The sequence below is a fragment of the Streptomyces sp. WM6386 genome (genome assembly GCF_000972385.1).
Lineage (GTDB): Bacteria > Actinomycetota > Actinomycetes > Streptomycetales > Streptomycetaceae > Streptomyces.
On record NZ_JXTE01000013.1, the window covers coordinates 1 to 56,938 of the forward strand.

The window sequence follows — 56,938 nt, forward strand, 5'->3', positions numbered from 1 at the left end:
GGGGCGGGCCAGCTCGGCGCGCATGAACAGCGCCAGCAGACCACCGATGCAGAAGAACGCGAACGACGTGACCAGATACAGCGTTCCGATCGTCTTGTGATCCGTGGTCGTCAGCCACTTCAGGTGCCTCATGCCCCGCCTGTGTCCGCGCCCGGCCCGGACGTCACACTTCAGGGACGCGACGAGAATCACGGAAAAGGCTGTGACGATCCCGAGGGTGCCGGACACGAACGGAACATGAGCGACGACGACGACTTCGCCGCTGCCTATCGCGAGCACTACTGGGCGGTCAGCCGCTATGTCGCGCGGCGACTGGACGGGCGTACGAGCGACGTGGAGGAAGTGGTGGCGGAGGTCTTCACCGTCGCCTGGCGCCGCCGGACCGACCTCCCGGACGCCCCCCTGCCCTGGCTGTACGGGGTGGCACGGAACTGCCTGGCCAACGCGGTGCGCGGACAGGGGCGCCGGCGGCGACTGGTGGACCGGCTGGGCAACGACGACACGGCACACGGGCGGCACATCGAGGCCGGCCCCGACGTGGAGAGCCCCGGCGCCTGGGTGCACGACGCGCTGGCCCGGCTCTCCCCGGCCGACCAGGAGGTGCTGCGGCTCACGGCCTGGGAGGAACTGGACACCGATGAGGTGGCGGTCGCCCTCGGCTGGGGCCGGCGGGCCGCGTCGATGCGGCTGCACCGCGCCCGGCGCCGGCTGAGAGCCGAGATCGACCGCATGGGCCCCACGACCGCCGCCGCCCTGAAGGAGAACGGCCATGGCTGACGAACTCGAACTCCTGCGCCGCGCCAACCCGGTGCCGACCGACGGCCCCCACTTCGGCGAGGGCCCTCTCGACCACCACGCCGAGCGGCGGCTGAACCGGCTCATGCAGCAACGGACCTCCCGCCGCCCCCGGCTGCTGTGGGGTCTGGCGGCCACGGCCGTCGTCGGCGCGCTGGTCGCGGCCCTGCTGTTCACCGACCAGACCACCGCGCCGGCGGTCGCCGCGCCCCGCCCGCTCGTCGTGCGGGCCGACTCCACCCCCGTATCCCTGGAAACCCTGGCAGCGCGGGCACGGGCGGCCGACGGCTCGGCCGAGCTCCGCAAGGGCACCCATGTGAAGTCCTGGAGCCTGGGGATGAGTGAGGACAAGCCTCCGATCACCTACCCGGAGGAGCGCATCGTGCGGTGGAACGCCGACGACAGCCACACGGTGATCATCGACGACGGCCACGACCGCACCACGCAGACCTATCCGCCCAGTTGGAGCGACGCCCCGCCGCAGTCGAAGCCCCCGCACGACGTCACCCGTCTGCGCGCCTACCTCCAGGAAGCCACGTACACCGACACCGCACTGGACACCGGGCAGCTCCTCGACGGCGTCCGGGTGCTCCTCGACACCTGGCACCTCGGTGCCCGTGAGTCCGCGACGGTGGCCGAGATGCTGGCGGACGCCGAGGGGCTCAAGCCCGTCGGACAGGTCACCGACCGGCTCGGGCGGCGCGGACAGGCGTACGTGTACCAGCAGTCGGCCACCCGCCGGATGTTGATCATGGACCCGGCCACCGGCGCCGTACTCGGCCTGGAGACCACCTTCACCGAGGCGGATCCCGAGTACGGCGTCAAAGCCGGTGACGTCATGGACTACAGCGCCTGGATGCGCTGAGTCAGACCCCGAGCTGCCGGGCGGCCGCGTCGACCGTCTGCTCCAGCAGCGTGGCGATCGTCATCGGACCGACGCCGCCCGGCACCGGGGTGATCAGCGAGGCCCGCTCCGCGGCGGAGTCGAAGTCGACGTCACCGACGTTGCCCTCGTTGTAGCCGGCGTCGAGCACGACGGCGCCGGGTTTGATGTCCTGGCCCTTGATGAGCCGCGCCCGGCCCACGGCGGCGACGACGATGTCCGCCTCGCGGACGGCCGCGGACAGGTCCGCCGTGCGCGAGTGGCAGTACGTGACCGTCGCGTCGCGCGCGAGCAGCAGCATCCCGGCCGGCTTGCCGAGGATCGCGCTGCGGCCGACGACCACGGCCCGCTTGCCGGACGGGTCGACGCCGTACTCGTCGAGCAGCCGCATGATCCCGCCGGGCGTGCACGACACGAAGCCCGGCAGACCGAAGCTCATCGTCGCGAACGAGGCGAAGGTGACGCCGTCGACGTCCTTCTCGGGCGCGATCGCCTCGAACGCGGCCCGCTCGTCGATGTGGTCGCCCATCGGATGCTGGAGCAGGATGCCGTGCACGGCGGGATCCGCGGAGAGCGCCTTGAGCGTGCCCACCAGTTCCTCGGTCGTGGTCGCCGCGGGCAGCTCCACGTGCCGGGAGGCGATACCGGCCTTGCGGCAGCGGTTCTGCTTCATCCGGACGTACGTCACGGAGGCGGGGTCCTCGCCGACCAGTACGGTCGCGAGACACGGTGTGCTGCCGGTGCGTTCGGTGAGGGCGGCGGCGCGCTTGCCGGTCTCCTCCACGATCCGCCGGGCGAGCGCCGTGCCGTCCATGAGCCGGGCCTGAGACATGATCCACTCCTGGGCTGGTAGTCGGTTCGCCCAGGCGCACGGCAGCAGGTTCTGCGGACCGCTCCCCGGTGGTGCTCCACCTCAGCGCCAGTCACGGCCCGCCATCACCCTAACCGAGCCCGCCCCTCGGCCGGGACCCCCTACGCCCTACGACGCTCAGGACCCGCTCTCCTGCGGCGGCGCCGTCGGATCGACTCCGGCCAGGAACCCGGTCGCCTGGGCGTGGAGGTGGCCGGCGCCGATCGCCTCGGCCCAGCGGGCGATCTCCGTCGCCAGCGCGGTCGCGCCACCCTCGTCACCCGTGTCCCGGGCCAGCACCGCCAGCAGCATCTGCTGGGTGAGCACACCGGGGACCATGCCCGCGCGTGCGCCCAGCGCGGTGGCCCGCTCCCAGCGCTCCAGGGCCCGCTCGTGTTCGCCGGCGTCGTGGTCGTGGTCACCGAGGTGCCGCAGCGCCTCGCGGACCAGCAGGTCGTCGCCCGATCCGCCGGCACGCAGGGCTGCCTCGTAGTGGGCGGGCGCCGCGGTGCGCTCGCCGAAGAGGTTGTCGGCGATCAGCCCCAGGTACATCGAGGCCCAGCCCCGCCGCACCTCGTCGGGGGCGGCCTCGCGCAGGTCGTGTCCGCGGCGCCGGATCGCCACGAGTGCCTCCGGGTCCTTGCCCTCGGCGCCGTGCCGGGACGCGCCGTCGGGGCGGAACAGCCGCAGGTAGTCGTGGCGCAGCCGTACGAAGTCCAGGTCCCAGTCGTCGCCCGGTGATTCCTTCTCCGCCTGCTCGACGCGGGCGGCGGTGAGCCGCGTACCGCCGAACCAGTCGCTCTCCAGGGCGACTTCGGCCGCCGCCAGGGCGAGGCGCGCGCGGTCCTCGGGAGTGTCGCACGTCGTCGCGTCCAGCAGGCGCAGCGCCCGGTCCCACCGTCCCGCCAGCGACAAGTCCCTTGCGGAGGCGAGGAGTTCGTCGAGTTCGACGAAGGTGCTCGTGGTGTTCGTCATGACAGGGGAAGGTAGTGAGATGGAAAACCATCCACAAGAAAATCACTGCGCGGAGCGGATGACGCAGGACTCGGTCGACCGGCACGTCGCGCAGTGGTCGAAGGAACTCGCCTGGATGGACCCGGTCAAGGAGGCGATCTACGTGCGACTGGCGAAACTCGCCCGGCACATGTCCCAGGCGCGTCGCGACGTCCTCGACTCCGACGGGCTGCGGCACTGGCAGTACAAGGTGCTGCTGACGCTGCGCCGGCATGGTCCGCCCTACACCGCGAGCCCCTCGGAGCTCGCCGACCGGCTGGGGCTGACGCGGGGTGCCCTGTCGGCACGGCTGGCGCCGCTGGAGGAGGCCGGGTGGATCGGCCGCACGCACGAGAGCGCCGACCGGCGAAGGGTGCTGGTCCGGCTCACCGACGCCGGATACGCCGCCTTCGAACAGCATGCGGCGGCGGAGGAAGCGGACGAGGTCGCGCTGCTCGCAGTACTGACCGCAGAAGAGCAACGGACACTGGCAGACCTGTTGCGGAAGCTGGTCGTGGCCGCGGAGAGCGGACCGGACGGGCCCGCACCGCGAAGGTCCAGCTCAGCCGAGTCGTGATCTGGACCTTCGGCAGTCGCCTCCCTACTCGTCCCATGCCTGGATCATGATCTGTTCGGCGATCTTGCCGTCGCGCAGCGTGATCATCGACTCGGCGAGGACGCGCACCCCGTCCGCGTACCGGCAGCTCTCGCTGAACGCGACGGTGTCGCCGTCCACGACGCAGCGCTCCAGCTTGTGCGTCATCTCGCGGCTGTAGACGTCCTCGAGGAGTTCGCCGATCTCCTCGCGACCGTGCAGGACCCGTGGACTGCTGGGCTGGGTGTTGCGGTCCACGACGCGCAGTTCCGCGTCGTCCGCGTAGAGCGACAGCAGATTCGTCGCCGTGTTTCCCTCGATGCTCTGGCGCAGTGTCTCGGTGTTGAACGCGGTGCCCATGGTTGACCTCCGGTGAAGGCCCGCGGTCGAAGGGGAGGGGGCCGCGAGGGCCTCTTCTTCGAGACTCCTCCGCCCCGCCGGGCTCGGCAAGCGCAACGGCGACACTCCGCCTGACGGGTGAGCGACGCCCGGTGCCCGTGTCCGGCGCGGGCCCGTCGGCGTTGCTGAAAACATGATCTCCACTCGACGTATCGCCGCCGTCGTCGGTCTCGCCGTCGGCGTCACCGGTCTCGCCGCCCCGCTGGCGAGCGCGGCTCCCGAGGACAAGGGCGCCGCCCCCCTGAGCCCGATGGCCATGCTGGACTCGCTCACCGTGAGCGACCTGCCCGCGGAGTACAAGGACGCGCTTCCGCGGCCCACCGCGCAGCTGGCGCAGCTGAACAAGCTGAACGACCTCCAGCAGCTGACCCAGGTGACCGACCTGGCCGCCCCCGTCACCCAGCTGCTGCCAGGTATCCAGTACTGATCGACACGCGTACGTCCACACCGAGGGCCGCCCGGCCACCAGAAATCAAGCACGGCCGGGCGGCCCTTGACATTGTTGCCGGTTGAACAGAGCATGCGCTTAGAAATGAATCTTGGTTCACGTGGCGAACAAAGAGGTCCGCATCATGCCCATCACGCGCGAACTGTTCATCGGCGGTAAGGACGAGCCCGCCGCCTCCGGCCGTAGGGCGCAGGACGTCAACCCCTACACGGGCGAGGTGTATGCGACCGTCGCGGCCGCGGGCACCGAGGACGTACGGCGGGCCGTGGACGCGGCCGACGCGGCGTTCCCCGAGTGGGCCGAGCTGGCCCCGTTCGCCCGGCGCGCGATTCTGCTGAAGGCCGCCGACCTCCTCGACGGCAAGGGCGACCAGGTCGCCGAACTGATGGCCCACGAGGCAGGCGGAACCAGGCCGTGGGCGCACTTCAACGTCTACCTCGCCGCGAACATGCTGCGCGAGGCCGCCGCCGCCGTGACGGCCCCGCGCGGCGAGGTCCTCACCGCCCAGGAGCAGGGCGCGCTGGGCCTCGCGGTCCGTGAACCCGTGGGTGTCGTCGCGGCGTTCGCGCCGTGGAACGCGCCCGTCATCCTCGGAGTACGGGCGGTCGCGGCGCCGCTGGCCGCCGGCAACACCGTCGTCGTCAAGGCGAGCGAGGACGCGCCGATCGCGTGCGGCCTGTTCGTGGCCGACGTGCTGCGCGAGGCCGGGCTGCCGGACGGGGTGCTCAACGTCGTCACCAACGCCCGTGAGGACGCGGCCGAGATCGCCGAGGCGCTGATCGCCGACCCGCGCGTCCGCGCGGTGAACTTCACCGGCTCCACCAATGTGGGCCGGATCATCGGCGAGCACGCGGCCCGTCATCTCAAGCCCGCCGTACTGGAGTTGGGCGGCAAGAACTCCGTCATCGTGCTCGACGACGCGGACGTGGACTACGCCGTGGACGCCGTCACCTTCAGCGTGTTCATGAACGCCGGACAGATCTGCATGTCCGGCGACCGGATCCTCGTCCACGAGTCGCTGGCCGAGGAGTTCACCCGGAAGTTCACCGCCAAGACGGCCTCGCTGCAGGCCGGTGACCCGAACCACCCGCACACCGTGGTCGGGCCGCTCGTCGCCGCCTCCGCCGCGCAGCGCGTGGCCGCTCTGGTCGAGGACGCCGTCGCCAAGGGCGCGAAGGTCCTCACCGGCGGTGGGAAGCCCGACGGAGCGGTGCACCCGGCGACCGTGCTCACCGATGTGCCGAAGGACGCCGAGATCTACCACGCCGAGGCGTTCGGGCCGGTCTGCGTGGTCGAGACGTTCTCCGACGACGACGCCGCCGTGGCCGTCGCCAACGACACGGAGAACGGTCTGACCTGCGGCATCATCACCGAGAACGCCACCCACGGACTGGCCGTCGCCCGCGGTGTCCGTACCGGCATCGTGCACATCAACGACCAGTCGGTGGCCGACGAGCCGCAGGCGCCCTTCGGTGGCTTCAAGGCCTCCGGATACGGCCGCTTCGGCGGGCGCTGGGGCCTCGAGGCCTTCTCCAACACCCGCTGGGTGACCATCGCCACCCAGCAGGCGCACTTCCCGTTCTAGGGCCGCGTGGTGACCTCCGGCCCGGCGTCCAGGAAGTGGAAGCCGGGCCGGGGGTGCATCAGGAAGTCGTGGTGGGAGATGTTCCACGCGTAGGCACCCGCCAGCGCGAACACCACCCGGTCAGCGGCCCGCAGCCCCGATGCGGGGACCCGGCGGGCGAGGACGTCCTTCGGTGTGCACAACTGCCCGGCCGGCGTGACGTGTTCGCCCTCGGCCGCCGGTCGCGGCCACGGGTGCGGCCAGCCGTCCACCTTCAGGACCGAGCAGGGCTGGTCGTGGCCCTTCGTCGCCGGGGTCCGCAGATGGTGGGTGGCACCCCGGACCACACCGAACTCCTCGCCGTGGCTGCGCTTCACGTCCAGCACCTCCGTGGCGTACCAGCCGCAGTACGCCGTCATCGCCCGCCCCGGCTCGATGCGCAGCGTCAACTCCGGGTGCTCCGCGGTGAGTCGGGCGAGCCCCTCGCCGTACGCCGCCCAGTCGAAGCGCCGGTCCGGGTCCGCGTAGTCGACGTCCATATACCGCCGCCGACATTGACCTCCGCGACCGGGACCCCGAGTCCGGTGGCCCAGGCCACGATCGCCTCGGCCACCGCGAGCTGTTCCGGCGTTTCGAGACCGCTGGCCAAGTGGGCGTGTACGCCCCGCAGTTCGAGGTGCGGGCAGGTACCGTCCGTGAGCGCGCGGACCACCTCCAGAGCCTGGGACGGGTCCATGCCGAACGGTGTCGGACGCCCGCCCATCGCCAGCGAACTGCCCGCCAGCGAACCGTCGGACGGGGCGAGGTTGACCCGCGCCAGCACCGCGACACGCCGCCCCGCCCGCCGCGCCAGCTCGCCCAGCATCCGCAGCTCGTGCACGCTCTCGACGTGGAAGCGCTCGACCCTCTGCTCCAGAGCGGCCGTCACCTCGGCCGGCGTCTTGCCGGGGCCGCCGAAGGCCAGCGGACGCCCCGGCACCGCCTTGGCCACATGGGCGAGTTCACCGCCCGAGGAGACCTCGTAGCCGTCCACGTACGGACCGAGCGAGGCGAGGATCTCCGGCTCGGGGTTGGCCTTGGCGGCGTAGTACAGCTCGACCCGCTCGGGAAGAGCGGACCGTACGGCGGCGGCGTGTGTCCGCAGCGCCGCCAAGTCGTAGAGGTATGCGGGCAGTCCGGCCGACGTGAGGGCGAGGGCGCGGTCGTGGACGGCAGGGGTCATCGGGTGCTCCCGGTCAGGATGTCCTCGGCGAGCGGGGACGGCAGACGGACGTAACCGGCCTCGCGGTCGGCCTTGCGCTCCCAGCGGGTCAGCAGGTTCGCCTTCGCGGGCAGCGGTACGCCGGCGAGCAGGGCGGAGAGGCGGGGCGGGCAGCCGAGCCGGTCGGCGTACGAGCGGAGCGTCGAGCGGACGCGGCCCCACAGCTCGGCCTCCGCCTCCGGGTGCAGATCGGCCAGGGCGGCGAGCAGCTCCGCGATGTGGTTGACCAGAAGGCAGTAGACGACCCGGTCCCAGCCGCGTTGCGTGTTCGTCCAGTCGGCTCCTCGTCGGAGAGGCCGGACAGGATGATGTCCCGCGCTCGCGGCGGGAGTGTCGAGAAACCGGCTGATCGTCAGGAGAGTCAAGAGCCGGCCGCAGAGTGAGGCCTCTTCCCGATGGCGTGCCGCAGACAGCCTGCCCGGGACGGGCAGGAGTCGTGCCGGCGCCGGCCGGAGCCACCCGGTGAATGATCAACCGGTCACGCGGTCGAGGCGGTCCGGCAGGTCGAAGACCGTGTCCAGCCGATGATGCGGCGGGACGGACGCCGTGTCCTGCGGATCGATCAGGAGCGCCTCCATGCCCATGCGGCGCGGACCGACGTAGTCGGCCTCGTAGGAGTCACCGATGAACCACACGTCGTGGGCGGGGACCCCCAGTTGACGCATCGCCGCCTGACAGATGTCCGCGTGGGGTTTGCGCCTGCCCACGTCCACGGAGAGCACGACGGCGTCCATGGCGTCGAGCACCCCCATCGCGGAGAGATGGGTGGGACGGAGCCTGATCATGCGGGGATCCTGCCGGACCGCGCGCCGGCGCTACGCGCTCACTGCGCCGTCGCCAGGAACTGCGTGGCCGCCAGCTCCGCGTACAGCGGGTCCGCGGCCACCAGTTCCCGATGTGTCCCCACCGCCCGCACCCGGCCCGCGTCCATGACCACGATCCGGTCGGCCATCGTCACCGTGGACAAACGGTGGGCGACGACCAGCACGGTCGTCGTACGGGCGACATCGGCGACCGTGTCGCGCAGCGCGGCCTCGTTCACCGCGTCGAGCTGCGAGGTGGCCTCGTCGAGGAGGAGCAGGCGGGGGCGGCGCAGCAGGGCGCGGGCGATGGCGACGCGTTGGCGTTCGCCGCCCGAAAGCCGGGTGCCGCGGTGACCGACGAGGGTGTCGACTCCGCCGGGCAGACGGGCCACCAGGCCGTCCAGACGGGTTGTCTTCAGGACCCGGGCCAAGGCCGCGTCGTCCGCGTCCGGGTTGCCCAGCAGCAGGTTGTCCCGCAGCGAGCCCGACAGCACCGGGGCGTCCTGCTCGACATAGCCGATCGCCGAACGCAGCTGCGGCAACTCCCAGTCGGCGAGGTCGCGGCCGTCCAGCGTGATCGTCCCGGACTCCGGGTCGTAGAAGCGCTCGATGAGGGAGAAGACCGTCGTCTTCCCGGCACCGGAGGGGCCGACGAACGCCGTCATGCCCTGGGCGGGCACCGAGAAGGTCACACCGTGGTGGACGTAGGGGAGGTCGTCGGCGTAGCGGAACCGTACATCGGTGAAGCCGAGGGCGGCGGGCTCCGCGCCGGCGGCGGGCAACGGGGCGGGCTCACCGGCGGGTTCGGCGGGCAGCCGCAGGGCTTCCTGGATACGGGCGAGGGCCGCGGCGCCCGTCTGGTACTGGGTGATCGCGCCGACGACCTGCTGGATCGGCGACATCAGGTAGAAGACGTACAGCAGGAACGCGACCAGCGTGCCGACGTCGATCGACCCGGTCGCCACCCGCGCCCCGCCCACCGCGAGCACCGTGATGAAGGCGATCTGCATCGCAAGGCCCGCCGTGTTGCCCGCGGCCGCCGACCACTTGGCGGCCCGCACGCTCTGCCGCCACGACTCCTCCGCGGCCGCGTGCAGCGTACGTTCCTCCCGGTGCTCGGCGCCGGACGCCTTCACCGTGCGCAGCGCGCCGAGGATCCGCTCCAGCGAGGCCCCCATCACGCCGACCGCGTCCTGAGCCTGCCTGCTGGCCTTGTTGATGCGCGGGACGATCACACCGAGGATCGTGCCCGCGCCCGCGATGACGGCCAGGGTGACGGCCAGCAGCACCGGATCGACCAGCCCCATCATGACCACCGTCGCCACCAGCGTGAGCCCGCCGGTGCCGAGGCCGACGAGGGAGTCGGTGGTGACCTCGCGCAGCAGCGTGGTGTCCGAGGTGATGCGGGCCATCAGGTCGCCCGGTTCGCTGCGGTCCACAGCCGTGATGCGCAGCCGCAGCAGGTACGACGACAGCGAGCGCCGTGCGCCGAGTACGACCGACTCGGCGGTGCGCCGCAGCACGTACGAACCCAGCGCGCCCACCGCCGCGTTGGTCACCACCAGGCCGGACATGATGAGCAACGCGCCCGTGATGGTGCGGTCGTGGGAGAGGTCGTCGATCAACTCCCGAGCCACGAGCGGCAGCAGCAGCCCGGTGGCGCCCGTGACCAGCGAGAGCAGGGCGCCCGTCAGCAGGGCCCAGCGGTGGGGTCGGACATATCCGAGGAGCAGCCGCCAGGTGGGCGGGGCCTGCTCGGTCGCGGCGATGCTCACGGCGCTCCTTGCGGGTCGGGCGGAGCCTTCAGGCTACGTCCGCCTCCTTGCGCAGGGCTCGCCAGTTCCGTGTCACGGACAGGAGCAGGGGACGGTCGGCCCCGCGGGGCAGACAGGCGTCGAGCATGCCGGTCAGGACCTCGCCCGGTCCCAGCTCGATGTAGGTGGTCGTGCCCTCGGCGTGCAGCCGGTCGACCGCGTCCGCGAAGCGGACGGGCCGACGCAGGGCGCGTACCCAGTAGCCGGGTTCGGTGGCCGCCCTGGTGACCGGTGCGGCCGTGGTGTCGGACAGGAGTGGGAGACGGGGGACGTGGAGTTCCATGGTGAGCAGGGTGCGGTGGTAGTCGGCGAGGAGGGGCTCGAAGAGCGGGGAGTGGGGAGCCGCGTCCACCCGCAGCACATGGGTGCGGCGGCCGCGGGCCGACCACTGCGCGCACACCGCCGTCACCGCCTCGCGGTCCCCGGCCACGACGACGGACCGGGGCCCGTTGACCGCCGCGACCACCGCACCCGGCGCCAGGCGCAGCTCCTGCGGCCCCGCCTCCACCGCGGCCATGCATCCGCCCTCGGGCAGGGTCCGCATCAGCCGCGACAGCGTGCCGACCGCACGACAGGCGTCCGCCAGCGAGAACACCCCTGCCGCGTGGGCCGCCGCCATGTGCCCGGCCGAGTACCCGAACAGCACGTCGGGGCGCAGGCCCTGGCTCTCCAGCAGCCGGTACTGGGCGACCTGGAGCGCGAAGATCGCCGGAAAGCCGTACGCCACCCGGTCGAGCAGCGCCGCGGTGCGCGTCCCGGGCCGGGCGAACATCACGTCCCGCAGCGGCAGGTCCAGGTAGGGGCCGAGCAGACCGCACACCTCGTCGAGGGTCTCGGCGAACACCGGTGACGTGGCATGGAGTTCGCGCCCCATCTGCGGCTGCTGCGAGCCGGCCGCCGAGAACAGGAACGCGGTCCGGCCCCGCGGCACCCGCACCGGAGCGTCGGCCACCGGCGGGCTCGCCAGCCGCGCGAGCACCTCCTCGGCCGACCGGCACACCACGATCCGTTCCAGATCCCCGGGATGCAGGAAGCCCTCGTCCCTGGCGTGCTCAAGGAAGGACAGCAGCGGACGGTAGAAGCCGGACGGATCGAGCAGGAGGCACGGTTTGCGGTGCAGGCCCAGCTGGGCCCAGGTCAAAGCCTCCAGGAGTTCCTCCGCCGTGCCCAGACCGCCCGGCAGCGCCACGAACGCGTCGCCCGACTCGGCCATCCGCGCCTTGCGTTCGTGGAGGTCGGCGACCACTTCGAGCTCGGTGAGCCCTGTGTGGGTGATCTCGTACGGCAGCATCGCGCGCGGCACGACCCCGGTCACCGAGCCTCCCGCGGCCAGCGCCCCGTCCGCGACGGCGCCCATCAGACCGGTGCGGGCGCCGCCGTAGACCAGCCGTATCCCGGCCTTCCCCAGGGCACGGCCCAGGTCGGCGGCGGCGTGCAGAGGGGCGGGGCGGTGCCCGGTGGACGCACCGCAGAAGACGGTCACGGTGCTCACGCCCACAGCCCGTACCCCCTGGTCAGGATGTGCAGCGGGTCGTACTGCTCCTTGACACGGGCGAAGCCCGCCCAGTCGGGACCGAAATGGGCCCGCCAGTCCTCGGGCGTCATCGGCAGCGCGCTGACGGGATGGAGGACCCCGCCCACGGCCCTGGCCCGCTCGTACAGGCCGCGATTGGCGGCGACCATGCGCTGTACGGTGCCCGGATCGGTGGGCGGTGCGGTGCGCATCAGGGAGAGCAGGCACAGGAGTTCGCCGGGCGGCCTGCGCAGCAGCGGCGCGCGGAGCAGGCGCCCGCAGAGCGGACGCAACTGCACCACGCCGCAGAACCTGAGGTCCTGTTGGTCGGCCTCGGCCAGCGCCGCCGGGACGAAGGCCGCGGCCGCCGCCTCCGGGATCAGCAGCGTGAGCCATGGATGCGGGCGGTCCCACTCGCCCGTGGCACGCAGCAGACGCTCGTCGCGGTCCAGGCGGTGCAGATACTCGGCGTACGACAGATCCTCGATCTCCTCGGTGTCCCGGTCGTGGTCCAGGTCACCGATCAACAGGTCGTCACCGGTCAACCAGTCGTCGACGCGGGGGAGTCCACCGTCGTACGGAGCCACCGCCTCGATCATGTACCGCCAGGTGCCGCCGAGGGCCGGGCGGGCCTGGCCCGCGACATGGCTGAACCGGCCGTCGCGGGCCAGCCTGCGCTGGTCCGTGAAGAAGCCGGCGGGATCCTCGTGATAGAGGCGGTAGCGGCGCACGCGTACCGGGGCGGGCACCAGCCGCAGGGTGGCCCGCACGATGAGGGCACACTGGCCGAGTCCCGCCAGGACCGCGCCGAACAGGTCCGGATGCGGCTCCGGCGAGCAGACCAGCCGCTCGCCGGCGCCGGTGACCACCTCCAGTTCCCGCACCCAGTCGGCGACCAGTCCGCGGCGGTGGCTCGACGCGCCGAACCCGCCGGTGCTCAGCACCCCGCCCACGCTGGCGCCCAGATGGTCGGGGAGCACCGGCGGCACCAGCCCCTCGGCGAGCGCGACCCGCACGACCTCGCCCCAGGTCGCGCCCGCCCCCGCGACCAGCGTCCGGTCGCCCGGCACGCAGCGCACCTCGTCGAGTGCGCCCATGTCGACGACGTATCCGCCGTGCGCCTGGCCCTGCCCGTACGGGGCGTGTCCGCAGCCGCGGGCGGCGACGGGCAACCCCTGCGCACCGGCGAGGGAGACGATTTCCCGGACCGCGCCACCCGAACGCGGCGTCACGACTCCGAGCGGGCGGGATTCGACGATGTGGCCGAAATCGTGCGAGGCGAGTGCCATGTCCTCCCGGATCGCATTCACGCGGCACCCTCCAGAAGGTCGCCGTCGAATCCATCGAATCCATCGAATCCGGAGCCCGCTATTCGACTTTCGAAAATTTCGGAGAACACGCGGTGCTGGAGAAAACCGTGTTCGGCGTGCCGTTCGGCGATCAGTGCGGCCATCCGATCCCGTAGGTGTTCCGAAAGGGGTTGCCGGTCGACGGACTCCACATCCAGCGCGTACTTGGCGCAGCATTCGAGGACGGCCTCGAAGCCGTTGACGGAGGCCGCGAACAGCCGCTGCCGCGGATCGCGCCACAGCGCGGCCAGTTCTTCGAGGAGGCTGTGCCCCGGAGCCTGCGGGGCGAGCATCTCGCGTGCCCGGCGGGCGAGCGCGGCGACGTACTCGTCCCGGCCGGGCGGGGACAGAAGGCGGACCGACAGCCGCCAGGACAGTTCGGCCCGCCGGGCGGCCAGCTCCCGCAGCAGAGAGATCGAGCCACCCTCGACGATCACCGACCGGTGCCGGGCGCCGAGCCGCTCCACCAGCGCGACCAGGGTGTCCGCCGCCTCCGCCGCGCACAGGTCACCGTCGGCGAAGGTGCGGTCCCCGAGCCAGTACCGGCGCACACCCGGCACGTCGGCACCCGCGCGGGCGCTTGTGGTGGCGAGGTCGGTGAAGCACTGGAGGCGATCGGCGACCACGATCGGGACACCGGTCGCCCGGGCCAGTCGGGTGGCCGCCGCGCTCTTGCCGACACCGGTCGGCCCGGCGATGAGATGGACCGATGGGCCTGTCGCCGGAGGCGTGTCGCTCTGGGCCATGGCGGGATGTCCCCTTCCGCTTCATCTACAGGGAGAGATGAGTGTCAAAGGTAAACGCGGCGGTCCATCGTCAAGAACCAGGCGGAGATCTGGACCGGGCAAAAAGACGTCCACATTTCTATGAGCCTGTTAAAGGTTGAATTACTCGGAGTGGGCGGCCCAAGTCCGGGGAATCCAGAACGATATGACTGAGCGTCGAGCCCGTTTCCTAACGAATTCTTGACGTGTCGAAAGAATATCCTCACCAGGAGGTCGTCCCGTGCACTCCGACATGCTGATCGCCGCCGCCGAGTCCCTTCCGGGGGCCGCGACGAGCGGCACCGTCCTCGTCGGCTACGGAGCGGTGGAGGAACTGACCAGGTTCGCCGCCACCCCGGGCTGGACCGTGCATGTCCCCGGCCACCCCGCCGAAGTGCGCCGAGCCGTGCTGGCCGCGGCGGCGGGCGGCGAACGGGCGTACATCCATGTCTGTGCCGACTCCAACACCGAGGCGCGCGGAGCCACGGAAGGGGTCGAAATCGTCCGGGAAGGCCTCGACGGTGTGGTCCTCGCGGTCGGCTCCACCCTCGATCCGGTGCTGCGCGCCACCACGGGCCTCGACCTGACCGTCCTCTACGCGACCACCGTCCGGCCCTTCGACGAGATCGGCCTGCGCACGGCCGCCCTCGCCGCCGACCGGGCGGACCTGGTGCTGGTCGAACCGGGGCTTGCGGGGACCTCCGCCCGGCAGGTCGCCGAGACACTGGTCCATGTGCCGCACCGGCTGCTGGCCCTGGGCGGCGCGGACGCCCGGGACGAGGAGGCGCTGGGCCGGGCCGTCCGGGGCTTCCTGCGGTGACGGATCCGCTCCCGTGCCGTTACTGATCAGTTGGACATAGGGTCGAGGGGACGGACACCGGCGGAAGGAAAGGTTCACCACCATGGCGCAGGAAGTTCGCGGCGTGATCGCACCGGGCAAGGACGAGCCGGTCCGGGTGGAGACGATCCTGGTGCCCGACCCCGGCCCCGGGGAAGCGGTCGTACAGGTGCAGGCCTGCGGGGTGTGTCATACCGACCTGCACTACAAGCAGGGCGGCATCTCGGACGACTTCCCGTTCCTGCTCGGTCATGAGGCGGCGGGTGTCGTGGAGGCGGTCGGCGAGGGCGTCACCGATGTCGCCCCCGGTGACTTCGTGATCCTCAACTGGCGGGCTGTGTGCGGGAATTGCCGGGCCTGTCTGCGGGGGCGCCCGTGGTACTGCTTCAACACCCACAACGCCTCGCAGAAGATGACGCTCGCCGCCACCGGACAGGAGCTCTCGCCCGCGCTGGGAATCGGGTCGTTCGCGGAGAAGACACTGGTCGCGGCCGGGCAGTGCACCAAGGTGGACCCGAGCGTGGCGCCGCAGGTGGCCGGGTTGCTGGGGTGCGGGGTGATGGCCGGGATCGGCGCCGCCATCAACACCGGCAATGTGGGCCGGGGGGACACCGTCGCGGTGATCGGCTGCGGTGGCGTGGGAGACGCGGCGATCGCCGGTTCCCGGCTGGCGGGTGCGGCGCGGATCATCGCCGTCGACATCGACGACCGCAAGCTGGACAAGGCGCGCTCGATGGGCGCCACCCACACCGTGAACTCGAAGGACTCCGACCCGGTCGAGGCGATCCGCGAGCTGACCGGCGGTTTCGGTGCCGACGTCGTCATCGAGGCGGTCGGCCGCCCCGAGACGTACAAGCAGGCCTTCTACGCCCGCGACCTCGCCGGCACCGTCGTCCTGGTGGGTGTGCCGACCCCGGAGATGAAGCTGGAGCTGCCGCTGCTGGACGTCTTCGGCCGTGGTGGTTCGCTGAAGTCCTCCTGGTACGGCGACTGCCTGCCCTCCCGCGACTTCCCGATGCTGATCGACCTCCATCTCCAAGGCCGCCTGGATCTCGGTGCGTTCGTGACCGAGACGATCCAGCTCGACGAGGTCGAGAAGGCCTTCGAGCGCATGCACGGCGGCGACGTCCTGCGTTCGGTGGTGATGTTCTGATGACCGCTCGCATCGAACGCCTCGTGACGTCCGGACAGTTCAGCCTCGACGGCGGTACCTGGGACGTCGACAACAACGTGTGGATCGTCGGCGACGACCACGAGGTGATCGTCATCGACGCCGCGCACGACGCCGAGGCGATCGCCGCCGCCGTCGGGGAGCGCCGGGTGGCCGCCATCGTGTGCACACACGCGCACAACGACCACATCGACGCCGCGCCCGCCCTGGCCGACCTCACCGGTGCCACCATCTGGCTGCACCCCGACGATCTGCCGCTGTGGAAGCAGACCCACCCCGACCGCGAGCCCGACGCCCACCTCCAGGACGGCCAGGTGATCGAGGCGGCCGGCGCCGACCTGCGGGTGCTGCACACCCCGGGCCACGCCCCCGGCGCGGTCTGCCTCTACGACCCCGGCCTGGCGACGGTCTTCACCGGCGACACCCTCTTCCAGGGCGGCCCCGGCGCCACCGGCCGCTCCTTCTCGCACTTCCCCACGATCGTCGACTCGATCCGCGACCGGCTGCTCAGCCTGCCGCCGGAGACGAAGGTCCTCACCGGCCACGGCGACGCCACGACCATCGGCTCGGAGGCCCCACACCTTCAGGAGTGGATCGCGCGCGGTCACTGACGGGGCCGTGGCGCCGCACGTCGCCGTGAACCTGCGCGCGGCCGGGTGACGCCGGAGAAGTTCCGGGTGACCCGGCGAAAAAGGTGACAGAAGATGCCCGGCTTACCCGGCACCGTGGAATCGACGACGACAACACGGGAGGCCGGACATGTCACAGCCGCTGAAGGGCAAGGTCGCACTGGTCGCCGGAGCGACCCGAGGAGCCGGGCGAGGGATCGCCGTGGAGCTCGGGGCGGCCGGTGCCACCGTCTATGCGACGGGGCGCAGCACGCGGGGCCGGCGCTCGGAGTACGACCGCCCCGAGACCATCGAGGACACCGCCGACCTGGTCAGCGAGGCCGGCGGTGCCGGCATCGCCGTACCCACCGACCACCTCGATTCGGCGCAGGTCCGCACGCTAGTCGACCGGATCGCGGACGCCGAGGGCCGTCTCGACGTCCTCGTCAACAACATCTGGGGCGGCGAGAACCTCTTCGAGTGGGAGAGCCCCGTCTGGGAGCACGACCTCGACAACGGGCTCAGGCTGCTGCGGCTCGCGGTCGAGACCCACGCGATCACCAGCCACCACGCCCTGCCCCTGCTGCTGCGCCACCCCGGGGGACTGGTCGTCGAGATGACGGACGGCACCGCCGAGTACAACGGCGCGACCTACCGCAACTCCTTCTTCTACGACCTCGCCAAGACGTCCGTCCTGCGGATGGGCTTCTCCCTCAGCCACGAACTCGGTCCGCGCGGAGCCACCGCCGTCGCGCTGACCCCGGGCTGGCTCCGGTCGGAGATGATGCTGGAGCACTTCGGGGTGGGCGAGGACAACTGGCGCGACGCCCTCGACCGCGTCCCCCACTTCGCCATCTCGGAGACCCCGCGCTATGTGGGCCGCGCCGTCGCCGCCCTCGCCGCCGACCCCGACGTGGCCCGCTTCAACGGCGAGTCCCTCTCCAGCGGCGGCCTGGCCCGGACCTACGGCTTCACCGACCTCGACGGCAGCCGCCCGGACGCCTGGCGCTATCTCGTCGAGGTCCAGGACGCGGGCAAGCCGGCGGACACCACCGGCTACCGCTGACTGCCCAGTTGATCGGCAGGGCACTACGGTGCGATCCCATGACGGACACAACACGCTTCGAGGGGTACGGGGTTCTCATCACCGGCGCGGCGCGCGGCATCGGCGCCGCGACCGCGCGGCGGTTCGCGGAGGAGGGGGCGCGGGTACTGGTGACCGACATCGACGTGCCGGCGGCGGCGGAGTCCGCGGAGCGCTTGCGTGAACAGGGCCTGGTGGCCCAGGCGTTCGGGTGCGACGTGGGAGACCGGGCCGAGGTCGAGGCGGCTGTCGGGCATGCCGTCGACACCTTCGGCTCGCTGGACGTCCTGGTCAACAACGCCTGTCACTGCACGGTGGACGCCCCCCTCTTCGAGGACGAACCGGACGACGAGTGGGCACGCGATCTCGACATCACCCTCACCGGCGCCTACCGCTGCTGCCGTGCCGCCCTCCCGCACCTGGCCGCCTCCGGCCACGGCGCGATCGTCAACGTCGGCTCCGTCAACGGCCTGACCGACTTCGGCAACCACGCCTACAGCGCCGCCAAGGCCGGCCTCGGCTCCCTGACCCGCACCCTCGCCGGACATGCCGCCTCCCGTGGCGTCCGCGTCAACCTCGTCGCCCCCGGCACCGTCCGCACCACCGCCTGGGAGGGCCGCGAGGGCGACCTGGCCAAAGCGCGCGATCTCTATCCCCTGGGCCGCGTCGGCGAACCCGAGGACATCGCCGCCGCCATCCTCTTCCTCGCCTCCCGCGACGCGTCCTGGATCACCGGAGTCGCCCTGCCCGTCGACGGCGGGATCACCGCGGTCGACTCCGGTTTCCGTCAACTGCGCAGGAATGCTTAACACAGGCTGTAGATCTTTTCACTTGTCCTTCGACGACAGTGTCGGGCAGCGTTCTCGTGTGCCCGACACCCCGCCCGACACCCTGCCGCGCTCCCCTTGGCGTACCGCCGACTTCCGCGTCCTCTTCGCCGCGAGCACCCTCAGCCAGCTCGGAACGAACGTCAGCTACGTCGCCGTCCCCCTGCTCGCCGTCACCGCACTGGACGCCGGACCCGGACAGGTCGGTGCGCTGGCCACCCTCAGCACGCTGGCGTTCCTGCTCCTCGGGCTGCCCGCCGGCGCGTGGGTGGACCGGATGCGGCACCGCCGGGTACTGATCGTGGCGGACCTGGCCCGCGCGGTGCTGTACGCCTCCGTGCCGCTCGCCTGGTGGACGGACACCCTCACCCTCGGCCAGCTGTACGCCGTCGTCCTGCTGAACGGCGCCGCGACCGTCTTCTTCGACGTCGCCTCCCAGAGCACCCTGCCCCGCCTGGTCGGCCGCGACGCCCTCGTACCCGCGAACGCCGCCCTGGTCGGCCTGCAGGCGGTGGGCAATGTCGCGGGCCGCGGCGCGGGCGGCGCCCTCGTCCAGTACCTGACCGCTCCGGTGGCCGTCGTGTGCGCCGCGGTGACCTATCTGGCCTCCGCCCTCCAACTCACCATGATCCGAGGGGAGGAGGGTCCCCGAGGCCGGAACCGGAAGACCACGCTGAAGGCGGAGATCGCCGAAGGCCTCCGGCACGTGTTCGGTAACCCGGAGTTGCGCGCCCTCGCCCTCACCGCCGCCCTCATCAACCTGGGCATGCAGGCCGTGAACACCATGCTCCCCATCCTGTTCGTCCGCGAACTCGACCTCCCCGCAAGCGCGTTGGGCCTGTTCTGGGCCGCGGGCGGACTGGGCCTGTTGCTCGGCGCCCGCTGCGCCCGCCCGCTCGCCGCCCGCCTGGGCCACGGCCGTACCCTCGGAGTGGTCGGCGCCATCCTGGCGCCCGCGGCCCTGCTCGTGCCGCTCATCGACCGCGGACCGTGGCTGTGGATCGCCGGCCTGGGATGGACCCTGGTCCTGTTCAAGACCGGCACGGACAACGTCCTCGGTGTCAGCCTGCGCCAGCGGATGACGTCGGACGAGCTCCTCGGCCGTATGAACGCCACCTACCGCTTCGTCCTGACCGGAGCGCTCGCGATCGGCGCCGCCGTGTCGGGCGTCCTCGGTGAACTCGTCGGCGTACGCGCCACGTTGTGGGTGGGCGGGGCGCTGATGACGGCGGCCTTCCTGCCGGTCTTCCTCTCCCCGGTCCGCACCCGACGCGAACTCCCGCGGTACGCCCCGGTCACAGCGCCCGCGCCACAGCCCCGCTGATCCGGTCCACGTCGGCCGCGGACGTACGCCAGTTGCTGAACGCCGCCCGCAGCCCCGGAGTCCCGTCGTACACGGTCGGTGTCACGAACGCCTCGCCGGTGGCCGCCACGGCCCGCGCGAGCGCGTCGACCCGCTCCTGCGTCGGATCGTCGGCCAGGGTGAAGCAGACGACGTTCAGCCGGACCGGGGCGAGCAGCCGCAGCCCGTCCGTCGCGACGACGCGCTCACCGAGTTCCTGGGCCAGTGCCACGTTCCGCTCGACGATCTCGCGATGCCCGTCACGGCCGTACGCCATGAGAGAGAACCATGCCGGAAGGGCCCGCAGCCGCCGCGAGTTCTCGGGCGTGAGATGCACGAAGTCGGGCTCGCCGGCCGGGAGTCCGAGGTAGGGCGACGCGTTGTGGAAGACCGCCACCTGAAGGTCCCGGCGGCGGGTGAACTGGACGGCCGCGTCATAGGGCACGTTGAGCCACTTGTGCAGGTCGACGCAGACCGAGTCGGCGGCGTCGAGACCGTCGACGAGATCGGCGTACGACGGGGAGAGCGCGGCGAAGCCGCCGAACGCGGCGTCCACGTGCAGCCAGAAGTCGTGCCGTTCCCGGAGCGCGGCGATGGCCCTCAGATCGTCGAAGTCGACGGTGTTCACGGTGCCGGCGTTGGCCACCACGATCGCCGGGCGGCCGTCCAGCGCGGACAGTGCGGAGTCCAGCGCGGCGACGTCGACGGCCTCCCGGTTGCCGGACAGCACCGGCACGGACCGCAGCCGGTCGCGGCCGATGCCGAGCACGGACAGCGCCTTGCCGATGCTGGAGTGCGGGCTGCCGGACAGCACATCCACCGGGCCGAGGGCGGCCGCCCCGTCGCGCGACACGGACACGCCGAGCCGCTCGCCCAGCCACTCGCGGGCGATGGCGAGCCCGACGGTGTTGGACGCGGTGGCCCCGGTGACGAACGCCCCGCTGTGTGCCTCGCCCAGCCCGAACAGCTCGCGCAGCCAGCTCACCGTCTCCCGTTCCAGGGCGGTCGCCCAGGACCCCACCTCCCCCGAACCGTTCTGGTCGTACGCGCTGGTCAGCCAGTCCCCGGCGACGGAGGCGGGCGTCGCGCCGCCCGTGACGAAGCCGAGGTAGCGGGGTCCCGCCGAGCCCGAGAAGCCGGGCGCCCACCGCTCGGTGAACCGCGCGAGAGCGCCCTGCGCCCCGGCACCCCCGGTCGGCAGGGCCTCGCGGTCGGGCGCCTTGTCGAGGTGGACGACCGGCCGCTCGGACAGCCCGGCCAGCTCACGGGCGGCGAGGTCGCGGGCGGACTGGAGGAGCTCGGGGAGCCGGGAGAGGTCGTCGGCGAGAGAACGGTGCATGAAGGGCAGCGTAGGAGGGAGTCCCCGTCCACGGCCTGGTCCACTTGGGGCAAACTGGACCGATGACCACGGGATTCGCCACCGCACTCGGCGCCTGGCGCGACCGGCGCGGCCCACTGGCCCAGACGCTGGCGGCGGCCGTACGCGAGGCGGTCGTCGACGGCCGGCTGCCCGCCGGGACCAGACTGCCGTCCGAGCGGGAACTCGCCCGCGTCCTCGACATCAGCCGCGGCACGGTCGTCGCCGCCCTCGCCCTGCTGCGGGACGACGGCTGGCTGCACACCCGGCACGGCAGCGGCAGCCTCGTCCGCCTCCCCGCCGGCCTCACCGAACGCACCACGCCCTGGTCCCTGGACCGCGGCGGGGCGGACGACGCGGACCTCGATCTCACCCTCGCCCTCACCGCCGCACCTCACGAGGCCTATCTCGGCGCCATCGCCCGGGCCGCCGAACGCAGCGCGGCCCTCCTCGTCGACTCCGGCATCGCCACCGCCGGGTTGCCACGCCTGCGTGAACTCCTGGCCGACCGCTACACCCGCGAGGGCCTCGCCACCCGCCCCGAAGAGATCCTCGTCACCTCCGGCGCCCAGGCCGCCCTCACCCTGCTCCTCGACCACCTCCACACCGACCGCAGACGCCCCGTCGCGGTGGAGAGTGCGTCCTATCCGGGCGCGCTGGCGGTCCTGCGCGCCCGCAAGGCCCGTCTCCTCCCCCTCCCCGTGAGGTCGGACGCCGGCTGGGACACCGCGCACCTCGCGACCGCCGTACGCACCCGCAACCCCCGACTCGCCTATCTGATCCCCGACTTCCAGAACCCCACCGGCGCCCACATGGACGCCGCGACCCGCGCCGAGATCGCCCGCCTCCCGCTCACGGTCATCGCCGACGAGACCATGCGCGACCTCGACCTGAGGACCCGGCCCGGCTCCGAACCGCATCTGGCGGGGCCCCGGGTGATCCAGATCGGCTCGGCGAGCAAGACCGTGTGGAGCGGGCTGCGGGTCGGCTGGATCCGTGCCACCGCCGATCTCGTACGCCACTTGCGGCAGAGCCCCCTCCAGGCACAGCTGTCGCCACCACCCCTGGAACAGCTCATCGCCGTCGAACTGCTCGGGGACGGACTCGACGAGATGCTCGCCGACCGCCGGGCCAGGCTGCGCGCCCAGCGCGACCACCTCGCCGGACTCCTCGACGGCACGGGATGGACGTACACGATCCCGCAGGGCGGTCTGTCGCTGTGGCCGCACCTCGGCCCGGCCACGTCGGCGACGGACCTCGCGGCTCGGGCCGCCCGCCTGGGCCTGGCGGTGACACCCGGCCCGCACTTCGCCGCCGACCGCAGCACGCTCACCCACCACCTGCGCCTGCCGTTCACGGCGACACCGGACGTCCTCAGCCGCGCGGTCCACCTGCTGCGCCGCTGTTCCGAGCAGGAAGTTCACCGTTTCGTCACAGCCTGACCCGGCGTACAACCGCAGTCCCCGCGCACCTGTCTAGCAGGCAGATCGCAGGACAGGACACATGCAACGGAGGGGCCCGCCATGGGGGACATACGCAGACGAGGGGCCATCGCCCTCGGAATCACCGGACTGATCGCACCGCTCACCCTCACGCTGGGCACCGCGCCCGCACAGGCGGCCACCGCCTGCACCACACAGACCGGGCCGTACCAGAAGCAGGTCGAGAAGTTTCTCGGCCGCCCCGTCGACGGCAAGCAGTCCGCCGCCGACTGCAAGGCCATCCAGGCCTTCCAGAACAAGCACGGCATCACGCCGAACGCCGGCTACGCGGGCCCCGTCACCTGGGGCGTGATGGACCTGATGAACAAGCAGAAGGCCGTGGGCAACAAGCCCAACAAGGACGGCAAGTGCCCGACGAACAAGGGCCGTATCGCCTGCGTCAACCTCACGCTCCAGCTCAGCTGGATCCAGGACGGGAACACCCTCGTGTACGGTCCGGTGCCCGTCCGCACCGGCCGCAACGGCTACGAGACCCGCACCGGTCTGAAGAAGATCTACTGGCGCGACATCGACCACGTCTCGTCGATCTACGACGTGCCCATGCCCTACAGCCAGTTCTTCGACGGCGGCCAGGCCTTCCACTCGGTCAACCTCAGCATGTGGAACCCGCCGGGCTCCCACGGCTGCGTCAACATGACCAAGACGACCGCCAAGAAGTACTGGTCGCTGCTGAAGAAGGGCGACGACGTCTTCGTGTACGGCCGCAAGCCGGGCACCTGACAGTCGGTACCCGGCCAGTGGTCAACGCGTCACTGAGGCGCGTCCCCGAAGTCCGGGATCTCCAGCCGCGCCCCGTCCTGCCGCGCGGAGTCGTGCGCGACGATGCCCGGCAGGGTGTAGCGGGCGGCCACCCACGCGTTCACCGACGGCAGGGTCCGGTTGTTGACCGCGGTGACGAAGTCGTCCACGAGGAAGTGGTGGCTGCCCTCGTGCCCGTTGTGCAGGTTGTCGAACTCCCGGGGCAGCCGGGAGCGGTCGTGCACGGGGGCCGAGCCGGAGGTGAAGGCGGCCCGCAGGTCCGGTGCGATGTGCCGCAGTGACGGGTCGTCAGGAGACAGGGTGGGCTTGGGTTCCAGCAGTTCGCTGATGTCCTTCACCCCGTTCTTGTCCTGCCACAGCGCGAAGGTGGCGAGCTGCTCCATGCTCCCCTCCGTGCCGAAGAAGCGGAAACGGGACTCACGGATGTGCGAGGGGTAGCCCACCCGCCGGAACTCGTTGGTACGGAACGATCCGCCGCCCGCCACCTCGAACAGCGCGGTGGCGTTGGAGATGTCGTTGCCGAACTGGCTGACCTCCTTGTCGAAGACGCCGTCGCCCCGGTCGTCGACCACCCCGATCGCCGACACGCTCACCGCATGCGTCTGCCAGGCGCCGAGCACACCGCCCACCGAGTGCGTCGGGTACAGCAGCGGGGGATAGCTGGCGGTCGCCTTCCAGCTCTCGCCGCCGCTGTACTGGTACGCCTCGTAGAACCCCAGATCCATGTCGTGGACGTAGTCGCCCTCGGCGTAGAAGAGGCGTCCGAAGGAGCCCTCCGCGATCTGGTTGCGGGCGTGCACGGTCGCCGGGTTGTACTGGCTGGTCTCGCCCATCATGTACGTCAGGCCGGTCGCCCGGACCGCGTCGATGATCGCCGCGATCTCCTCGGTGGTGATGGCCATGGGGACCGCGGAGTACACGTGCTTGCCGGCGCCCAGGCCCTGCACCACCAGCGGGCCGTGCGTCCAGCGCTGGGTGAAGATCGCGACCGCGTCGACCGCGGTCGACTCCAGCATCGCCTCGTAGGAGGGGAAGGTGCCCGACAGGCCTTGGGCGGCGGAGAGTTGTTCGGCCCTTTCCGGGAGGAGATCGGTGACGTAGACGTCGCTGACGCCGGGATGGGCCAGGAACAGTTTCGCGAACTGGCCCGAGAACTGCCCGGCGCCGACGATGCCGAGGGAGAACGTCATGGAGTAAGTGCCTTTCACTGGCCGAGGATGAAGTTGATCTGGTCGTTGGTTTCGGTCAGGCCGCTCACGGGGGCCCCGTTGGCGAAGACGTCCTGCATGGCCGGGCGCATGAGGGCGTAGACGTCCGCCGCGTAGTCGGTGATCGGGAAGGAGAAGGTCGTGGAGTCCTTCTTGTCGGTGACCGGTTCGGTGAAGGCGGACACGTCGATGCCCTTCTTCTCGTACGCGGCCACGGCGGCCTCGGTGCCCGACGGGGTGGCCGGGAAGACGATGCCGTAGCCACCGACGGTCTTCTGGCACGCGTCGGAGGCCAGGTACCGCACCCACTTCTTCGCGCCCTCCTTGTTACGGGCGTTCTTGGTGACCGAGTCGGCGAGGCCGTTCATCATCGTGGCCCGCTTGCCGCTCGGGCCGGTCGGCGTGGGGGCGGTGCCGACCTTCAGGCCCTTGGTGCCGTAGTACGTCGAGATCATCCAGGCGCCGTCGAAGGAGGCCGCCGCCCTGCCCGAGGCGACCTGGGCGTTGGCCGGGTTGGCGCCGTCGGTGTAGTCGGTGAAGGGGGCGAGATAGCCCTTCTTCGCCAGGCCGAAGTACCAGTCGATCACCGACTGGAAGGTCTTGCTGTCGTACTGGTACTTGCTGCCCCAGCGCGCCTTGTCCGTGTAGTGCCAGCCCGCCGATTCGACGAACGGGCTCCAGGTGGTCTGCCCGTCGCCGTCGCCCGCGCCGCCCGTGGCGAGGCCGTACACCTTGACGTTGTTCTTGTCGAAGCCCGGCTCGTCCCCGCGCTTGCCGTTCTTGTCGACGGTCAGATGCGCGATCGTCTTCTCGAAGGTGCCGCCGTCCCGCGGGTTCCAGGCGAGGGTGTTGAGCTCGTCGGCCGTGAGCCCGGCGTCCTTGACCATCTTCTGGTTGTAGAAGAGCGCGACGGTGTCCCAGTCCTTGGGAGCGCCGTAGCGATGACCGTCCTGGCCCGTCCAGTTGGCGCCCAGGCCCGCCTGGTAGGCGGAGTCGTCGATGCCGAGGTCGTCCAGCGGTTCGAGCACCTTGAGGTCGGCGAACTGGCCGAACTTCTGGATGTGGTCGGTGAACACGTCCGGCTCCGTGCCGGCGATGAAGCTCGCGGTGAGCTTGGTCCAGTAGTCGGCCCAGCCCATCTGCGTGATCTTGACGTTCAGGCCCGGGTTCTCCTTCTCGAAGCCCTTCGCACAGGCCTGGTAGGCGGGCAGTTGGTTGGCGTCCCACAGCCAGTACGTCACGGTGTTCGCGCCCGACCCGGCAGCGCCGCCCTGCGCGCACCCGGACACCAGGGTCAGGGCCAGGGCTCCGGTTGCCGCCACTACGGTACGAATTCGCATGCCAGTCCCCTTACTTGACGCCGGTGAAGCTGATGGTGCTGACGATGCGGCGCGCGAACGCACCGAAGAGGACCAGCATCGGGAGGGCCGCGATGAGCGTGGCCGCCATCAGGCCGGACCAGTCGTAGCCGGTCTGCGGGGTCTGCGCCCGGAAGATGGCGAGTGCCACGGTGAGCACGCGTGAGCTGTCGCTGTAGGACACCATCAGCGGCCAGAAGTAGTCGTTCCAGGAGGTGATGTACGTCAGCACCCCGAGTGTGAGGATCGGCGTGGACGCCATCGGCAGCATCACCCGGAAGAAGATCCGGATCTTGCCGGCGCCGTCGAGCAGGGCGGCCTCCTCGACCTCCCGGGGCACGTTCATGAAGAACTGGCGCAGGAAGAACACCGCGAACGGCGTCATGAACATCGTCGGCAGGGCGATGCCCAACAGGTTGTCGACCAGGCCGAGTTGTTTGATGAGAACGAAGTTCGGCAGCAGGGTGAAGATGGCCGGGACCATCAGACCGGCCAGGAACAGCCCGAACACCTTGTCCCGTCCGCGCCACCGCAGCCGGGCGAAGGCGTAGGCGGCCATGGCGGAGAAGAAGATCTGGCAGACGGTGATCAGGGTCGAGACGACGACCGAGTTGATCAGATAGCGCCAGAACTTCAGTCCGCCGCCGGAGCCGCCCTGGGCGATCGCCTCCTCGGTGGACTGCAGGCCCAGCGCCCGCTCGAAGCCGCCGGTGGTGAAGTCCACCGGCAGCGGGTCGCCGGGGTGGGCAGCGAGGGCGGCGTTCGAGGACAGCGCGGTGCGCAGGATCCAGTAGAACGGCAGCAGGGTCACGAGGATCATCGCGGCCATCGCCACCCAGGCCACGACCCGTCCCAGGGACGGGCGGCGTCGGACAGGACGTACACGGGGCGCCGCAGGTGTGGTCGGTGCGGTCACAGCAGTCATGTCGGTGTCTCCCCTCTCAGCCGAGATCCGTCTGGCCGGCCCGGGTGAGCCGGTACTGCAGGAAGGTGATCGCGCTCAGGACGACCAGCAGGGCCACCGACATCGCGGAGGCGTAGCCGAACTGGAAGCGGCCGAACGCGGCGCCGTAGATGTAGAACTGGAGCACGTTGGTCGCGTTCGCCGGACCGCCGTTGGTCGTCACGGCGACCGTGTCGAACACCTGGAACGACCCGATCACGGTCATGATCAGAACGACCGCCAGGACCGGCCGCAGCAGCGGCATGGTGATCCGCCAGAACATCCGCCACTCGCTCGCGCCGTCCACCTTCGCGGCCTCGTACATGTCGTTCGGAATGGCCTGGAGCCCCGCGAACAGCAGCAGCGCGGTGTACCCGACGTGCCGCCACACATTGATCAGGGCGATCGTCGGGACCGCCCAGGTCTCGTCGGCCAGGAACGGGATGCGGTCGAAACCGAGGCCCGCGATGATCTCGTTGCCGATGCCGAGCTGGGTGTCCAGGATCCACAGCCAGACGATGCCCGCGACCACGTTGGACATCAGATACGGCGTGAGCACGACCCCGCGCAGCACCGCCGACTGTGTCAGCCGTTGCAGCAGGACGGCTATCGCGAGCGCCGAGACCGTCTGGATGCCGATGTTGATGAACACGTACTCGACGGTCACCCTCAACGAGTCCCAGAAGATGGGGTCGTGGACCATCCGCGTGTAGTTGTCGAGGCCCACCCATTCCGCCGGGGTCAGCAGGTTGAAGCGGGTGAAGCTCAGGTAGATGCCCCGCAGTGTCGGCCAGAGCAGGAAGACCAGGAAGCCCAGCAGGGCCGGTGCGATGAACACCGCGGCGAGCCGTCCGTCGCCCCCGCCCTCGCGGGCCCGCGCCTTCCGCGTCCTGGGTTTTGTCGCTGCCCCCTCGGCGCTGCCTATGGGCAGACGCGACGGGGGGCTGCTGGAGGCGATGGTCATCGGGAGACTCCCTCGTCTACGGCGGCTCGTCCTCGGGGCACTTACTTTTGTAGCGAAAGAATCCAGACGTCAAGAGGCGTGCAAACATCTTTTCCAGGCCACCTTGAGTGACGTAGAGTGGTCATATTGGTTTCATGGCAAAAGAAATCTGATGGGGGAGACTGACCTGCATGACCGCAGTAGCCGCCAGCTGGCATCCACTGAGCCCCGGTGAACGCTCGGTGGCGATCGAGGTGCTCGTCAACGGACCGCTCTCGCGTACCGAGCTCGCCCGGCGCCTCGACCTGTCGGCGGGCAGTCTCACCCGGCTCACCAAGCCCCTCATCGAGTCGGGCCTGCTGATCGAGGTCCCCGAAGCGGGAGCTCCTGCCGAGGTGCGTACCGGTCGCCCCTCGCAGCCGCTCGACGTCGTCGCCGAGTCCCGCTCCTTCATCGGCTTCAAGATCACCGACGACATGGTCTACGGCGTCGTCACCACCCTCAGAAGTGACATCGTGGCCCGCCACGACCGCCCCCTGGCCACCCATGACCCGGCCGAAGTAGCCGATCTGCTCGCGGAGATGACCGACGAACTCGCCCATGCGCACGGCTCACGTCTGGCCGGCATCGGCATCGGGGTGGGCGGCCTGGTCCGGCGGCGCGCCGTCGTGGGGGAGTCCCCGTTCCTGCACTGGAGGGACGTCCCGCTCGCCGAACTGGTCGAGGAGCGCACGGGATTGCCGGTCGTGCTGGAGAACGACGTCGCCGCCCTCGTCGAGGCCGAGACCTGGTTCGGCGCCGGCCGCGGACTCGAGCGCTTCGTCGTCCTCACCATCGGCGCCGGACTCGGCTACGGACTGGTGCTGGGCGGGCGCCGGGTGCCCTGCGCCGAGGAGGACCGCGGCTTCGGCCGGCACTGGATCGTCAACTCCAACGGTCCGCTCACCCCCGAGGGTGAACGCGGCAGTGCCGTCTCGTTCCTGACCATCCCCAACATCCGCTACCAGGTGCACGCCGCAACCGGCCGCGACCACAGCTACGAGGAGATCCTCGCCCTCGCCGCCGCGGGCGAGCCCATGCCCGCCCGGGTCATCGACGAGGCCGCGCGCGCTCTCGGCACCCTGGTCGCGCAGATCTCCAACTTCGCGATGCCGCAGAAGATCCTGCTCGCCGGCGAAGGCGTCGGCCTGATGGACGTCGCCGGGAAGTCCGTGTCCGAGGCCGTCCGCGCCGGACGGCACCCGCTGGCCGCCCCCGTCGACCTGGAGACCAAGGTGTCCGACTTTCACGACTGGGCCCGCGGAGCGGCCGTTCTGGCCATCCAGGTGCTGGTGCTGGGTACGGCGGAAGCGTGAGCTCCGCCACGGTCGGGGCGCCCGAACTGCCCGATCTGCCTTGACAGATGTACGTGATCAGCAACACGGTCCGAAATGCCCGAATTACTCGTACTTACTCACGCGGCCTTCACCTCCGTAGCCGTATGCTTCACACCATGTCCACCACTGTTGAATCCGCCTTCGATAGGACGGCTGACGAGGTCAACGAGGAGATCAGGGCCCTGTGGCTCCGGTCGGGCGGGACACTGAGCGGCGAGCAGCGCGAGGAGTACCGGCGGCTCGTCCTGGAGTGGGCCGCCGCGGCCCCGCAGTCGGACTGACGCCTCCACTCGGCAGACCCTCGACGGCACCCGCTCGCACGGGTGCCTTTTTCATGACCCCTTCACCTTCCCCTGCCCCGGCCGGCGCCGGGGCCGCCCCCTCAGCCCCAGGTCGCCGAGTAGTACCGCTGATATGCCTTGCGGTCCTGCTCGGCGCGGATGTACCGCGTCGCCACCAGCGCGATCAGACTGCCCCCGACCACCAACAGCCCCGGACCGACGTTCCGGGTGTCCGTGAGCCGGGCCAGCAGCGTCTGCGTGGTCGCGCCGACGCCCGAAGCGGGAGCCGAGGATCCCGGCGAGGCCGCACCGGGGGCGATCGCGCCCTGCGTGGCCGCCGCGGACGGCGCCGGCGAGACACCCTGCTGTCCGGCCCCCGCCTGCTGTTGCGACACGATCATCTGGACCCCGAGCTCACTCATCGCCTTCGTCACCGGCTGGAAGAACGTCGTCCCGCCCGTCGTGCAGTCACCGCTCCCGCCGGACGTCACACCGAGCGCGATCCCCTCGGAGAACATCGGCCCACCGCTGTCCCCGGGTTCGGCGCACACATTCGTCTCGATCAGCCCGGTGACCGTGCCCTCGGGGTAGTTCACCGTCGCGTTGAGCGCCGTGACCGTACCGTCGCGCAGTCCGCTCGTACTGCCGCTGCGGAACACCCGCTGCCCCACGGTCGGATCGGCCGCGCCCGTGATCCGTACGCCGTTGCCGTCGCCGATCGCCACCACGTCGGCGCCGTCCCCCGCCCGCCCGCCGTCGTACTGGACGAGGGAGAAGTCGGCGCCGGGGAAGTTCTGCTCGATGGTCTTGCCGATCTGCGTCCGGCCCCGGTTGTCCGCGAACCAGACGGAGCCCGTGGGGCCGCAGTGCCCGGCGGTGAGGATGAAGTCGCTCTGCCCGTTGGTCACGTTGAACCCCGCCGAGCAGCGCCCGCCGGTCGACAGGATCGGCTGCGCCCCGTTGACACGGGTCGTGAAGGTGCCCTCGGTGCGCTCCATGCGGACGAAACCGCCGATGTTCTCGGCCAGTTCGGTCATCCGGGACCAGTCGGCGGCCGAGACGGTGCTGTCGGCCCGTACCACCACCTCGTTGGTCCGGTAGTCCACGGCCCAGGACGTGCCGGCCACCCGGGGCGCCGAACGCAGCGTGCCGGTCGCCGACTTGAGGTCGTCCATGCTGTGCTGCACCACCTTCGCGGTGGCGCCCGCCTCGCGTACCCGGGCGGCCGTGTCCTTGTCGGTGACGGCGACGACCGGCCGGCCCTCGGAGTCGATCCAGGAGCCCGCCGTACGGGACGTGCCGAGCCGCGACACCAGGTCGGAGCCCATGGCGGAGGCCGACTGCGCGGTCGTACGCGGCAGGGCGGAGGCGTCCGAGGACTCGCTGGCCATGGCGCGCGTGACCATCACCGAGCCCAGAAGGAGTCCGCCGACGGCGGCCAGCCGTGTCACTCGCCGGACCATCCGTCGTCGTGCGTGCCTCATGCATGGCTCCCGAACCCCGAACAGCACGGCATCAACACCGCGTGGCGCTCCGGTAGTCGAGCGCCCTCGTGTCATACGTGGCCCGAGGCGTCTGCGTTCACCTCTTGCGTCCCACTCCGCCGTACAGGGCCACCTGCTGCGGCTCGGCGCCGTTCGTGCGCTCGGGACGCCAGCGCGAGCACGACACCACCCCCGGCTCCAGCAGGTCGAGTCCGTCGAAGAACCGGGCCACCGCCTCGGGCGGGCGCTGCGTCAGCCGGGGCGTGCCGTGCGCGTTCCAGAACCGCACGGCCTCGTCGACGTCCGGCATCGACGAGTGGACGACGGTGTGCGACAGCACGAGATGGCTGCCGGACGGCAACGCGTCCATGAGCCGTCGCACGATGCCGTACGGGTCCTCCTCGTCGTCGATGAAGATGACCACACCGAGCAGCAGCAGGGCGACCGGGCGCGTGAAGTCCAGGGTGGTGGCGGCCCGTTGGAGAATCTGCTCCACGTTGCGCAGGTCCTCGTCGAGATGGTCGGTCGCCCCCTGGGACGTGCTGGTGAGCAGGGCGCGGGCGTGGACCAGGACCAGCGGGTCGTTGTCGACGTAGACGATCCGTGACTCCGGTGCCAGGCGCTGGGCGACCTCGTGCGTGTTGTCCGCGGTGGGGAGCCCGGTGCCGATGTCGAGGAACTGGCGGATCCCGGCCTCCGCGACGAGATGCCGCACCGCGCGCCCCAGGAACGACCGGTCGGCGCGCGCGTACTCGCCGATGCCCGGGTGCAGTTCACGGATCCGGTCACCCGCCGCGCGATCGACTTCGTAGTAGTCCCCGCCGCCCAGCCAGTAGTTCCAGATCCGCGCCGTGTGCGGCTGCAGCGTGTTGATCCGCCGGCGCAGTGATGCGGTGAGGTCCTCGGCGTCCGTCACAGGGCTCGGGTCTCCTGGAATGCCTGGTGGAGTACTTGGCGTACGACGTCAACCGGCAATCTAAACGGCAAAGTTGATGTTTGGTGAGGGGGCTGCGGCACTTTCCGTATTTTCCGTGAGCGAGGCCCGGCTGCGCGCGTCGCCCCACACCGATGCCGGACCCACGAAGGGGCGCAACAACGCGATGAGCGCCGGGTCCGCGCGCCCGTTCAGTTCGTCGGAGGCCAGCTTGCGGGCGATCCCGGCGAGGAAGTCGGCCAGCAGGATCCGCGGGTCCCAGCGCGCCTGCGCCAGCTCCAGACCGGCGAACCCGATCCCGGCCCGCGCCGCCTGCTCCTCGATCCACGCGATGCGCTGCTCGGTGAGCATGTTCTGCCGGTCATGAACCATCCGCACGGTGCGCCCGCCCGCGCTCCAGTGCGCGACCGTGTGCACGATCGCGGGCAGCAGCGGATTGAGTACGGGGATCAGGGGCGGCCCTTGGAGCAGGCGCGCCCGGTAGGCGTCGGCGCGGGGCCGGGCCGCCGCGAGCCGCTCCAGGATCTCCGTACCGGGATGGGCGCTCCGCAGGTCGTCCACCGTGCGAAAGAACCCGTCGACGGGACCGTCCGCCTCCCCGTCGACCCGTACCCGCAACAGCCGGTTGGCCGCGTCGAGGAAGTCCCGCCACCGCTCCTCGCCGAACTCCCGCCGCCCCAGCCGGTACAGCGCGAGCGCCTGAGTCCCGTCGCCGAGCAGCAGGTCGACGGCCCGGTCCACGACGAAGTACGCCTTCTCGGTGAGATGGACATGGGCGTGCCCGTCGATCGGGCCCGAGGGCGAGAGCAGCCACTCCAGGACGTCCCGGTGCTTCTCCCGCAGCAGATGGTTGGCCTTGTACTCGGTGGCGGGCGAGCGGATCCGGTCCCGGACCTCCTGGACGTACGCGGCGGCGACCTCCGTCGGCATGGACACACTGCCGTGCGAGAACACGTCTGTGTTGCCGCCGGTGAGGTTCTCCCCGTCCGACCCCGACTCGTCGCACACGATCTCCAGCGTGCCGCGTACGCCGTCCCCAGGTTTCCAGGTCACGTAGAAGCCCCCTGTCCGGTGCGTCACCACCAGCATCCCCCGGACGAAACCAGAGGTGAACCGAATTGTTCGCGCCCCCGGAAGCAACGGCCCGATGATCCCTGCCTAGACTCCCCGCCATGAGCGACACGCAGCTGGACCGGCTCGGTGCCGGGAAGTATCTGCTGATCACCAGCTACCGCAAGAACGGCAGCCCGGTTCCCACCCCGGTATGGGTGGTGCGCGACGGGGAGACCCTCGGCGTGTGGACGGTCGCCGACTCCTGGAAGGTCAAGCGGATCCGGGCCCGCGCCGACGTCCTCGTCGGCCCGTGCGACCTGCGCGGCAACCCGACCGGCGACCCGGTCCGGGCCACCGCCGAGATCTGCGACGCCGAGACCACCGCCCGTTACCGCGGGCTCCTCGCCCGAAAGTACGGCATCGTCGGCCGGCTCAGCCTCCTCGGCAGCCGACTGCGCCGAGGCGCGAACGGCACGGTCGGCATCCGCGTCACGCTGTGACGGACGCAGAACACGGCCAGGGGGCACGGACCGACCGTCCGTTTTCGTCACTCGCACAACGTCCCCGTATCGGGCGGCTGTTGAGCGTCTCTAATCGGCTTGGGTTTCCTGGGCGGTCCCGGGTGTTCGGGATCGCTCGGGTGGGTGACTCGGCCATGGCCGTCTTGGGACGGCGGTGGTGTGGGCGTGACGGTGGAAGCCTGCCCCGAGTCTGGCCCCGTCCGGCCGGTGTGGCCGTGCGGGGGTGCCGATCGCGTTCGGTCCCTGCTGCCGTGTCCGCTCCTGGGTGGGGCGTTTCGGGTGCGTGGGGGGCCGCCCCGCCGGACGCTTGCCACCCGGCCGTGCCGTGGGGGCACGGTTATCGGGTGGGGCGGGGACCCTGCGCCGCTTCCCGGGCACAGGGCGTTTTGCTGTGGGGCCGCTCTTGGTGCGGTCCCGGGTCTGGTGCTGGACCGTGCTGGTGCGGTCCAGGGCCTCGACCACCGTGCGGATGACGAAGGCGTTGCTGGTGCGGTCGAGGCTGGTCTTGTGCTGGTGGGTCAGGCCGCGGGCGCCGATCCGCTGCCAGGCGGCGTGGTCCCGGTCGGTGCTGTACCCGCACGCCTGGTTCGGGCAGGTCGCCCAGGCCTAGCCCGCCGTCCGGTCGCCTGGGGCTTTGTGGTGGCGGAATTCGGTCAGGCACCGGGGGCAGTACTTCGATGTGCCCCCGGGGCGGGACGATGACTACCGCGATCCCTCGGGCGGCGGCCTGGTGACGGGCCTGGAACGCGGCGATCTGACGGGTGCGGGCCAGCAGCATACCGTCGGCCACCGCCTCGCCCTCGGGCAGTGCGGCGCGCAGCGCCTCCCACTCGGCCCCGGTGCGCCGGGCGGGGTCGGCGGGCCAGGCCGCGAGGAGTGCGGCGGTGATCCCGGCCCGCCACCAGGCCGAGCGCAGCACCCGCCCGGCCTGCTCCTGCGCGATCCGCACCACCCGGTCCGGCACATACACCCCCTCCGGCACGGTCACCGGCCAGCCCAGACGCCGCAACGCCATCCACCCCTGCGACGGCAACCGGGTCCCCAAGCGGTCAACGCCGGAGGCGAGCTGGGCCAGATCGGCCCCGTTCCAGTGTTCCTGGACCACGCAGGCCGCGAGGCGTTCGACCAGAGCGGTCAGCCAGCCGGCCCGCTCCACCAAAGCCGCCTCGCCGAGCTGCTCCCCGCTCGCCGCATCCACACCCCGCAGCGCACGGGCACAGGCCGCCGCAACCTGCTGCACCTCCCCGTCACCCACCACAACCCTGCGCCGCACCCCACCCACTCCCTCACACACCCACGCCCGGCCCGACGATCACATCAACGGCCAAACCCCTGTGCGGGTTACGCACTCCCATGCGCCCCACCTGCAAAGCCCAGAAGAACCTAGGATGACCAGGCCAATCGGTCAACTGGTAAGCACCCTGTACCGGTCCGGGCGAGCGCGCCAGGGCCGCCAGAACCGCCACGGCGGTCACACATATTCGCCGGGCACGGATCAAGGTTCACTCCTCAAAACCCAGAGCGCAGGCGTCCCGTCGGTCCCGGAAAGCCTCTCGCGTCACAGAGGAGGGGTGCGGAGCATCTGTGGGTTGTCTGTGAGGAGGGACGGGTGATGGCCGAGGGATGTGATCAAGCCAGCGGAGCGTGCACAGGACTGGCGTGCCGTACGACGGGAAAGGCCCCCACAATGAGCCGAACCCCCTTTCTCCGCGCGGCAGTCGTCGGCACCGGTCACCGCGCCCAGATGTACACCCGGGCCCTCGCCGCCCGCCCGGGCCACCAGGTCGTCGCCCTGTGCGATCCCAGCCCGACCCGGATGGCCTTCCACAACCGGCTGCTGGCCGAGGCCGGTGAAGGCGCCGCCACCCAGTGGGAACCCGAGCGCTTCACCGACCTGCTGGCGAAGGAGGACATCGACGAGGTCGTCGTCACCACCGTCGACGCCGCCCACGACCACTACATCGTCCCCGCCCTGAAGGCGGGCTGCCGCGTGGTCACCGAGAAGCCGATGACCGTCGACGCGGACCGCTGCGCCCGCATCCTGGACACCGTCCGGGAGACCGGCAACTCCCTTGCCGTCGCCTTCAACTACCGGTTCAACCCCGTGCACGAGAAGGTGCGCGCCCTGCTCGCCGAGGGCGCGATCGGCGAGGTCGTCTCCGTCCATTTCGAGTGGCTCCTCGACACCCGCCACGGTGCCGACTACTTCCGCCGCTGGCACCGGGACAAGCTCAGCAGCGGCGGGCTGATGGTGCACAAGGCGGGCCACCACTTCGACCTGGTCAACTGGTGGCTCGCCGACGTACCGCACGAGGTCTTCGGCTACGGACGACTTGCCTTCTACGGCAGTGCGGCGGGCGAACGCCACGGGCTGCGCCGCGACTACGAGCGGGCCCACGGCGCCGAGCCGGCCGCCGACGACCCCTTCGCCCTGGACCTGGCGGCCGACGACACACTGCGCGCCCTGTACCTGGACGCCGAGCAGGACGACGGCTACGTCCGGGACCGCAATGTCTTCGGCGAGCCCGTCACCATCGAGGACGACATGGCGGTCCTGGTGCGCTATACGCGGGGTGCGACGATGACGTACCACCTCACCGCCTACTCCCCGTGGGAGGGCTACCGGGTCATGTTCAACGGCAGCGCCGGGCGGCTGGAGCTCGAGGTCGAGGAGAGCCGCTGGCAGCGGCCGTCGACGCGGATCACCTCCGGCACCGGAGCGGTGCACGGGGACGCGGCCGCGGAGCACGCCGGGGGTGCGCGGCTCGTCCTGCGGCCGCTGTGGGAGCCGCCGGTCGAGGTGCCGCTCGTCACCGCGCACGAGGCGCACGGTGGGGGAGACCCGCGGATGCTGGAGGCGCTCTTCGGTCCCGTGGGCGCGGGCGCGGTGACGGGAGAGGAGGCGCATCCGACGGCCACGGAGCGCGACGGGGCCCTCGCACTGGCCGTCGGGCTCGCCGCCAACCGGTGCTTCGAGACGGGGCGGCCCGTGGCCGTGCGGGCGCTGATCCGTGGAGTGTGGGACGACTGAGCTGATGCGCGAGGCGGGTCGGGTGTCTACCAGGAGATCCGACCGGGAACGGTGGAGCGGCCCGGCCGGTCAGCTCCAGGCGCGGTAGGGCTCGTCGACCAACTGGAAGACGGGCTCGCCGCGCACCGGGTCCTTGGCCGCGGACAGCCGCACCCGGTCCCCGCTGTGGATGCCGATGAGCGGGCCCATGACCCGGCCGCGCACGACGAACCCCTCGGCCATCTCGATCATCGACACATTGCGCGCGGCGGGGGTGTTGCGGTGCACCACCGAGGAGTGACGGACGATCCCCACGCCCTCGCTGCGCTCCGTGCGCAGGTCGCTGCCCTGGCAGACCGGACAGAGCAGCCGGTGGTACATCGCGGTGCCGCACCAGGTGCAGCGCTGGAAGTGCATGGCGTCGGATGCCGGGGCCGAGGGTTCGAGCAGGCCCGTTGCGGAGCCGAATCCCTGACGGGCAACGCTGGCTGAGTGGTGGTACACGCTGGTCAACTCCCTGCGCTCGGGCGGAATCCCACATGCCCGGTTCGCTGTGCCACCGTGCACGCCATCAATGTATGGCACTGAGTGCCGCCCGTAAAGGTACTGCGTACCCTGAATTCTCGGCAGTCCCCGTCAAGGGACCAGTCGGGGGCCCAGTTGGGGATCAGTCCTCGCCGAGCGTCGCCTCGATCTCCCGGACGACCCGCCACAGGGGCACCCCGCGCCGGGAGACGAGGACCACGAGGTCCTCGGTGTGCTCGGCATCGGAGGGCGGTGTGCCGAACGCGGACCCGACGTACCCGAGCGCGTGGTCCATCTCCGTACTCACGTCGGCCTCACCGTCCGAGCGCAGCCAGGAGCGCAGCGCGTTGTTGTGCGCCGCGGCGACGGCCGCCGCGACCACGTCGGCCTGCAGGGCCCCGTCGCGCCGCCCGGCGAGCCGTCCGCGGAGGTAGTCGGCGAAGGCGCGCTCGTAGCGCCACACCACGGAGAGCTCGTACGCGCGCAGTCCGGGAACCTGCTTGGTGAGCCGATAGCGCTGCACCGAGAAGGCCGGGTTCTCCGTGTACATCCGCAGCACCAGCCGGACCGCGTCGCAGACCCGCTGCACCGGCTCGTCCGCGTCGTCGCCGGCGGCGAGGAAGGCTGTCACGTCGGCCAGGCAGCCCTCGTGGTCGGGGAAGACCACGTCCTCCTTGGAGGGGAAGTAGCGAAAGAACGAGCGTCGCCCGACCCCGGCGAGCGACACGATGTCGTCGACCGTGGTCTGCTCGTACCCCCGCTCCGTGAACAGCTGGAAAGCCGCTGCGATCAGGGCGTCCCGCATGGGCGGCTTGGTGGGGGCCGCTTCCGTCTTCTCGCTCATGGACGGGAACGTAACACCGAAGCGGCATGGACAGCACTTAGTGCGCTCTCATGGGGAACTGAGTGCCGCGAGTTCCAGCGATCGATCGTATTGATCGGAAGTGATCGATACGATTGTGGGCGTAGAGTGAGCGATTCGGGATCACGCTCCGCGTCGGCCCGTAGATCGTTCGTCCGGCCTCGCCCCAGGGGGATTCCATGCGACTGCACGTCGACCAGCGTCATGAGCGGGTGCTCGAACTAGTCCGGCAGCGGGGCAGCCTCCGGGTCGCCGAACTGGCCGCCGAACTCGGGGTCTCCGCGGTCACCCTGCGGCGCGATGTGGAGGCGCTGGCGGCGCAGGGCCGGGTGCAGCGGCTGCATGGTGCGGTGGTGTGGCCGGGGGAGGGGGCGGTGGAGGTGCGGGAGCGGGAGCGGGAGCGGGCGGAGAGTGCCGAGGGTGTCGTGATCGGAATGATCGTTCCGACCACCAACTATGTCTTCGTCGACGTCGTCCGCGCCGCTCGCGAGGCCGTGGCCGCCCAAGGGGGCCGCCTCGTCCTCGGGGTGACCGGGTATGTCGACGCCGAGGACGCAGTGCAAGCCGAACACCTGGTCTCCGGCGGGGCGCAGGGGCTGCTCGTCTCGCCCAGCTGGTTCGGCGGCGTTCCCACAGACGGTCAGGAGAAGTGGCTGCTGGAACACAACGTGCCCGCGGTGCTGGTCGAGCGCTCGGCGCCGCCCGGCAACCCGGCGGCCGGACTCGACCGGGTGCGTACCGACCGTGCGCACGGTGCCGCTGTCGCCGTCGGCCATTTCGCCTCGCTCGGCCACCGCAAGGTCACCGCCGTGATGCAGGAGGGCCCGCACGCCACACAGATCGCGGCCGGTTTTCAGGCTGCCGTGCAGTCCCTGGGTCTCGACGTCGACGCGGGTGCTCCCAGCGTGCGCGAACACGGGGACTACGAGGCCAGCGTCGATTACCTGATCGACGCGGTGAAGAAGCGCGGCGTCACCGCGGCGCTCGTGCACAGCGACGAGGACGCGATCGTGCTCGTGCCCCGGCTCCAGGCAAGCGGTATCCGGGTGCCCGACGATCTGGCGCTCATCGCCTTTGAGGACGAGGTTGCCGGCCTCGCCGACGTCCCGCTCACCGCGGTGGCCCCGCCCATGCGAGAGGTGGGGGAGCAGGCCGCCAGGCTGCTGCTGCAGCGGGTCGCGGAGCGGAAGGCCGGCCGGCGGCCGGGTCCGCGTCAACACCTCGACCTGCTCCCGGAGTTGAGGATCCGCTCGTCCTGCGGTGGCGATTCCTCGGCGAGTTAAAGCTGAGCGATCGATCGATGAGCGTTGCGCGATCGTTTTGATTGTCTTGCACGAACGCTCTTGACTCCGATCGTGTGCGCACAAAAGATGTCCTCCGACCGCCTCTTTCCGTACGAGGTCTCGTAGGAGCCGTACATGACGCGCACTTCACGTTCGTTCCGCACCGCCGCCGTAGCCGCCGTCGCAGCGCTGGGCCTGTTCGCCACCGCCTGCGGCGGCGACGGTGACACGTCCGACTCCGCGTCCGACGGCAAGCCGGTCACCCTGGACTACTGGACCTGGACACTCGGCGCCAAGTCGACCGTGGAGGCGTTCAACAGGACCCACAAGGACGTCCAGGTCAAGTTCACCGAGATACCGAGCGGCACCGAGGGCTACAGCAAGATGGCCAACGCGGTGAAGGCGGGCAACGCGCCCGACGTGGCCACGATCGAGTACCAGATGGTCCCCGAGTTCGCGAGCCAGGGGAACCTGATCGATCTGACCGAGTACGCCGGTGAAACGGTCAAGTCGAAGTTCCCGGAGTCCATCCAGAGCCTCGTGACCTTCGGCGGCAAGACCTGGACCGTCCCGTACGACGCCGCGCCGCAGCTGTACTACTACCGCACCGACCTCTTCGAGAAGTACGGCATCGAAGTCCCCAGGACCTGGGACCAGTTCAGGACGGTCGCGGAGAAGGTCAAGAAGGAGGACAAGAACGTCCGCCTGGCCTCCATGCCCAAGAGCGACCCGGCACTGCTGGCCGCGCTGTCCTGGCAGGCCGGCGGCAAGTGGTTCGCCACCGAGGGCGACGCGTGGCGGGCCGGCGTGAACGACGCCGACACCAAGAAGGTCGCCGCCTACTGGGACGGTCTGGTCAAGGACGACCTCGTCCAGACCTTCACCGGCTGGAGCCCCGAGGAGACCAAGGCCCGCGCCTCCGGCAAAACCCTCTCCTTCCTCGGAGCCTCCTGGTCCGCGGGCGGCATGAAGACCTCGATGCCCGACCTCGCCGGCAAGTGGGCCGCCGCCCCGATGCCCAACTGGGGCACCGCCGCCAGCGGCAACTACGGCGGCACCTCCTACGGTGTCCTCAAGGGCAGTGACCACGCCGAGGCCGCGGCCGAGTTCATCACCTGGCTCACCACGCAGAAGGCCGGCGTCGAGGCCCGGCTCGCCGACCTGGAGTCGCCCAGCAGCGCCCTGCCGGCCAACCCGGAGATGCGGGAGGTGGCGGCTGCCAAGTTCGACACCGCGTACCTGAAGGGCCAGGACCTCTACGCGCTCGCCTCCGAGCAGGTCGACACCATCGTGCCGGGCTGGACCTGGGGCCCGAACCAGATGGACGTCTACACCGCCGTCCAGGACGCCACCGCCAAGTCCGGCTTCACGACGGGAGTCGACGCGGGCCAGGAGAAGGCGGAGTCCGGCATCACGGAGCGCGGCCTCAAGCTCACGAAGTAGCGCGCCGGGGCGACCGCGACCGCATCCGCAGCCGCCCCGCACGGGACGCCCACCGGACGCGCCGCGCGACGGGCCGGATCCGCACCTGGACCCGAAACGCCCTCCGCTTCACACCTCACGCACCTCGGTCAGGCCTGGCGCCGTGTCCCACCGGCGCCACGCCCCCGCCGCCTCCGCCACCGACCAGACCCTCCGGCCACCGCCCCGGCCACTCGCCCGCACCCCGCACGAGCCCCACCCACCCCGCCGTCAAGGAGCCCCCGTGGCACTCTCCTCCGCCCGACCCGCGAGCCGGTCGGCCGTGCGTCGGCCCCCGGGCCGGCCGCCGGGCGTCTCGAAGCTGCGACGCAGCCGGCGTCGTACCGCCGCGCTCTTCATCGCTCCGTTCTTCGTCCTGTTCGCCGCGGTGATGGCGGCACCCATCGGCTACGCGGTGTGGATGAGCCTGTTCCAGGAGCGGTCCTCAGGACTCGGCTTCGGCGGCACCGAGCGCGTCTTCGCCGGCTTCGCCAACTATGCCAACGCCCTGGGCGACGCCGGGTTCCGGAGCGGCTTCGCGCACATCGCGCTCTACTGCGCCCTCTACATCCCGGTGATGATCGGCGGCTCGCTCGCCCTCGCACTCCTCGTCGACTCGGCCCTCGCCCGCGCCAAGCGCTTCTTCCAACTCGCCCTGTTCCTGCCGCACGCCATCCCCGGACTGATCGCTTCGATCATCTGGATCTATCTGTACACCCCCGGCCTGAGCCCGGTGATCGACTGGATCGGCGCGCTCGGCGGGTCCTGGGACTTCTACAGCAACGACCATGTGCTCGCGTCGATGGTCAACCTGTGTGCCTGGCAGTGGATGGGCTACAACATGGTCATCTTCTACGCCGCCCTCCAGGCCGTCCCGCGCGAAGTGATCGAGGCGGCCGTCGTGGACGGAGCCGGCGCCCTCCGCACCGCCCTCCAGATCAAGGTGCCGATGATCGCCTCCGCGGTCGTCATGACCGTTCTGTTCACCTGCGTCGGCGCGATCCAGATCTTCACCGAGCCGAAACTCCTGGGCCAGCGGGGCGCGCCCTCCATCGACACCGAGTGGTCGCCCACCCTCTTCATCTGGAAGGCCGGCTTCGTACAGCACGACTACGGTCTGGCCGCCGCCGCGTCCCTGGTGCTCGCCGCACTCGGCGTGGCCCTCTCCTCTCTCGTCACCCGGCTCGGCAACCGGTGGAAGGCGGCCACGTCATGAGCACCCTCACCCACGACACCGCACCCGACACCCGGCACGAGGCGGATCACCGCACCCCCGCCCCCACCCGCAGCCGTAGCTCCGCGGGCACCCTCCTGTCCAAGGGCGCGGTCAACGGCATCCTGCTCGTCGCCGCGTTCTACACGCTCATGCCGGTCAGCTGGCTCCTGTTCGCCGCCACCAAGAACCACCGCGACCTCTTCGCCACCTCCGGCTTCGCCTTCGGCGACTTCAACCTCTTCGCGAACCTCGAGCACCTCTTCACCTTCAACGACGGCATCTACCTGCGCTGGTTCGGCAACAGCGTCCTCTACTCCGTGGTCGGCTCCGCCGCGTCCACGTTCCTGTGCGTCGCCACCGGCTACGCCTTCGACAAGTACGACTTCAAGGGCAAGGAGAAGCTCTTCGGCCTGGTGCTCGGCGGCGTCCTCGTCCCCAGCACGGTCATCCAGCTGCCCATGTACCTCCTCGCCACCAAGGCGGGCGTCGTCAACACGTACTGGGCGCTTCTCCTGCCCGCCCTCGTCAACCCCTTCGGCGTCTATCTCGCCCGCGTCTTCTCGGAGGGCTACATACCGAACGAGGTCCTGGAGGCGGCCCGGGTCGACGGAGCCGGCGAACTGGGCATGTTCGCGCGGATCTCCCTGCCCATGCTGGCCCCCGGCTTCATGACGATCTTCCTCTTCTCGTTCACCGCGAGCTGGAACAACTTCTTCGGTGCCCTCGTCATGCTCAACGACGACAAGCTCTACCCGGTCAACCTGGGTCTGTTCATGTGGAACAGCACCACCGCCCAGCAGCCCGAGTTCTACTCGCTCGTCATCACGGGCTCCCTTGTCGCCGTCGTCCCGCTGATCGTCGCGTTCGTCTGCCTGCAGCGCTTCTGGCGCTCCGGCCTGACCGCCGGCGCCGTCAAGTGACGCTGCCCGCCCCGGAAGGCACCCTCCTGAACACCATCCACCCGCCGGCCGCCCTGCCCCGCCCGCACACCCTCCTCGCCATGGGCGCCACCATCCACCAGCGGCTCCTGACCGAAGGCGGCCTCGACCGGCTCGCCTCCGTCGCCCACGTCGACACGGCCACCGTCGTCACCGACCTGACCACCGCCGACGCCCGCCAACTCGCCGCGACCGAGGTCCTCTTCACCCACTGGGGCGCACCGGAGCTCACCGAGGAGGCCCTGCAGAGACTGCCCCGGCTGCGCGCGGTCGTGCACGCGGCCGGCTCGGTCAAGCACCATGTCACCGACGCCGTGTGGCGACGCGGCATCGCGGTCTCCTCCGCGGCCGCCGCCAACGCCCTGCCGGTGTCCGAATTCACCCTGGCCGCCATCCTGTTCGCGAACAAACGCGTCCTCGAGGTGGCCCGCGGCTACGCCACCGCCCGCGCCCAACCCGACCTGCTGCCGTACTTCAGCGGTCACGGCAACTACCACCGCACGGTCGGCATCGTCGGCGCCTCCCGCATCGGACGCCGGGTCATCGAGCTGCTGCGCCCGCACGACCTCGACGTACTCCTGCACGACCCGTACGTCGACGAACAGCGGGCCCACGCCCTCGGAGTGGAGCCGGTCGGCCTCGACGAACTCGCCCGCCGCAGCGACGTGGTCTCCCTCCACGCGCCCCAACTTCCCGAGACGCGCCACATGTTCGACGCCCGCCGCATCGCACTCCTCAGGGACGGCGCCACGCTGATCAACACCGCGCGGGGCTCCCTCGTCGACACCGCCGCCCTCACCGGGCACCTGGTCAGCGGCCGTGTCCACGCCGTCCTCGACGTCACGGAACCGGACGTGCCTGCCGCCGACTCGCCGCTGTACACGCTGCCCAACGTGCTGCTCACCCCGCACATGGCCGGCTCCCTCGGCAACGAGCTGCACAGGACGACCGACTGGGCCATCGACGAGGTCTCCCGATACGCGCAAGGCTTGCCGTTCGCCCACGAGGTCGGGTCCGAGGAACTGTCGCGCTCGGCCTGAACACCCCACACCCGAAGGGAAATCCAGTGCAGGATCGTGTTCTGGTCGTCGGCATCGACGGCGTACGCCTCGACGTACTGCGGCGCCTGCCCACCCCGCACCTCGACGCCCTGGCAGCCGACGGCTTCCTCACCCCCATCGAGGTGGACGCGGACACCCCGACCATGTCGGGCCCGTGCTGGGCGACCGTCGTCACCGGCGTATCGGTGGCCAAGCACGGGGTGTGGAGCAACAACTTCACCGGCCACCGGCTCGACGTCTTCCCCGACTTCACCACCCGCCTCGCCGAGAAGGACGGCAGCCGCACGTTCGTGGCCGCCGGCTGGCAGCCCCTGATGCAGGTTCGCGGCGGCGGCCCCCTTTTCCGGGCCCCGTCCCGATCCGTCTACATCGCACCCACCGAGGACACCCCGCCGGCCTGGGAGGAGTGCGACGAGCAGATCATCACGGCGGCCACGCACGTGCTCGCCGAGGAGGACATGCGGGCGTCGTTCGTCTATCTCGGCGCACCCGACGAGACGGCGCACTTCCTGGGCTGCGGCGAGGAGTACGAGACCTCGATACGACAGGCCGACGCCCGCCTCGGCCGACTGCTGGTGGCGGTGCGTTCCCGGCCTTCGTACGCCGACGAGCGCTGGACCGTCCTCGTCGTCACCGACCACGGTCATGTCGACGCGGGCGGTCACGGCAGGCGTACGACCGAGGAGCGCACGGCGTGGCTGGTCGCGGCGGGTCCGGGCATCGGCGCGTCGCCGCCCGTCGTGCGTCACGTGGATGTCGCGGTCCAGGCGCTGGTCTCCGCCGGCCGTCATCCGGACCGGCACTGGTCGATGGACGGCCGCCCCTTCGCCGCCCGCCCGCATGCCGTCCTCCTCGACATGGACGGCACCCTCGTGGACACCGAGTCGCTGTGGCTGCGCACGGTCCGCGAGACCGCACCCGATGTCGACGTGACCCACGTCCTGGGCCGCTCGGTCGCCGACACCGCCGCCCATCTGCGCACCCGCGCCGACGCCGACCCGCGGGCCCTCGCCGCCGACCTGGAGGCGCGCTTCCTGGCGGCCGTACAACAGGAGGTCACCCCGCTGCCGGGCGCCCTCGACCTCCTGGACCTCCTCGCGGAGACCGGCATCCCCGCGGCCCTGGTCTCCGCCTCCTCGCGTCCCGTCGTGGACGCGGTCCTCGGCGTGCTGGGAGCCCACCGTTTCCGTACGACGGTCGCCGAAGGCGAGACGCCTCGCACCAAGCCCGCCTCGGACCCCTACCGCGCGGCGGCCCGCGCGCTCGGCGTCGACCCGGCGGCCTGCCTCGCGGTGGAGGACTCACCGACCGGCGTGAGGGCAGCGGAGGCGGCGGGGTGCCGGGTGCTCGCCGTCCCCTCGTACGCGCCGATCGATCCCGCGCCCCGGCGGACCGTGCTCCCCGACCTGAAGGGGATCGGCCCCAGGGAACTGTGGACGGCGGGACTGTGACCGCACAGAGCGCGGACCTCACATGATCTCGCAGGTAGGAATTTTGTTCGACGAATGCGTGCCGCATACGATCGCCCCTCGCCCGTAGCCGCCGAGGAGACCCGCATGCCCCGCATCCTGTACGTCACCGACCTGGCCTACGAGGCTCGCGGGCGCCGGTACTGCGACGAGGACATCTTCCTCACCTCACGGCTGCGCGAGGACTTCGACCTCGCCCTGTGCGACCCGCGGGACGCGGCGGCGTTGATGGACGCCTTCGACGCCGTCGTCGTCCGCAACAGCGGGCCCGTCCTCACTTATCAGGACGCCTACGACGCCTTCCGCGAGCGGGCGACCGCGACCGGGGCCCGCGTCTACAACCCTCTGTCCGGCAAGGCCGACATGGCGGGCAAGCAGTATCTGCTCGACCTGAGCGCGGCGGGGTACCCCGTGATCCCCACGGTCGACAGCGTCGACGACCTGCACCGGTTGCCCCAGACGGACCGGTACGTCGTCAAGCCGAAGCTCGGTGCCGACTCGATGGGTCTGCAGATCGTGACCGGCGACCGTGTGCGCGACCTCGTAGGCGAGGGCGTCCTCGTCCAGCCGTGCGTCGACTTCGCCTACGAGGTGTCCTTCTATTTCGTCGACCACGACTTCCAGTACGCGTTGTACGCGCCGCATCCTGACCGGCGCTGGCAGCTGGAACCGTACGAACCCACCGACGACGACCTCGGGTTCGCCCGCCGGTTCATCGACTGGAACGCCATCGACCACGGTATCCAGCGCGTCGACGCCTGCCGTGCGCCCGGTGGCAAGCTGCTGCTCGTCGAGCTGGAGGACCTGAACCCCTATCTGTCCCTGGACGCGCTGAGCGACGGCGGCAGGGACGCCTTCGTGGCGGCGATGACGGCGTCCCTGCACCGGTTCCTCGGGGCACAGGGACTCACCCCAGCCTGACGGTGATCCTCTGGGTGGCACCGGACAGCGTGGTCATGTCGCCGAAGACCAGCTGAAGTGCGGATCCCGTGGTCGCCGAGGTCACCGTGGACGGCTTCGACACCACCGCGGACACCGCCCGGTTCCAGGTGAGGGTGAGGCCCGTGTTCATCCGCTTCGGATCGCTGACACAGATCACCGCGGTGCCGTCGCTCTTCTCTGTGATCATCACGGAGCACGCATCGCTCGCGACGAGGCTCCCGACCGTGCCGCCGAACCAGAAGTTGACGCCGGTGAAGCCCAGCGAGGGCACAAAGACGCCCTGCTGGTCGTCGGTGTTGGCGAGGACGGTGAGCCAGGTCGTGGCGGCGGCCCGCGCCTGGGTCCGGGCGGCCGTGGCGCCCGGCATGAGGAGATAGGCGTAGGTGCCGTTCGTCGGGTCGGTGCCGTGGTCGACGTACAGCGTCAGGTACTTGCGGTTGAGGACCGTCGTGGAGCCACCCCTGTTGACGGCGCTCCAGGTGCCCTCGCGCGAGTCGCGCAGTGCCTGGACGGTCGCGCCGCCGGGGAAGACATAGCCGCCCATGCCGCCGAGATGCGCCCAGGTCGCGCCGGTGAGCGTCTCGGACCAGGGGTAGACGGCCGGCTTGACGGTGCCGTCGACGGTGAAGGAGTGGCTGCCGGTGGGGCCGAGGTTGCGGTTCTCGATCGTCGACTCCACGGTCGTGCCGTCGGTGCACTTGATCCCGGCGCCGAGACACAGGATCGAGTCGTCCAGACAGAACCACGACTTCTTCGCCAGGAGCGTGGACTGAAGGCCCTTGAGGTACTGGCCGATCGCGGCCCGCTGTCCGTCCGTGGCGCCGCCCACCCAGTTCACATCCGGCAGGGAGGCGCCCCAGTCGCCGCCGGCCGCGTCCGCGAGCACCCGGCGCGAGGCGGTCGTGCCGGGCAGCCGGTACGGGTCGACGGTGGGCCAGAAGGCGTCGCTGTACTGGCCGTTGGCGTAGGTGTCGCCCCACCAGTAGAGCATTCCGGAACCGGTGTGCCAGCCGCGCAGGTTCTCGCCGTTGCCGGTCTCGTAGTAGGTGATGCGCCGGTCGGCCATGCTGATCGACGCGGCCCAGCCGGGTCTGCGATGCGTGGCCCGTGCCATGTTGGTGAACAGGCGGTGGGCGGTCGGCTCGGCGATCGCGGTGACGGACGTGTCGTCCAGGACGTCCTTGAGCCGGGCCAGACTTGTCAGGCCGAGTGCGGGGTTGCTCATCGGCGGGCTGTAGTAGTCGCGCTGCATCCAGCCTTTGACCAGGCCGCGCCAGCGGGCGTTCTCCGTGCTGCTCGCGCCCTGTCCGAGGAGCACGATCGACGCGAGGATCGGATGACCGCGCAGGTGGTCGTTGTGCTGAAGCTGTTTCGTGTCGGTCGCGGACAGGCCCCGGCTGATCGCCCGGCCGGACACCCCGTCCATCACGAGCCCGTTGTAGACGAAGGGCGCCCACGCGTTCTCCACGGCGTCGAACACGATCTGCCGGTTCGTGTCGGTCACCGCCCAGCTCGACCCGGTGAGCAGCGCGAACAGCATCCCGAGGCCGCCGAGCATGACCGAACCGTACGAGCCGGTGTACGGAACGGTCGTGTGCTGGATGAACGAGCCGTCGGTGTAGAGACCGTCGCCGCCGCTCACGTACGGGAAGACGGGGGAGAGGGCGTCGCGGGCCAGCGCGACCTTCGCGGACGAACCGCCGACGATGCCGCGCAGCGCCAGCACCCGGCACAGGTCGACGCGGTTGGCCCCGGTGCTGGTGCCGGTGTAGTTCGCGACGGCCGAGTCGGGCACGAAGTGGTCCACGGCGGCGACGTAGTCGGTGATCTGTGCCGCCGACAGCTGGTCGTACATCAGCACGCACACGTCGAGCAGGGCCTGCGGTGCGCCGATCTGCCAGCTGTACCAGTTGCCGTAGCGGGTCCGGCCGGCGTTGTAGACCTCGGAGTGCAGGTGGTCGAGGCCGGTGAGGATCGCCGTCCTCAGGCTCGTGTCGCCGGTCAGCCCCGTGCCCTGCTGGCGGTAGGCCTGCGCGAGCGTGCTCAGCCGGTTGTAACTCGCGTTCATGTTGCCCGAGTAGCCGTACGACTCCTGGTCGGTGTCGGGCTCGGGATCCGCGTACACCAGATCCGGCCACAGCGAACCGGTTACGGGAGTCATGGAGGACTGCAACTGGGCCGCGGTGGTACCCAGTTCGGTGAGCCGGCTCTTGAAGGGCTCGACGGTGGGACTGAACCCCTCGCCGAGGAGCAGGGTGCGCCACTTCGCTCGCAGCGTCGTGAACTCGTCCGTCTCCGCGGCCTGGAGGGCGGACGCGGGGACAGCGCTCGACTGTGCGGGGAGACCGACAGCAACAGCGGTACCGGTGCTTGCGGCCAGAAAGCCGCGGCGTGACCAACGAGTCGTCATGACGGCGCTTTCTAGCACGCCATCGATCAAACGCTCAATAGCTCACACCAAGCTGAGCGTATCGATCGTTTGCTGGTGGATGGATCCGCTGAACTCACCGGGCCGCGGCCGCGTATCACTCCGCGAGGGGACGGGCCCGACCCCTGGCTACGGGACGGAAGGAGAGCGAGATGCCGACACCGCCCGAGCGCGGTCAGCAGCAGGACCCCCCGCCCCTGGAACCGATCCGGGTGCTGCGCCCGCGGCGCACCGATGCCCTGGCGGAACTCTTCAGGGAAGTGCCGCAGGAGAGCGCCCGCTACGAGTCCGTGGTGATGCCCCGACGGCTGTCCGGCTCCGAGGACGAGACACAGGAACTGCCACCCGTCCCCGCCTACGACGGTCCCCGCCCCTTCGGCTCCGGCCCCGGTCTGCGCCGCGCCGCCGTCGTGGTCGGCGTGAGCGCGGCGGCACTCATCGGCTTCGGCTGCGCCCTCCTGCTGCCGGGCCGCGGCGACGCCACCGCGGCACCTCCGCCGTCCGCCGTTCCCACCCCCTCCGCCGCGACCACCCCCGCCGCCACCGACCCCGACGGGCCCGGCACCCTGCGCGAGGGCGCCAGCGGCCCCGAGGTGACCGACCTCCAGCAACGCCTGCTGCGCATCCCCGACGTCTACGCGAACGGCTCCACCAGCGGGACCTACGACCCCGTCCTCACCGAGGCCGTGGCCCGCTTCCAGGTCTGGTACGGCATCCGGGGCGACGAGAGCGGCGTCTACGGCGACGACACCCGGCTCGCACTGGAGTCCCGTACGGGCTGAACTCTCGAACGCCGGATAACACAAGGAGAAAGAACACCGGACCACGGGCCGACGGGCCTCACGATGGACGCACCCGTCCGACCCGAGAGCCATGCCGATGAGCGCCTCCCGCATTCCGGGCCTCGTACTGCCCGCCGTCTTCCTGCTGGCCCTCGTCGTCGGCGCGTTGTGGTACTGGCGGCATCGCGGCGACGAGTGAAGCCGCCCCCGGGACGAGGAAGGGATGCGGGCCCTAGAAGTTGCTGAACGGCACCCGGATGTCGACGACACACACGTCGTCCCGCCGTTCACCCTCCAGCAGGTCCGCCAGCATCGGCCCCAGGGAGCCGGACTCGTTGCCGTGATGGGTCACCAAGGCGTCGGCGAGCCGCTTGAAGCCCCGGTCGATGCCCTCCGAGGGGCGCTCGACCAGCCCGTCCGTGTAGAGCAGGAGCCGGTCGCCCGGTTCCAGCACGCACTCGGCCTCCTGGAAGTGCGGGTGGGAGCTCGCCCCGAGGAGCATGCCCCCCGGCCGGTCCAGATAGCGGGCCTCGCCGGCGCGCAGCAGCAGTGGCGCGGGATGCCCGGCCTGCGCCCACACCAGGCGGTGCCCGTCGGGGTTGTAGCGGGCCAGGACCATGGTGGCCGTGCCGTGGGTGTCACGGGAGTGGAGCAGCAGGGTGTTGAGCCGGGCGAGCGCGCCGGTCAGCGACGAGCCCGTGATGACCATGCCCTTGGCGGTGAAGCGGAGCTGGGCCATGGTCGCGACGGCGTCGATGCCGTGCCCGGCGACGTCACCGACCACGAACAGGGCGTCTCCGTCGGGCAGTTCGATGGCGCTGAACCAGTCGCCGCCGACATGGATCCCGGACTGTGCGGGCAGATAGGCGACCTCGACCTCCAGTCCGGCCGGCTGTACGGGCCGGGTGGGCAGGGGCAGCAGCGCGTGCTGGAGCCGGGCGGCCAGCGTGCGTTCGGCGCGCAGGACGTCGTGCTGGGTCACGATCGCCTGCTCGCTCTCGACGAGGGCCAGTTCGGCGCTGCGTTGCGCGGTCAGGTCCTGGAGGAAACCGTGCACCTCGACGGGTGTGCCGTGGACGTCGGTGACCGTCTCGGCGACGATCCGCAGATGCCGGATCCCGTCCGTGGCCCTGATCCGGAACGGCATGGCGCACGGCCTGCCCCGGCGCAAGAGTTCGCCGACGGCGTGGGTCAGGGCGGGTGCGTCCTCGGGCACCGCCAGGTCCCGCAGTGCGGCCAGACGCACCGGACCGGCCGCGGGATCCCGGTCGAGCACGGTGTAGACCTGCGACGACCAGCTGACGTCGTGCGTGATCAGGTTCCAGTTCGCCCAGCCCAGGTTCCCCAGCCGCTGGACGTCCGCCAGCCGCTGCTCCTGCCGGTCGGAGGAGTCGTGCCGCAGCCAGCTGACGGCCAGTCCGCTGCCCAGCCGTGTGACCCGCACGGTGTAGGTGGACAGTTCCGCGACGCCCGCCACCACCGCCTGCTGCGCGAACGGCTCTCCGTCGTACGCCTCCCCGGTGGTCAGCGTGTGCCGGCACCCCTCCCACAGCGGCTCGCCCGCGAGGGAGGGGAAGCACTCCAGCAGTCGCAGACCGAGCAGGTCCCGGCCGGTGCGGCCGAAGGCGTCGAAGGTCTCCTCGGTCGCGGCCTCGATGCGGTAGTCCTCGACCTCACCGGACGGGGCACGCAACGGGGCGAGCAGCATGGTCGACCCCGGCAGCGCGTCGAACACCGTCTGTACGGCGTCCACGGCGGCGTCGGAGGACGGTTCCCGGCGCGGATCGAAGGCGCGCAGCCGTCCGGCGCACAGCCGGGCGACGGCGAGCAGATGCTCCCGGACGGCCGGCGTGAACCGTCCGCCGGGGGCGCGCAGGACCCCGATGCAGACGTCGGCGCGGTCCCTGGTGACCACGGGCAGCCAGGCGCGGGACAGCCAGCGCTCCGGCGGGTCCCCGATGAGCAGGTACCGCTCGCGGTCCGTCTCGACGTCCTCCAGCCAGCGCGGCTGCCCGTCCCGGAGCGCGTCGAGCGCGGCGATCCCGCTCAGCGGCGGCACCTGGCGCCACTGGGCGGCCAGGGTCTCGTCGATGCCGGCGTGCCCGACCAGTTCGAGGCCCCCGGCCGGCAGCCGGGCGAAGATCATCACCGCGTCCGCCTCCGTGCTCGACAGATGCTCGAGCAGGCACCGGGCGAGATCCTGCGGGGTGCCGACACGGACGAGGGCCCGGCCGAGGCGTCCGAGGTCACGGGGGCCGCCGGCCTCCGCGACCGGGAAGGCGTGGACTACGGCGTCCTGTTCCGGCGCGTCCGCGGAGGCGGCGGTCGGGGCCTGTGGGGCCAGGCCGCCGAGGGTGATCCAGCACTCCTCCAGGAGCGTGTGGTGCGCCGCCTTGGCACGCTGCAGCAGTTCCTCGCCGGCGGCGTCCGGGGAGCACCCGGTCAGTGCCATCACGGCGCCCTTGGCCCGTTCCACGACAGCCGAGGTCGCCGCCTGGTCGCGCAGCCGGTCCATCTCGGCACGCTGGCGGGCGACGATCTTGGCCAGCGCGACCGTGTCCGGGGCACCGGACTCCGCTGGGCCGGCGGGCTCGCTCGTCACGCGACGAGCATCGCACACGGAGCCCGGTGCGATTGCCGCCTTGTCAGGACCGGTTTCACTCGAAAGTGCGCCCTGGTCAGCGTCCGGCGTTGTGCTCGACGAGAGCCTGGGAAACTGCCCGTACGCTGCGGGCGATGTGCTGCAGCTGGAGGACCTCCGCCGCGTACAGCTTGATCGTGTGTTCGATGACCGACTCGGGCAGACCGAGCCCCGGAAGGTCGGCGCGGGCGGTCTGGAGGGCGGTGCGGGCGACCCGGATCTCCTGCTGGACCTGGATCTGCGCATGCCGGGCCAGCAGCACGGGGTGGCGGATCAGCGCCGGGTAGCTGGCGTAGCGTGCCGGCACCAGTTCGCGCAGCCACTTGGCCGCCGAGCGCTCCCAGTCGTAGCTGCCGGGGGTCTTGACCTGGCAGGGCCAGTCCGGGCTGATGCGCGTGGTCGTCAGAGTCATGGGAGTCATGGCCATCTCTTCCGGGTGTGCGGCGTCAGGAGGGGTGGTCCGACGGGTATGGGCGGCCCCGGCCTAGGGGATGACCGGGGCCGCCGCGGGCGCTCGCCGAGGCGATGCCCGACCGAACACCCGAGGCGCCGTCGCGGGTAGGTGGCGGCGGCTTCGGGTGTTCGCGCAGGGGCCCGGAAGGCGGACGGTGCCTGCGCGGCGGGTGGTGCGGCGTGCGCATGGGCGGACCGTCTGCTTTCTGCGGGCTGTTGCGAGGGGTGGGGACGGGGGTGCGGAACGTGTCCCGGGAGCGGCCCGGGGCGATCCGTGAGCAGTATTTATATATGCCGTCCGGTTTGCAAGACGTATGAAAACATTCATGCGTGAAATGAGACGGTTGATCCCTTTGTGATGTGGTTCGTCGGGTGTGGCCGGAGAGGGCCGGAGGGGCGGTGTCGCCCGCCGCGTCAGTCGCGCAGGAAGAACTGGTGCTGGTCGGAGATGTGCTCGTACTCCTCGAGCCGCGCCTGGGTCCGCTCGGGGTCGGCGTCGGTCATGGCCTGGAGCAGTGCGGCGGCCATCACCCCGGGGGCGGCGTAGGAGTCGAAGACCAGGCGGGAGCCGGTGCCGGTGGCGAAGACGATGTCCGCCTCGTCGGCGACCGGACCGAGCGCCAGGTCCGTGATGAGGGCGACGCGCAGCCCCGCGCTGCGCGCGACCCGCACGGCCGTGAGGGTCTCCTGCGCATGCCGGGGCATCGAGAACGCCAGCACCCAGGTGCCGCCCGCCTCGCGCGACTGCAGGAGTGCGTCGTAGGCGACGCTGCCGCCCAGGGTCACCAGCCGTACGTCGGGATGGACACGGCGTGCGGCGTAGGCGAAGTACTCCGCCAGCGACACCGAGATGCGCACCCCGAGCACGGTCAGCGGGGTCGACTGCGACAGCTTGCGGCCGAGGGCGATGAGTTGGTCGGGGTCGGCGAAGTCACGCCGCAGGTTCTCCAGGTTCTCGATCTCGGCGTCGACCGCGGCCTGCAACTCGTTGCCGCTGTTCTCCTCCGCCGCCGCCGGACCCCCCGCCAGGGTGCCCAGCGCGATCGACTGGAGCTTCTCCCGCAGCGCGGGGTAACCGCTGAAGCCCACCGCCGCGGCGAACCGTGTCACCGACGGCTGGCTCACGCCCACCCGCTCGGCGAGATCGGTGATCGAAAGGAAGGCCGCCTCGGTGATGTGCTCGATCAGGTACTGGGCGATACGGCGCTGCCCCGGGGAGAGTCGGGGCCGGTCGAAGAGGGCCCTGAGCTGGGAGGTCGGGGAGGCCTCGGCCTCCGGAACCGACTTGCCCGAGGTGATCGCGGATGCCTGTGCGCGTGCCTGCTGCGGCGATGGCACCGGTGCGCCTCCTTTGTCTTCCACAGTGCCTCAACATAGCCCACACACTGTTGTGACCAGGGGTTGTACGGTCACCGTCGATAGATCGTGATCGAGTGACCGACTTGATCGATCGAGCGACTGCTGTCGATCAACTCGGCCAGTCGGCTCGTGGCCTTGGCGACCGAGGAGTCCGACACCACCAGCAGTCCGTGCACGTCGTCCAGGGGAACCCCGCGCGGATCGGATGCGTCGATGCCGTAGTACGACGGCACACCACTGCCCTTGTAGACGAGCCAGATCCGCTCCGCCGGATACTGCTCGCGCAGCCGGTCGGCGAGGCGGCCCAGATCCTGGCCCCAGTCCACGTTGGAGTCGTGCAGCCGCAGATGCGTCTTGGCCGGCCCGCCGAACGCCTCGTTGGAGTACGGCAGATAGTAGGGGAACGTACGCAGCGAGCTGACCGCGACGAACAGCACCAGCGCCCCCGCCGCGACACCGGCCCACCGCCGTCGTACCGCGAGCACACCGGCCGCCGCCACCGCCAGGAACATCGGCACGAACACGGCGTACCGGGTGCCGAAGTCCCGGGAGCCGGTCATGGCCGCGGCGAGCAGCACGGCGGTGGGGGCCAGCAGATAGGGCGCCGCGGGCCGCAACCGTCGTACCGCCACGACCGCGACGGCACCGGCTGCCCACAGGGCGAGCATGCCGAGCGGGGTCTTCACCAGGAGCGCGGCCGGCAGGTAGTACCAGAGGGAGCCGGTGTAGAGCCGTCCGAACAGGAAGCCCTGCCACGGATGGTTCTCGAAGCCGAACTGCACCCGCATCCCGTCCCGGTAGGCCTCCGGGAACGGCATCAGATCGACGAGCAGAGCCCGCAGACCGTGCACGACGGGCACATGCTGCTGCGGACTCCAGCGCAGCCGCGGATCCACCACCAGGTAGGAGAGCCATACGACGGCGATCGCGACCACCGCCACGACACCCGCCGCAGCGGCCGCCCGCGCCGGCGCCCTGCGGCGGTCGTGGGAGTCGTGGGAGTCGTGGCGCCACACCGACCAGGCGGCGAGTGCCAGCAGCACCGGAACGGCTGCCAGCGCGCTCATCTTCGTCGCCAGCGCCGCGCCGGCGGCCACCCCGGCGAGCGGTACGTACAGCCGCGGCCGTCGACGCGCCCGCCACAGCAGCCACACCGACGTCAGCAGGAAACCGGCCGTGGGCACGTCGAGAGTGGCAAGGGAGCCGTGCGCGATCACGTCGGGGGAGAAGCCGTACAGGGCGAGCGCCACGACCCCGCCCGCCCGGCCGACGAGTTCACGGGCGAAGGCGAGGACCACCAGCCCGAACGCCAGCGTCAGCACGATCACCGGCAGCCGGGCCCACAGCATCACCTGCCAGGGGTCGTTGCCGGCCTCGTACAGCAGATGCCGCCCGACCTGCCCCTGATCGCCGCTGAAGGAGGGGTCGTAGCGCGGCTCGGCGAGAGCCACCCCTACCGCTATGACGAGCTTTCCCAGGGGCGGGTGTTCGGGGTTGTAGCGGATCTCGTGCTCGTGCAGGGAGTCGGCGGCGGTGCCCACGTACACGGGCTCGTCGATGGTCGGTGTCTGCTGAACGGCGGTGGTCACCATGGCGAAGGCCATCTGGGCGAGCAGCAGCACGACGAGGAGCGGCACGAGCCAGGGCCTGCCCGACCGTCTTGCCGGCCGCGGGGCGGGTACTTCGGGGGGCGTCTCCGGTTCGAGGACCGGGTGCAGTTCGCGCGCCATCATCCGCCCCGCGATGACGTGGGCCGCGCGGGGGCGGGAGCGATGCGAGGGCGCCTCATGCGCCTACTCTGCATCAGCTCCCGCCCCTCAGGGCGTCACCGCTTCAGGAGTCGTACCGACAGACCTTCCGCCGTGTAGACGGGTACGGCCCGCAGCGTGTCGGAGTTCAGCTCCACCCGGTCGAACCGGCCGCGCAGTCCCGCGGCGCCGAGCACGCGCACCACGCTCCCGGCCGCCGGCGGCCTGTCGGCGTCGAGCCGCAGCGACAGCACGCTGCCCGCGCCGAGCACCGCGCGCCGCGTCACCTCCAGGGCAGGGCCGCGGCCCGAACACAGCGTCACGTCGAGCGTCGAGGACTCCTGGGCGTACGTCCCGTGGATCTGTACCGACGACTTGGTCGCCACCCGCAGAGTGCCGCCCGACACCCGCACGTCGCCGTGGCCGAGGGCGTGCGCCGAGGCGGCGGACAGGACGCCCTCGCGCACCACGGTGCCGCCCGTGTACCGGTTGTGGCCGGTCAGGGTGAGGGTGCCGGTGCCGCGCTTGGTCAGGGAGCCGTCGCCGTCGATGTCGTTGCGCCAGGTGTCGGCCCCGCCGAAACCGCCGGCCGAGGCGTCGAGCGCGACGGTCACATCGGTGTCGAAGGAGCCGTAACCGTCCGCCGCGGCGAAGAGGTTGAGCCGGCCCCACTGCTCGAAGCCGTCCAGCAGGACGTACCCGGAGGACAGCGCGGTCGTGCGCAGCACCTCGCGCCGCTGCTCGGCGTCCAGGTAGGGCAGACGCGTCTCCAGCAGTACCTCGGCGCCCTTCGGCACGGTCAGCGGTGTGCTGCGGCCCCGACGGGTGAGGACGTACGTCAGCTTGGGCTCGACCAGGCAGGCGTTGTCGTCGCGGTCGGCGTACGCGTCCGAGGTGTCCGAGTGGGCGTAGGCGAAGAGGGTGTCCGCCGTCGAGCCGGTCCGCGCCTCGAAGTAGGCGAGGGCCTGGGCGCGGGCCGCCGCCTTGAGGTCGGCGTTGGCCGGGTCGGCGAGGGCGGCGGCGGCCAGGGCGGTGGCCATGACGCGGCCGCCGAGGACGTCGACCGTGGAGTGCATGCCCGACATGATCCGGGTGTGGCTGAGCTCGAAGGCGCGGGTCACCAGCTCCTGGAACCGCTCG

The 56,938-nt window shown here is 70.9% G+C and carries 50 protein-coding genes, 3 pseudogenes and 1 riboswitch (1 of these 54 cut by a window edge); of the genes and pseudogenes, 25 read left to right on the forward strand and 28 right to left on the reverse strand.

What is annotated here, in order from left to right; all coding sequences use genetic code 11:
• Positions 1-174: pseudogene (locus TN53_RS48205) on the reverse strand (cytochrome ubiquinol oxidase subunit I); the annotation flags it as partial.
• A gap of 63 nt (positions 175-237) precedes the next feature.
• On the opposite strand from TN53_RS48205, the gene TN53_RS10345 reads away from it, so the two are divergent.
• A complete protein-coding gene (locus TN53_RS10345; protein WP_046258174.1) occupies positions 238-777 on the forward strand; it encodes an RNA polymerase sigma factor in 540 nt (179 codons plus the stop codon).
• Positions 770-1,660 carry a CU044_5270 family protein gene (locus TN53_RS10350; protein WP_046258175.1) on the forward strand — a complete coding sequence of 297 codons (891 nt, stop codon included), beginning with the start codon at positions 770-772 and terminating at the stop codon, positions 1,658-1,660. Before TN53_RS10345 ends, TN53_RS10350 begins: the two co-directional genes overlap by 8 nt.
• Before the next feature lies 1 nt (position 1,661).
• Here TN53_RS10350 and TN53_RS10355 read toward each other — a convergent pair whose 3' ends face one another.
• A complete protein-coding gene (locus tag TN53_RS10355) occupies positions 1,662-2,510 on the reverse strand; it encodes a bifunctional 5,10-methylenetetrahydrofolate dehydrogenase/5,10-methenyltetrahydrofolate cyclohydrolase (protein ID WP_046258176.1) in 849 nt (282 codons plus the stop codon).
• 21 nt (positions 2,511-2,531) lie between these two features.
• Positions 2,532-2,615: riboswitch (ZMP/ZTP riboswitch) on the reverse strand.
• Positions 2,616-2,666: 51 nt separating this feature from the next.
• A complete protein-coding gene (locus TN53_RS10360) occupies positions 2,667-3,503 on the reverse strand; it encodes a hypothetical protein (RefSeq protein ID WP_046258177.1) in 837 nt (278 codons plus the stop codon).
• A 58-nt stretch (positions 3,504-3,561) separates the two neighbouring features.
• On the opposite strand from TN53_RS10360, the gene TN53_RS10365 reads away from it, so the two are divergent.
• On the forward strand, positions 3,562-4,098 hold the full coding sequence (locus TN53_RS10365) for a MarR family winged helix-turn-helix transcriptional regulator (protein ID WP_046258178.1): 537 nt from the start codon (positions 3,562-3,564) through the stop codon (positions 4,096-4,098).
• A 24-nt stretch (positions 4,099-4,122) separates the two neighbouring features.
• Here the strand turns inward: TN53_RS10365 and TN53_RS10370 are convergent, their stop codons facing one another.
• A complete protein-coding gene (locus TN53_RS10370; protein ID WP_046258179.1) occupies positions 4,123-4,476 on the reverse strand; it encodes a nuclear transport factor 2 family protein in 354 nt (117 codons plus the stop codon).
• A gap of 172 nt (positions 4,477-4,648) precedes the next feature.
• On the opposite strand from TN53_RS10370, the gene TN53_RS10375 reads away from it, so the two are divergent.
• Together TN53_RS10375 and TN53_RS10380 are read left to right on the forward strand one after the other, a co-directional pair.
• Positions 4,649-4,942 carry a hypothetical protein gene (locus TN53_RS10375; RefSeq protein ID WP_046258180.1) on the forward strand — a complete coding sequence of 98 codons (294 nt, stop codon included), beginning with the start codon at positions 4,649-4,651 and terminating at the stop codon, positions 4,940-4,942.
• A gap of 145 nt (positions 4,943-5,087) precedes the next feature.
• A complete protein-coding gene (locus TN53_RS10380) occupies positions 5,088-6,548 on the forward strand; it encodes an aldehyde dehydrogenase family protein (protein WP_046258316.1) in 1,461 nt (486 codons plus the stop codon).
• Here the strand turns inward: TN53_RS10380 and TN53_RS10385 are convergent.
• The 7 genes and pseudogenes from TN53_RS10385 to TN53_RS10415 form a co-directional block, all read right to left on the reverse strand.
• Positions 6,545-7,749 (reverse strand): annotated as a pseudogene (locus TN53_RS10385) (type III PLP-dependent enzyme). The gene TN53_RS10380 and the pseudogene TN53_RS10385 sit on opposite strands and share 4 nt — an antisense overlap.
• Positions 7,746-8,159, reverse strand: a pseudogene (locus TN53_RS10390) (ferric iron reductase); the annotation flags it as partial. The pseudogenes TN53_RS10385 and TN53_RS10390, both read right to left, overlap by 4 nt.
• Positions 8,160-8,258: 99 nt before the next feature.
• Positions 8,259-8,573, reverse strand: coding sequence for an HAD family hydrolase (locus TN53_RS10395; protein ID WP_046258182.1), 315 nt, complete (start codon positions 8,571-8,573; stop codon positions 8,259-8,261).
• A 38-nt stretch (positions 8,574-8,611) separates the two neighbouring features.
• Entirely contained in the window at positions 8,612-10,366 is a 1,755-nt protein-coding gene (locus TN53_RS10400) for an ABC transporter ATP-binding protein (protein ID WP_046258183.1), read from the reverse strand.
• A 28-nt stretch (positions 10,367-10,394) separates the two neighbouring features.
• Positions 10,395-11,897, reverse strand: coding sequence for a TIGR00730 family Rossman fold protein (locus TN53_RS10405; protein ID WP_234441548.1), 1,503 nt, complete (start codon positions 11,895-11,897; stop codon positions 10,395-10,397).
• Positions 11,894-13,228, reverse strand: a complete 1,335-nt coding sequence (locus TN53_RS10410; protein ID WP_234441549.1) for an FAD-binding protein — start codon at positions 13,226-13,228, stop codon at positions 11,894-11,896. The genes TN53_RS10405 and TN53_RS10410 overlap by 4 nt, the downstream gene beginning before the upstream one ends.
• Positions 13,225-14,013 carry an isopentenyl transferase family protein gene (locus tag TN53_RS10415; protein ID WP_046258185.1) on the reverse strand — a complete coding sequence of 263 codons (789 nt, stop codon included), beginning with the start codon at positions 14,011-14,013 and terminating at the stop codon, positions 13,225-13,227. Before TN53_RS10415 ends, TN53_RS10410 begins: the two co-directional genes overlap by 4 nt.
• A gap of 259 nt (positions 14,014-14,272) precedes the next feature.
• Between TN53_RS10415 and TN53_RS10420 the strand changes: the two genes are divergently transcribed.
• The 6 genes from TN53_RS10420 to TN53_RS10445 all read left to right on the forward strand — a co-directional run bounded on the left by TN53_RS10420 (position 14,273) and on the right by TN53_RS10445 (position 19,883).
• Positions 14,273-14,851, forward strand: a complete 579-nt coding sequence (locus TN53_RS10420) for a hypothetical protein (RefSeq protein WP_046258186.1) — start codon at positions 14,273-14,275, stop codon at positions 14,849-14,851.
• An 82-nt stretch (positions 14,852-14,933) separates the two neighbouring features.
• Positions 14,934-16,022 carry an S-(hydroxymethyl)mycothiol dehydrogenase gene (locus TN53_RS10425; RefSeq protein WP_046258187.1) on the forward strand — a complete coding sequence of 363 codons (1,089 nt, stop codon included), beginning with the start codon at positions 14,934-14,936 and terminating at the stop codon, positions 16,020-16,022.
• A complete protein-coding gene (locus TN53_RS10430; RefSeq protein WP_046258188.1) occupies positions 16,022-16,651 on the forward strand; it encodes an MBL fold metallo-hydrolase in 630 nt (209 codons plus the stop codon). The genes TN53_RS10425 and TN53_RS10430 overlap by 1 nt, the downstream gene beginning before the upstream one ends.
• A 148-nt stretch (positions 16,652-16,799) precedes the next feature.
• Positions 16,800-17,714: an SDR family oxidoreductase gene (locus TN53_RS10435; protein WP_046258189.1), complete on the forward strand. Its 915-nt coding sequence runs from the start codon at positions 16,800-16,802 to the stop codon at positions 17,712-17,714.
• Positions 17,715-17,752: 38 nt separating this feature from the next.
• Entirely contained in the window at positions 17,753-18,541 is a 789-nt protein-coding gene (locus tag TN53_RS10440) for an SDR family NAD(P)-dependent oxidoreductase (protein WP_046258190.1), read from the forward strand.
• Positions 18,542-18,599: 58 nt separating this feature from the next.
• On the forward strand, positions 18,600-19,883 hold the full coding sequence (locus tag TN53_RS10445) for an MFS transporter (protein ID WP_234441550.1): 1,284 nt from the start codon (positions 18,600-18,602) through the stop codon (positions 19,881-19,883).
• On the opposite strand, the gene TN53_RS10450 is transcribed toward TN53_RS10445, so the two are convergent.
• Positions 19,855-21,240: a pyridoxal phosphate-dependent decarboxylase family protein gene (locus tag TN53_RS10450; protein ID WP_046258191.1), complete on the reverse strand. Its 1,386-nt coding sequence runs from the start codon at positions 21,238-21,240 to the stop codon at positions 19,855-19,857. The two genes, TN53_RS10445 and TN53_RS10450, sit on opposite strands and share 29 nt — an antisense overlap.
• Positions 21,241-21,302: 62 nt before the next feature.
• Between TN53_RS10450 and TN53_RS10455 the strand changes: the two genes are divergently transcribed.
• Positions 21,303-22,700 carry a PLP-dependent aminotransferase family protein gene (locus TN53_RS10455; RefSeq protein ID WP_046258192.1) on the forward strand — a complete coding sequence of 466 codons (1,398 nt, stop codon included), beginning with the start codon at positions 21,303-21,305 and terminating at the stop codon, positions 22,698-22,700.
• A gap of 81 nt (positions 22,701-22,781) precedes the next feature.
• Positions 22,782-23,480: a L,D-transpeptidase family protein gene (locus TN53_RS10460; protein ID WP_046258193.1), complete on the forward strand. Its 699-nt coding sequence runs from the start codon at positions 22,782-22,784 to the stop codon at positions 23,478-23,480.
• Positions 23,481-23,509: 29 nt separating this feature from the next.
• On the opposite strand, the gene TN53_RS10465 is transcribed toward TN53_RS10460, so the two are convergent.
• Genes TN53_RS10465 through TN53_RS10480 form a run of 4 tightly spaced genes read right to left on the reverse strand, consistent with a single transcriptional unit; the run spans position 23,510 to position 27,992 of the window.
• Positions 23,510-24,709 (reverse strand): Gfo/Idh/MocA family protein, encoded by a 1,200-nt coding sequence (locus TN53_RS10465; protein WP_046258194.1) that lies wholly within the window; start codon positions 24,707-24,709, stop codon positions 23,510-23,512.
• Between the two features lie 14 nt (positions 24,710-24,723).
• Positions 24,724-26,067, reverse strand: coding sequence for an ABC transporter substrate-binding protein (locus TN53_RS10470; protein WP_199924548.1), 1,344 nt, complete (start codon positions 26,065-26,067; stop codon positions 24,724-24,726).
• A 10-nt stretch (positions 26,068-26,077) separates the two neighbouring features.
• Positions 26,078-27,010: a carbohydrate ABC transporter permease gene (locus tag TN53_RS10475; protein WP_046258196.1), complete on the reverse strand. Its 933-nt coding sequence runs from the start codon at positions 27,008-27,010 to the stop codon at positions 26,078-26,080.
• A 16-nt stretch (positions 27,011-27,026) separates the two neighbouring features.
• On the reverse strand, positions 27,027-27,992 hold the full coding sequence (locus TN53_RS10480) for a carbohydrate ABC transporter permease (RefSeq protein WP_046258197.1): 966 nt from the start codon (positions 27,990-27,992) through the stop codon (positions 27,027-27,029).
• Between the two features lie 170 nt (positions 27,993-28,162).
• Here TN53_RS10480 and TN53_RS10485 point away from each other — a divergent pair, with 170 nt between their 5' ends.
• Both TN53_RS10485 and TN53_RS47790 read left to right on the forward strand, forming a co-directional pair.
• Entirely contained in the window at positions 28,163-29,326 is a 1,164-nt protein-coding gene (locus TN53_RS10485) for an ROK family transcriptional regulator (RefSeq protein ID WP_046258198.1), read from the forward strand.
• 137 nt (positions 29,327-29,463) lie between these two features.
• A complete protein-coding gene (locus TN53_RS47790; protein ID WP_199924550.1) occupies positions 29,464-29,628 on the forward strand; it encodes a hypothetical protein in 165 nt (54 codons plus the stop codon).
• A gap of 101 nt (positions 29,629-29,729) precedes the next feature.
• Here TN53_RS47790 and TN53_RS10490 read toward each other — a convergent pair whose 3' ends face one another.
• The 3 genes from TN53_RS10490 to TN53_RS10500 form a co-directional block, all read right to left on the reverse strand.
• The gene (locus tag TN53_RS10490) at positions 29,730-31,112 is read right to left on the reverse strand and encodes a S1 family peptidase (protein ID WP_046258199.1); all 1,383 of its coding nucleotides are present in this window, start codon (positions 31,110-31,112) and stop codon (positions 29,730-29,732) included.
• A 97-nt stretch (positions 31,113-31,209) separates the two neighbouring features.
• Positions 31,210-32,028, reverse strand: a complete 819-nt coding sequence (locus TN53_RS10495; protein ID WP_046258200.1) for an SAM-dependent methyltransferase — start codon at positions 32,026-32,028, stop codon at positions 31,210-31,212.
• Positions 32,029-32,088: 60 nt separating this feature from the next.
• A complete protein-coding gene (locus TN53_RS10500; protein ID WP_046258319.1) occupies positions 32,089-33,099 on the reverse strand; it encodes a hypothetical protein in 1,011 nt (336 codons plus the stop codon).
• A 119-nt stretch (positions 33,100-33,218) separates the two neighbouring features.
• Here TN53_RS10500 and TN53_RS10505 point away from each other — a divergent pair, with 119 nt between their 5' ends.
• Complete coding sequence (locus tag TN53_RS10505) at positions 33,219-33,599, forward strand: PPOX class F420-dependent oxidoreductase (protein WP_046258201.1); 381 nt, start codon at positions 33,219-33,221, stop codon at positions 33,597-33,599.
• Between the two features lie 358 nt (positions 33,600-33,957).
• On the opposite strand, the gene TN53_RS47220 is transcribed toward TN53_RS10505, so the two are convergent.
• Positions 33,958-34,893 carry a hypothetical protein gene (locus tag TN53_RS47220; protein ID WP_159038111.1) on the reverse strand — a complete coding sequence of 312 codons (936 nt, stop codon included), beginning with the start codon at positions 34,891-34,893 and terminating at the stop codon, positions 33,958-33,960.
• Between the two features lie 414 nt (positions 34,894-35,307).
• Between TN53_RS47220 and TN53_RS10515 the strand changes: the two genes are divergently transcribed.
• Entirely contained in the window at positions 35,308-36,651 is a 1,344-nt protein-coding gene (locus TN53_RS10515) for a Gfo/Idh/MocA family protein (RefSeq protein WP_046258203.1), read from the forward strand.
• Between the two features lie 69 nt (positions 36,652-36,720).
• Here TN53_RS10515 and TN53_RS10520 read toward each other — a convergent pair whose 3' ends face one another.
• Both TN53_RS10520 and TN53_RS10525 read right to left on the reverse strand, forming a co-directional pair.
• Positions 36,721-37,134, reverse strand: a complete 414-nt coding sequence (locus TN53_RS10520) for a Zn-ribbon domain-containing OB-fold protein (RefSeq protein WP_046258204.1) — start codon at positions 37,132-37,134, stop codon at positions 36,721-36,723.
• A gap of 163 nt (positions 37,135-37,297) precedes the next feature.
• Positions 37,298-37,960, reverse strand: a complete 663-nt coding sequence (locus TN53_RS10525; RefSeq protein WP_046258205.1) for a TetR family transcriptional regulator — start codon at positions 37,958-37,960, stop codon at positions 37,298-37,300.
• Positions 37,961-38,196: 236 nt separating this feature from the next.
• On the opposite strand from TN53_RS10525, the gene TN53_RS10530 reads away from it, so the two are divergent.
• From TN53_RS10530 to TN53_RS10560, 7 genes are all read left to right on the forward strand, one after another.
• A complete protein-coding gene (locus TN53_RS10530; protein ID WP_046258206.1) occupies positions 38,197-39,300 on the forward strand; it encodes a substrate-binding domain-containing protein in 1,104 nt (367 codons plus the stop codon).
• 135 nt (positions 39,301-39,435) lie between these two features.
• Positions 39,436-40,743: an ABC transporter substrate-binding protein gene (locus TN53_RS10535; protein WP_046258207.1), complete on the forward strand. Its 1,308-nt coding sequence runs from the start codon at positions 39,436-39,438 to the stop codon at positions 40,741-40,743.
• A gap of 409 nt (positions 40,744-41,152) precedes the next feature.
• A complete protein-coding gene (locus TN53_RS10540) occupies positions 41,153-41,977 on the forward strand; it encodes a carbohydrate ABC transporter permease (RefSeq protein ID WP_420719095.1) in 825 nt (274 codons plus the stop codon).
• Positions 41,974-42,897: a carbohydrate ABC transporter permease gene (locus TN53_RS10545; protein ID WP_046258208.1), complete on the forward strand. Its 924-nt coding sequence runs from the start codon at positions 41,974-41,976 to the stop codon at positions 42,895-42,897. The genes TN53_RS10540 and TN53_RS10545 overlap by 4 nt, the downstream gene beginning before the upstream one ends.
• Positions 42,898-42,977: 80 nt before the next feature.
• On the forward strand, positions 42,978-43,955 hold the full coding sequence (locus tag TN53_RS10550) for a hydroxyacid dehydrogenase (protein WP_046258321.1): 978 nt from the start codon (positions 42,978-42,980) through the stop codon (positions 43,953-43,955).
• Positions 43,956-43,981: 26 nt separating this feature from the next.
• A complete protein-coding gene (locus TN53_RS10555; RefSeq protein ID WP_046258209.1) occupies positions 43,982-45,427 on the forward strand; it encodes an HAD-IA family hydrolase in 1,446 nt (481 codons plus the stop codon).
• A gap of 105 nt (positions 45,428-45,532) precedes the next feature.
• Positions 45,533-46,366, forward strand: a complete 834-nt coding sequence (locus TN53_RS10560; protein ID WP_234441552.1) for a hypothetical protein — start codon at positions 45,533-45,535, stop codon at positions 46,364-46,366.
• Here the strand turns inward: TN53_RS10560 and TN53_RS10565 are convergent.
• Positions 46,353-48,797, reverse strand: coding sequence for a polysaccharide lyase 8 family protein (locus tag TN53_RS10565; RefSeq protein WP_046258211.1), 2,445 nt, complete (start codon positions 48,795-48,797; stop codon positions 46,353-46,355). The two genes, TN53_RS10560 and TN53_RS10565, sit on opposite strands and share 14 nt — an antisense overlap.
• Before the next feature lie 170 nt (positions 48,798-48,967).
• Here TN53_RS10565 and TN53_RS10570 point away from each other — a divergent pair, with 170 nt between their 5' ends.
• The gene (locus TN53_RS10570) at positions 48,968-49,597 is read left to right on the forward strand and encodes a peptidoglycan-binding domain-containing protein (RefSeq protein WP_046258212.1); all 630 of its coding nucleotides are present in this window, start codon (positions 48,968-48,970) and stop codon (positions 49,595-49,597) included.
• A gap of 232 nt (positions 49,598-49,829) precedes the next feature.
• Here the strand turns inward: TN53_RS10570 and TN53_RS10575 are convergent, their stop codons facing one another.
• From TN53_RS10575 to TN53_RS10595, 5 genes are all read right to left on the reverse strand, one after another.
• Positions 49,830-52,199, reverse strand: coding sequence for a SpoIIE family protein phosphatase (locus tag TN53_RS10575; protein WP_046258213.1), 2,370 nt, complete (start codon positions 52,197-52,199; stop codon positions 49,830-49,832).
• Between the two features lie 76 nt (positions 52,200-52,275).
• Positions 52,276-52,650 carry a hypothetical protein gene (locus tag TN53_RS10580; RefSeq protein WP_046258214.1) on the reverse strand — a complete coding sequence of 125 codons (375 nt, stop codon included), beginning with the start codon at positions 52,648-52,650 and terminating at the stop codon, positions 52,276-52,278.
• 455 nt (positions 52,651-53,105) lie between these two features.
• The gene (locus TN53_RS10585) at positions 53,106-54,029 is read right to left on the reverse strand and encodes a MurR/RpiR family transcriptional regulator (protein ID WP_046258215.1); all 924 of its coding nucleotides are present in this window, start codon (positions 54,027-54,029) and stop codon (positions 53,106-53,108) included.
• A gap of 71 nt (positions 54,030-54,100) precedes the next feature.
• Positions 54,101-55,783 carry an ArnT family glycosyltransferase gene (locus TN53_RS10590; RefSeq protein WP_046258216.1) on the reverse strand — a complete coding sequence of 561 codons (1,683 nt, stop codon included), beginning with the start codon at positions 55,781-55,783 and terminating at the stop codon, positions 54,101-54,103.
• A 92-nt stretch (positions 55,784-55,875) separates the two neighbouring features.
• On the reverse strand, positions 55,876-56,938 hold the 3' portion of the coding sequence (locus TN53_RS10595) for a phosphatase PAP2 family protein (RefSeq protein ID WP_046258217.1). 872 nt of this gene lie beyond the right edge of the window; 1,063 of the gene's 1,935 nt are visible here — the last part of the coding sequence; its start codon lies off the right edge, out of view; its stop codon occupies positions 55,876-55,878.

Excerpts from the sequence above, each read along its gene's own strand:
- TN53_RS10370 (WP_046258179.1), bottom strand. The coding sequence starts at position 4,476 with ATGGGCACCGCGTTCAACACCGAGACACTGCGCCAGAGCATCGAGGGA.
- TN53_RS10435 (WP_046258189.1), top strand. The coding sequence starts at position 16,800 with ATGTCACAGCCGCTGAAGGGCAAGGTCGCACTGGTCGCCGGAGCGACC.
- TN53_RS10425 (WP_046258187.1), top strand. The coding sequence starts at position 14,934 with ATGGCGCAGGAAGTTCGCGGCGTGATCGCACCGGGCAAGGACGAGCCG.
- TN53_RS10440 (WP_046258190.1), top strand. The coding sequence starts at position 17,753 with ATGACGGACACAACACGCTTCGAGGGGTACGGGGTTCTCATCACCGGC.
- TN53_RS10540 (WP_420719095.1), top strand. The coding sequence starts at position 41,153 with ATGGCGGCACCCATCGGCTACGCGGTGTGGATGAGCCTGTTCCAGGAG.
- TN53_RS10550 (WP_046258321.1), top strand. The coding sequence starts at position 42,978 with ATGGGCGCCACCATCCACCAGCGGCTCCTGACCGAAGGCGGCCTCGAC.
- TN53_RS10360 (WP_046258177.1), bottom strand. The coding sequence starts at position 3,503 with ATGACGAACACCACGAGCACCTTCGTCGAACTCGACGAACTCCTCGCC.
- TN53_RS10460 (WP_046258193.1), top strand. The coding sequence starts at position 22,782 with ATGGGGGACATACGCAGACGAGGGGCCATCGCCCTCGGAATCACCGGA.
- TN53_RS10470 (WP_199924548.1), bottom strand. The coding sequence starts at position 26,067 with ATGCGAATTCGTACCGTAGTGGCGGCAACCGGAGCCCTGGCCCTGACC.
- TN53_RS10455 (WP_046258192.1), top strand. The coding sequence starts at position 21,303 with ATGACCACGGGATTCGCCACCGCACTCGGCGCCTGGCGCGACCGGCGC.
- TN53_RS10565 (WP_046258211.1), bottom strand. The coding sequence starts at position 48,797 with ATGACGACTCGTTGGTCACGCCGCGGCTTTCTGGCCGCAAGCACCGGT.
- TN53_RS10515 (WP_046258203.1), top strand. The coding sequence starts at position 35,308 with ATGAGCCGAACCCCCTTTCTCCGCGCGGCAGTCGTCGGCACCGGTCAC.
- TN53_RS10535 (WP_046258207.1), top strand. The coding sequence starts at position 39,436 with ATGACGCGCACTTCACGTTCGTTCCGCACCGCCGCCGTAGCCGCCGTC.
- TN53_RS10525 (WP_046258205.1), bottom strand. The coding sequence starts at position 37,960 with ATGCGGGACGCCCTGATCGCAGCGGCTTTCCAGCTGTTCACGGAGCGG.
- TN53_RS10475 (WP_046258196.1), bottom strand. The coding sequence starts at position 27,010 with ATGACTGCTGTGACCGCACCGACCACACCTGCGGCGCCCCGTGTACGT.
- TN53_RS10430 (WP_046258188.1), top strand. The coding sequence starts at position 16,022 with ATGACCGCTCGCATCGAACGCCTCGTGACGTCCGGACAGTTCAGCCTC.
- TN53_RS10505 (WP_046258201.1), top strand. The coding sequence starts at position 33,219 with ATGAGCGACACGCAGCTGGACCGGCTCGGTGCCGGGAAGTATCTGCTG.
- TN53_RS10570 (WP_046258212.1), top strand. The coding sequence starts at position 48,968 with ATGCCGACACCGCCCGAGCGCGGTCAGCAGCAGGACCCCCCGCCCCTG.
- TN53_RS10545 (WP_046258208.1), top strand. The coding sequence starts at position 41,974 with ATGAGCACCCTCACCCACGACACCGCACCCGACACCCGGCACGAGGCG.
- TN53_RS10355 (WP_046258176.1), bottom strand. The coding sequence starts at position 2,510 with ATGTCTCAGGCCCGGCTCATGGACGGCACGGCGCTCGCCCGGCGGATC.
- TN53_RS10485 (WP_046258198.1), top strand. The coding sequence starts at position 28,163 with ATGACCGCAGTAGCCGCCAGCTGGCATCCACTGAGCCCCGGTGAACGC.
- TN53_RS10415 (WP_046258185.1), bottom strand. The coding sequence starts at position 14,013 with ATGGCCCAGAGCGACACGCCTCCGGCGACAGGCCCATCGGTCCATCTC.
- TN53_RS47790 (WP_199924550.1), top strand. The coding sequence starts at position 29,464 with ATGTCCACCACTGTTGAATCCGCCTTCGATAGGACGGCTGACGAGGTC.
- TN53_RS10465 (WP_046258194.1), bottom strand. The coding sequence starts at position 24,709 with ATGACGTTCTCCCTCGGCATCGTCGGCGCCGGGCAGTTCTCGGGCCAG.
- TN53_RS10450 (WP_046258191.1), bottom strand. The coding sequence starts at position 21,240 with ATGCACCGTTCTCTCGCCGACGACCTCTCCCGGCTCCCCGAGCTCCTC.
- TN53_RS10350 (WP_046258175.1), top strand. The coding sequence starts at position 770 with ATGGCTGACGAACTCGAACTCCTGCGCCGCGCCAACCCGGTGCCGACC.
- TN53_RS10560 (WP_234441552.1), top strand. The coding sequence starts at position 45,533 with ATGCCCCGCATCCTGTACGTCACCGACCTGGCCTACGAGGCTCGCGGG.
- TN53_RS10395 (WP_046258182.1), bottom strand. The coding sequence starts at position 8,573 with ATGATCAGGCTCCGTCCCACCCATCTCTCCGCGATGGGGGTGCTCGAC.
- TN53_RS10380 (WP_046258316.1), top strand. The coding sequence starts at position 5,088 with ATGCCCATCACGCGCGAACTGTTCATCGGCGGTAAGGACGAGCCCGCC.
- TN53_RS10345 (WP_046258174.1), top strand. The coding sequence starts at position 238 with ATGAGCGACGACGACGACTTCGCCGCTGCCTATCGCGAGCACTACTGG.
- TN53_RS10365 (WP_046258178.1), top strand. The coding sequence starts at position 3,562 with ATGACGCAGGACTCGGTCGACCGGCACGTCGCGCAGTGGTCGAAGGAA.
- TN53_RS10375 (WP_046258180.1), top strand. The coding sequence starts at position 4,649 with ATGATCTCCACTCGACGTATCGCCGCCGTCGTCGGTCTCGCCGTCGGC.
- TN53_RS10530 (WP_046258206.1), top strand. The coding sequence starts at position 38,197 with ATGCGACTGCACGTCGACCAGCGTCATGAGCGGGTGCTCGAACTAGTC.
- TN53_RS10590 (WP_046258216.1), bottom strand. The coding sequence starts at position 55,783 with ATGATGGCGCGCGAACTGCACCCGGTCCTCGAACCGGAGACGCCCCCC.
- TN53_RS10480 (WP_046258197.1), bottom strand. The coding sequence starts at position 27,992 with ATGACCATCGCCTCCAGCAGCCCCCCGTCGCGTCTGCCCATAGGCAGC.
- TN53_RS10490 (WP_046258199.1), bottom strand. The coding sequence starts at position 31,112 with ATGAGGCACGCACGACGACGGATGGTCCGGCGAGTGACACGGCTGGCC.
- TN53_RS10580 (WP_046258214.1), bottom strand. The coding sequence starts at position 52,650 with ATGACTCTGACGACCACGCGCATCAGCCCGGACTGGCCCTGCCAGGTC.